Source organism: Mesorhizobium sp. M7A.F.Ca.US.011.01.1.1 (assembly GCF_003998295.1).
Classification (GTDB): Bacteria; Pseudomonadota; Alphaproteobacteria; order Rhizobiales; family Rhizobiaceae; genus Mesorhizobium.
The window spans coordinates 54,691-111,909 of record NZ_RZRT01000013.1; the positions used below are offsets into that span (position 1 = coordinate 54,691).

The following is a 57,219-nucleotide window of genomic DNA, read 5'->3' on the forward strand; positions in this document are numbered from 1 at the left end:
CCGCAGTTTCATGCATCTTGATACCGTCTTCACCTTCTGCGATCGCGACCTGGTGACGATGTACCCGCCAGTGGTGGACCGGTTGCGCACGTTCTCGCTGCGGCCGGGCGATGGCGAGGCGGCGGTTGAGGTCACCGATGAGAAAACCCCGTTCACGGCCGTGGTTGCGGAAGCCCTTGGGCTGAAATCGTTGCGCATCATCGCCACCGGTGGCGACCGTTACGAGGCCGAGCGCGAGCAATGGGACGACGGCAACAATGTCATTGCGGTCGAGCCCGGCGTGGTTATCGGCTACGACCGCAACGTCTACACCAACACGCTCCTGCGCCGCGCCGGAATTGAAGTGATCACGGTCGAAGGCGCCGAACTCAGCCGCGGCCGCGGCGGCGGGCACTGCATGACCTGTCCGATTGCACGCGACCCGATCTGACCCGAAAGGAACGTTCCATGTCGATCAATCTTCACGGCCGCTCCGTCCTGACCCTGGACGATCTCACCGCCGACGAGATCCGCTTTCTTCTCAAGCTGGCGGCCGACCTCAAAGCGGCAAAGCTCGCCGGACACGAGATCCCGCGCCTTGCCAGAAAGAACATCGCGCTGATCTTCGAGAAGGATTCGACGCGCACACGCACGGGTTTCGAGGTGGCGGCCTACGACCAGGGCGCCCACGTCACATACTTTGGCCCCACCGGCAGCCATATCGGCCACAAGGAATCCATGAAGGATACGGCGCGCGTCCTCGGCCGCATGTATGACGCGATCGAGTATCGCGGCTTTGGCCAGCACCAGGCCGAACTGCTTGCCACGCATGCCGGCGTGCCGGTCTACAACGGCCTCACCGACGAGGCGCATCCCACACAGATCCTCGCCGACCTCATGACCATGCGTGAATTCACGCATAAGCATCTGTCGGACATGACCGTCGCCTTCGTCGGTGAGGGCCGCGACAATGTCGCGCTGTCGCTGGCACTTGGAGCAGCCAAGGTCGGCATAGACATGCGCATCGCTTCACCGAGAGAGCTCTGGCCGGACGAGGAGTTCTGCGCCCATGTTCGCGACCTGGCGCAGCGCAGCGGCGGCCGCTTCCGCCTCGACGAGGATGTCACGGGCTGCGTCCAGGATGCTGATTTTATTTACACCGACGTATGGATGTCGATGGGCGAGGATAAATCGGGCTGGACCGAACGTATCCGGCTTTTGACGCCCTACCGGGTCACGAGCGAAGTGATGGCTGCCGCAGGCAACCCTCACGTCAAATTCATGCATTGCCTGCCGGCGTTCCACGATACCGATACCGAGATTGGCGCCTTCATCGCGAAGGAGTACGGCATTGACTGCATGGAGGTCACCGACGAGGTGTTCGAGTCGGCTAATTCGATCGTCTTCGACCAGGCCGAAAACCGAATGCACACGATCAAGGCCCTGCTCGTCGCCACGATCGGCAACTGAGATGCTTGTCGTCGTTGCGCTTGGCGGAAACGCACTCTTGCGCCGCGCAGAACCGATGACGGCCGAAAACCAGCGCGCCAACATCAGGCGCGCCGCGGCTGTATTGGCGAATCTGGTCGACGCAGGGCACTCGATTGTAGTCACTCACGGCAACGGTCCGCAGGTTGGACTTCTGGCCCTTCAGGCAGCGGCGACTTCAGATGGCCGCTCATTTCCACTCGACGTGCTTGGCGCCGAAAGCGCAGGGATGATCGGCTACGTCATTGAGCAGGAACTCGGCAACCTCCTCAAAGAGAGGCTGTTTGCGACCCTGTTGACACAGGTGAAGGTCGATCCGCACGATCCGGCTTTCGCTCACCCAACGAAACCGATTGGCCCGGTCTACGACGAGGCAACCGCACGCAGCCTTGCTAATGAACGCGGCTGGCAGATCGCGCCCGACGGCGACAAATGGCGCCGCGTCGTGCCCTCGCCCAAGCCACTGGCGATCCTGGAAGCTTCCGTGATCTCTTTCCTGGTCGAACGTGCTGTGATCGTCATCTGCACCGGCGGTGGCGGAGTTCCCGTGATAGCCCGCGACGATGGCAGTCTTTGCGGCGTGGAAGCCGTTATCGACAAGGACCTTGCAAGCGCGCTGCTTGCCCGCCAGTTGCAAGCCGACATGCTGCTCCTGTTGACTGATGTCGACGCCGTCTATGTCGACTACGCAACGGCGACTGCTCGGGCGCTCCGGCGCGTGAACCCCAAGGAGCTATCGGGGCAGAATTTTCCGGCCGGCTCCATGGGACCGAAGGTCGCCGCCGCAATCGAGTTCACTGAAGCGACAGGCAAGCCTGCAGCAATCGGCAAGCTTGATGACGCCGTTGACATTGTCAAAGGAGAACGCGGCACATGGTTCGAGACCAGCGCCCTGCCCGCACCCCTCGAGCCTGCTGAACGTTAGGCTACTGCCACGACACCGATGACATAATTCCTGCCGTAGACTTTCGCGCATTTGGGGCATGTCGTGTAGAAGAAATACACATCGCGCGGCTCCCTATGTCGAGCGAGCGCGATCCGCTGCATTTCCTCGTGCCAGTCCCTTGCCTGGCTGTATGGGCCTTGGAACACCTTCGTCAGGAAGTCGCCCGACAGCGTGGTCGTCTCCTCCCCTGGAACCGGCCTGGTCACAGAGAAAAGATGCTCGCTCTCCAGGGCGAAACATCCTTGCTGAGAACGATGAACTGATCGGGGTCGGAGGCGCCGGCGTCGTCCATGTGCTCGTTAACGCGCGCGAACACGCTGCCCATGTTCTTTGGGATGTGCATGACACTGTGGGTTCTGGCTTTGACAAACCGCTTGTCCTTGAAGTGCAGTTCCTGCCTGTCCCAACCTGCGGGATTGAATTTGGGGCAGCAGCCGGTAGTGGTTCAGTTTGAAATCTGACAAGCCGTGAATCGAGGCTGACTGACTGTCGCGCGACAGGCCGAACTCCAACTACGGCATGAACAAGCTCGACACCAAGACCCGCTCGCAATTCCTGCACATGCTCTGTGAAGGTCAATCGATCCGCGCGACCACGCGCGTTATGGGCATGAGCAAGAACACAATTGCGAAGCTCCTTTCGGACGCTGGCGCGGTATGTGCCGCCTATCAGGAGGAAGCCCTTCGCAACCTGTCCAGCAAGCGCATTCAGGTCGATGAAATCTGGGCGTTCACCTATGCCAAGCAGAAAACGTCAAGATGGCCAAGGCTGCCCCGGAAGGCGCTGGCGACACATGGACATGGACGGCTATCGATGCCGACACCAAGCTTGTTATGTCTTGGCTGGTCGGCGGGCGCGATAGCGAATACGCAATGAGCTTCATGGACGACCTTTCGCGCCGCCTCGCCAATCGCGTCCAACTTTCCAGCGATGGCCACAGAGCTTATCGTTCGGCGGCGATGTCGACTACGTCATGCTGATCAAGCTCTATGGCGCTTCGCCGGACAGCGCCAAGGGCCGTTACAGCCCTGCGGAATGCACTGGTGCGCGGAAGAACGTATCGAAGGCAACCCAGACATCAAGCATGTCAGCACGTCATTTGCCGAGCGCCAGAACCTGACCATGCGGATGCATATGCGCCGATTTACTCGCCTGACCAACGGCTTTTCCAAGAGGTAGAGGCTCACGCCAATGCCGTGGCTCTGCATTTTTCATGTACTACAATTTTGTCCGCATCCACGCGACGTTGCGCATGGCCCCCGCGATGGCCGCTGGCGTGACAGGCAAGCTTTGGGAGATTGGCGACATCTAGGGCTGATTGAAGCGAAAGAAGCCGAGCAGCCAAAAGTGCGCGGCTCGTATAAAAAGCAGGGTCAGATTTCAAACTGACCCACTACCCAGCAGCCGGTCGTGTTGACGCTGGCGTCGTATCGAGGCGTTTGATTCGTCTGCATGGAAGTACCCCGATTGGCTTGCCGTCCATCTAACTGAAAGCGGGAAAGCCATCAATTCATCCTGGTCAACGTGGCTCTGAAACGTGATTGATGCGTATCAAAGCCGGCCGAACTCACGCCTGTTAGGCAATACCCATAGAAATCGGAGGCGGTCATGGCCCACAAACAGGTATTGTTTCGTTCCGCGGCCCGCGAAAAGATTCTTCGCGGCGCAACTCAACTCGCAGACGCCGTGCGCGTGACGCTCGGGCCGCGCTCGAAGTCGGTCCTCATCGAAAAGAAATGGGGCGCTCCCATCATCTGCAACGACGGGGTGACCATCGCCAAGGAATTCGACCTGAAGGATCCCGAGGAGAACCTTGGCGCGAGAATGCTCAGGCAAGCAGCCGAGAAAACCGGGGACATGGTTGGTGACGGCACCAGCACGTCTACCATTCTGGCTCATGCGATGTTCGCCGATGGAGTGCGCAACGTTGTTGCCGGCGCCAGCGCGATCGACATCAAGCGGGGCCTTGATCGCGCCACCAAACGCGCGATCGAGACGCTCAAGCAGATATCTCGGCCAGTCTCGACCCGGCGCGAGAAGGAGCAGGTGGCGACGATCTCCGCGCACAACGACCCGCTCATCGGCGAACTCGTCGGCGAGGCAATGGAGAAGGTCGGCGGCGAAGGCGTCATCACGGTCGAGGAAGCGAAGACAACGGAGACGGTTCTGGAGGTTGTCGAGGGCATGCAGTTCGATCGTGGATTCCTGTCACCTTATTTCGTGACCGATCCCGAGAAGATGGAGGCGGTTCTGGAAGACGCGCTCGTGCTGATCGTGGAGAAGAAGATCGCTTCGCTGAACGATCTCATCAAGCTGCTTGAAGCCGTGGCGAAGTCCGGTTCGCCATTGCTGGTGATAGCCGAGGAAGTCGAAGGCGAGGCCCTTGCGACTTTCATCGTCAACCAGATCCGCGGCACGTTCAAAAACTGCGCCGTCAAGGCGCCCGGCTTCGGCGATCGCCGCAAAGCCATGTTGCAGGACATCGCCATCCTGACAGGAGGGCAGGTCATCTCCGAAGATCTCGGCCTCAAACTGGAAAATGTCACGATGGAGCAGTTGGGTCGTGCAAAGCGGATAGTCGTCGACAAGGACAATACGACTATCATTGGCGGCGCAGGTGAGGCTAAGACAATCAAGAGTCGCGTGGAACAGATCCGGCGCGAGGTCGACAATACGACGAGCGACTACGATCGCGAAAAGCTGCAGGAGCGGCTGGCCAAGCTTGCAGGCGGCGTCGCCGTCATCAAGGTCGGCGCGCCGACCGAGGCCGAAATGAAGTCGAAAAAGGAAGCGCTCGACGATGCCATCAGCGCCACTAAGGCCGCGGTCGCCGAAGGCATAGTGCCAGGTGGCGGGCTTGCCCTGTTGCGCTGCATCGCTACGGTGGCTGACGAGGAACAACATTGCGAAGGCGACGAGCGGACGGGCGTGCAGATCCTCAAGCGCGCACTCGAAGCACCGGTCAGGCAGATCGCCGAGAATTCCGCAGTCGACGGCGGGGTTGTCATCGCCAAGATGATTGAAGGCACAGGCAATTTCGGCTTCGATGCCGGAAAGAAGGAATATGTCGACTTGGTCGAAGCCGGCATTATTGACCCGACCAAGGTCGTTCGCATCGCTCTGGAAAACGCGGTCTCGGTCGCCAGCGTGCTGCTGCTCACCGAAGCAACCATGACCGAAATCCCGGAACCGACGAAAGAACGCGCTCTCGAACCAGAGATGACGATGTAGGTGACGAGGTCCTGGACTTCGGCGAGAAGGTCCGCCACGGTTTTGAGTTCGCCGCCTCGGTGCCGCGTTGCGCGCATTCTCATCCAAGGCAGCCGTCCTCTCTTGGCGAGAGCGCCCGGCGTCTCGCCGGAAGCTGTCCTGTCTTCGAAAGGACCGGCGGCAATTTACCAAAGCCGGGCGTGCTCGCCCTGCGGCACCCTTTGGAGGAAGCGCGGAATTCATTCCCGAAGACGCCTTGGCGGGCACCAGCGTCAGGCTTCCCTTCGTTGCGGACCCAATCCCGGAGGATACTGGATTTGAGGCGGAAGGCGGCACGGCCGCCGATGACGATGTGCCGAGGCGGAGTGACAGGACAGGCAGGTTTTTGACGCACATCAAGGCGCAAAGTCCGACCTCCGGCGATGCTGCGATAAATCTCATCGGAGCAGAAAAATGATTTTCAATACCATCATGGTTCAACTCGATGTCGATTCTCCGGCAACGCCGCGAACGACCTATGCGCTGGAGTTGGCGCGGCGCTTCGAAGCCACGCTGATCGGTTTTGCCGCGGCCGACGCATATGTGTTTGTTCCTGGCGACGATGGCGGCATGGCGGCGGCGGAAATTATGCGTCAACGTCTCACCGAGATCGAGGATCGACTGAAGATCCTGAAGGAAGAATTCCTGGCCGTCGTCGGAGACGAGGCTTCCTGGCGCGAGGAGATCGGCGATCCGACACGTCTGCTCGCAATGCATGCCCGCGCCGCGGACCTCATCGTGGCCGGAGCTCCCGCGAAGGGCGCGGCCAATGATCACCGCCGGATGGTCGACCTCGGAACATTGGTGCTGTCGGCCGGACGGCCAGTGCTGATCGCGGCCGACCAACTTGCTCCGCCCGATCCCAAGAAGGTTCTGGTGGCGTGGAAGGATACCCGCGAGGCCCGGCGCGCGGTCATCGACGCACTGCCCTTTCTGACCAGTGCCCAAGATGTGCTCGTGGCGACGATCGAGGAACAGAACCAGAAAAACGCACGCGAAAGTGTCAGTGACGTGCTCCGGTTCCTGATGAGACATGGCGTCAAGTCAAGATCGGAGGTTCTGGACGTCGGCAAGGCGGACGCCTGCGAAGCCGTCTGCGAGATCGCCCGGGCGATGAGTGCCGAACTTGTGGTCGCGGGAGGCTATGGCCACAGCCGCATCCGCGAATGGGCGATTGGCGGCATGACCCGTTCTTTGCTGAAGCAAGGGGCGACTAACCGGATGCTCTCGAACTGACGCACCGACGCTGGAGAGGAGGAAGCGAAACGCAGTCGAGGCGAAAGCGAACGGGAGTTCAGTGATGGCGAAGAGAACGGACAAGATCGAGGTTGGCATGGATCTGGCCGTAAGGTGCCGCGTCACCGACACTTGGCAGGATGATCTGGGGGATCAGTGGGCCACGGTGCTGATCGAGGGTTACGACATCCCGGTCACGCTGAAGGCGGTCCACTTCTACCCGTTCGATGACGACGACTAGCGGGTTTCCTTGACGCAAGCACATTGGCGCAGTCGTCTGACTTGATTGGCCGACGAAGTGTCCGGGGGCTTGTCACGGGTCTTGGGGATTGGCAGGCGTCGAAATAGGACGAGGTTTGAAGATGAAGGAACTGCCGCTTGCCGAGGTTTACCGGCTGATCGAGCTCGGTCCCGTCGTTCTGCTGACAACCCGGCCAGAGGCCGCGCCAACTTCATGACCATGTCGTGGCACATGATGGTGGAGCGCACCCGACAATTGCCTGGGTCGTATCGAGCGGCGACTTCTCTTTTGCCGCGTTGCGCGACACAAAGGAGTGTGTGATCGCGATTCCGGCGATAGGGCTGCCAGAAAAAATTGTGGGGGTTGGCAACTGCTCAGGCCGCGAAAGAGATAAAATCGCGACGATTTGGCTGACGGGACGGAGAGATCATCCATTTCGCGTCAAGCATGCCTTGAGGTCGGCCACTTGATCGGCATCAAGGATGCTCATGCCATGCCCGGTCTAGTTTCGCTTTATCCAATTGATACAGGAAAAGAGCGCCACCGATGAGCTACAAATCCATCCTGCTGAATGTGGACATAGACGGTCCAATCGGGCCGATCACCAAGATCGCCATTGATCTTGCCAAGTGTTGCGAGGCTCGGCTGATCGGCTTCTGCGCAGCAGACGCGCCCTTGCCGGTCACGATGGCGGCCGAGGGTGCCGCGATAGCCGCCGACGTCTGGCAGCAGTTGAGGGATGACATCAAGAAAAGGTTCAAGGACCTGCATGCCGAGTTTGACAGCCTGGTTGCTGGTTCGGTGGCGACGGAATGGCGCAATACGCTCGACAACCCCAACCATGCCCTGGTCGCGACGTCGAGAATCGCGGATCTCATCATCACCGGTGCGGCTCAAGGGGCATCCTCCGGCGATTCCTATCGGACTGTCGATCCCGGCACCCTTGCGCTGCGCGCCGGCAGGCCGTTCCTTATCGCGTCAAGCGGCATGGAGCATGCGCCGACAGGCAGGATCGTGGTCGCCTGGAAGGACACGCGCGAAGCGAGGCGCGCCGTCGCTGACGCCATGCCGCTGATGGCGATGGCAGAAGACGTGATCGTGGTCACGGTCGGCTCCGAGCCCGACGACCGGACGACTGCCGGCATAAAGGATGTCGCGACCTTCCTGGCCACGCATGGCATCACGGCTCGCACCGAAGTGCTGAAGGCCGACGACGAGAGCGACAAGCTGGTCAACTTCCTGAGCTCCACCAACGCCGACCTGATCGTGTCGGGTGCCTATGGGCACAGTCGGATCAGGGAATGGGTATTCGGCGGCGTTACCCGCTCGCTGCTCGACGACAGCCGGCTCTGCCGTTTTATGTCAAACTGATCGTCTGCTCTGGAATCGCCCATGGCGTGTCGTCAGCCCCGACGATAGGCGCCAGCTTGGCTTTCCGAATGAGGGATAGCAATGCCCTATGCGACCGAGAAAGACCTTCCACCGTCCGTCAGCCCGCATCTGCCGCTGCATGCCTAGGAGATTTTTCGCGCTGCTCTCAACAGCGCCTGGGAAGAATATGCCGACCGAGGCGAAAGGCGTGAGGAAATAGCCCATCGCGTCGCTTGGGCTGCCGTGAAGCGCCTTTATCGCAAGGAGGGCAGGGATTGGGTGCCTATCTGAGCAGCCCGCCAATTTGATCCAGATCAAAACCATCCGCGCCGTGTTCATTCATATGATTTGGAATCAAGCCACTTGATAAATGCGAGTTCAATGACCGACATCGTTGCGAAACTTCTCGTTGCGTGCAACGCAAAGAAGAACAAGGGGGCGGATTTCCCGACAATCTGGAAAGATATCCTGCAAGGGCACCCTTACGTCGCGGGATCGCCAATTCAGGACCGCGGCGAGGACGGCCCGGTATTGAGAGTTCCCCTCATCACCGGTCAGGTTCTCGTCTTTCTCGGTTCAAACTTCTCTCTTCTCTAGTCGCGGCAGCTTCCGCGTACCGGTGATCCAGCCGATGCTCCGGATGTTCCCTGATTGAGATCGGGATCAGAAACGTCTGAATATCCGGGCGGGGACTCAAGCCGCCGCCAACGTGTTCTCGATGGCTTCGACGGAGTGTTTCGCGAGATCCTGGCTGAGTTCGCCTACCAGCTTTCCCCTCAGCGGGTCCTGGAAGTGCTTGCGTAGCTCGCCCAGCGTGCGCGGGTCGGCGATCACCATGACATGCTTGAATGCTCCGGTCAGCGCCTCGCGATTGAGATAGGCGGCCACGGCTGCGGCAAAGTCGTCTTCCCGCAGGCGGGAGTCGTCGGGATTGGCGGTGGAACTGCGATGCCGGCCGCCCGAGCCAGTGTTTGCCATGTGTAATCCTGGCTCGGGCATTTCGGCCAAGTCGATCCGAGGTTCGTGACTTTTGTTGCGGAACAGGCGCAGCTTGTCGCCGTCGGTTACCGCGACGAGGGTACCATTAGCCAGGATCATATTGTTTCTCCTTTCACATGGCTGGACCGAGATCCAGCGCACTCTCGGGCCATTGATGACGCGGCGGCCACCGATGAAGACGCCGCGTCCAACTCGTGCCCATCAGATTATGGATATACGATCGTCCACAGTTCTGACGCCCGGCGACGACCAGGCGGCACGTTCGGCTGCCTGACGCTCGGACCACGCCCGGACCTTCCCATCAAGAGTCACTTTGCCATCCAGTACGTTGACGCGGATCGCCTGTGCTTCGGTTTCTGCATCGCGCTTCAGCGCATTCTCGATGCGCTTCTTGATATCGGGCACTGACGCTCGTGGGGAGATTTCGATCTGGTTGGCAACGCCGACAACACCCGCCAAGCCGCGGACGGCGTCGGCCGCTGCGTTCTTCTGGTACTGCCATTCAAGTTTCCCGGTCAGCGTGATCCACCCATCCCGTACCTTGACTTGAACCTTGTCCCTCGGGATGGAGACGTTCCAGGTGACCGCATCGACCGCACGCTTGGCGATCTCGTCGTCCGCAGTTCCCTTCTGTCCAACCAGCCGGACTTCGATTTCCTCGGCGAGGCCCTTCACGCCTTTGACCCGCTTGACCACATTTTCAGCGGTAGTCTTTTCCCAAAAGGAAGAAACATGCCCGGTCAGGGTGACGATGCCGCCGTCCACGGCGACGCCGATGTGGGCAGCGTCAATGCTCGGCTCGAATTCCAACTCATCGAGAATGTTCTGACGTAACGTTAAATCCATCATGGTCTGTCTCCTGTTTGTCGAGGCGGACTTCTCGCCCGCAGCGACAACAAAAGCATCCTTAGCGCCCTTGCTCATTGATCCGGCTCAATGCCGGGTCAGATAGTCGCCGTTTGGACGATTGGCGCGACCGTCATGCGGTGGCGGAAGTACCCACAAGCCAATGGTGTCGCATGCTGTCCAGGGTCTCGGCGATGTCGTCGGCTTCCATCTTGACGAGGTCGGTGTGACCAAAGCCCAGGGAATAGTCGAGCACAGAGATGATCGTGGGCCGCACCCTGAACAGCTTCACGGGTGCGGCCTCGCTGGGCTGGATAGCCGAAATCTGCGGGAAGCGCTGAACCATCATGCGTCCGACGTCTGTGAGTTCAGAGGGCAAAACGACCTCCGTGGCGCTCGCCGCCATCGACAACCCTTTGATCTCCAACCAGTTCTCATAGGCTGCGGTCATTGCCACTGAGACGCGTGGATCGCGAGAAATATTCACAGCCTTCTGCGAGCCGGCTCCGCAGCCGAAGTAGAGCAGCAGGCCGTCATGGACGAATGAGACCACCGTCGCCTGTGGCGAGCCGTCGGAGCGGGCCGTCGCAATCGTCATATCCATGCAACGCGCCAGGATGTTGATCATCTTCTGCTGAAACTTGTGTTTCATAACACTCTCCTCGTTTGTTCAGGGGCAACCGCATCCGGCCCGCATCGCCTTCACGCCGCCGAGACCAGCTCGGCGTTTCGCCGCAACGGTGCGAAGTCATCGGGCGTCAGCGTTTCTTTCTCGAGCAGCAGCTTGGCGCCAGCGCGCAGGTCGGTGCTCCTTTCGCGGAGCACGTCCTTGGCGCTGGCAAGGGCCTCCTCGATCATGCCGCGCACCGCCAAGTCGACTTCCCGCGCCGTGGCTTCCGAATAGTCTTTCTTGTTTGGCATGCCAGGGCCGTCACCCAGCCATTGCAGGCGCTGCTCTTCGAGAACGGCCTGACCCACCGTCGGATCCATTCCGAAGCGGGTGACACATTGACGGGCAACTTCGGTGACCTTGGCGAGGTCGTCGGCCGCCCCGGTTGAGACTTCGCCGAATATAATTTCCTCGGCCGCGCGGCCGCCCATCAGGACGACCATGCGGTCCTTCAGCTCGCTGACCGTGATCAGGAACCGGTCCTCCGTCGGGCGCTGCATGGTGAAACCGAGAGCACCGATCGAGCGCGGGATGATCGATACCTTGTGCACCGGATCGGCGCTTTGCGTCGCGGCCGCCACTAGGGCATGCCCCATTTCGTGAAAGGCGACACGCTCACGCTCCAGCGGTTTCAGCAATCGGCTTTTGCGTTCCGAGCCTGCGACGATGCGCTCGACCGCATTGGTGAAATCGTCCATCGTTACCTTATCGGCGCCGCGCCGCGTGGCGATGATGGCCGCCTCGTTGACGAGATTGGCAAGATCAGCGCCGGTGAAACCGGGCGTTATCGCGGCAATCTCGTCCGTGCTGACGCCAAGCGCGGTTAAGACGTTCTTGATGTGGACCTTGACGATGGCCCCCCTGCCCTTGCGGTCGGGCCGGTCCAGAACGACCTGCCGGTCGAAACGCCCAGCGCGCAGCAGGGCCGGATCGAGGATTTCGGGCCGATTGGTGGCGGCAAGCAGCACAATACCAACACGCGGATCAAAACCGTCGAGTTCCGAGAGCAGCTGGTTCAATGTCTGCTCCTTCTCATCACCGCCGCCATAACCCGCGAACGGGCTGCGGGCACGGCCCAGCGCGTCGAGTTCATCGATGAAGATGATGCAAGGCGCCGCCTGCCGGGCCTGCTCGAACAGGTCTCGTACCCTGGCCGCCCCCACGCCGACGAACATCTCGACGAATTCCGAGCCTGAGATGGAAAAGAAGGGCACCCCCGCCTCGCCGGCGACGGCGCGCGCCATCAATGTCTTGCCGGTTCCAGGCGGCCCGACCAGCAGGATACCTTTCGGGATACGCGCGCCGAGGCGACCGTACTTATCCTTGTCCTTGAGGAAGGAAACGATTTCCTGCAGTTCGGCCTTGGCTTCGTCGACGCCCGCCACGTCCTCGAAAGTTACACCTGTCTTGCGCTCCAGATAGACCTTGGCCTTTGACTTGCCGATGTTGATCAGGCCGCCCATGCCTTGCCTGTCGGCGAACCCGCGGAAAAAGAACATCCAGATGCCGACGAAAATCAGCGCGGGCAATATCCAGGAGAGAACAGTCGTCAGCCAGTTGCTGTCGGAAGCGCCGGTGATCTTGACGCCGGCCTTCTCGAAAACCGCAACTGCCGCAGGGTCGACGCGATTGGCAAGGAACGTCGTCTTGCCATCCTGTGGCTCCTTGAACGCGCCTTCGATCATGGTCTCAGTCAGGGTGACGGACGCAACCTTGCCCTCCTCGGTGAGGCGGATCACGTCACTGTAGGAGATTTGCGCAGTGTCGCGATAAGCGAACCAGACCTGAAACAGCTCAATGATCAGGATAGCAACGATGACATAGCCTATGTTGAAGGTGTGTTTGCGATCCATGACATCCAGCCGGAAATTGCATTCATCGGCAGAATGTCACGACCAACGGGCGCGTCCTTGACGCGCATCAAAGTGCGGATCGCTGCTGGCCACCATTGTGCCGGCGATGATGGGACACTGGCAAATTGCAGACCTGGTGGCGAAAGTGCGCTTTCTCAGCGATCCGGCGACGTACGGAAGTGGGACGACACATGTGGATGTCCGCGAGACGCATATGTCCTGGGTCTTCCTCACGGACAAACTGGTCTACAAGCTCAGAAGCCGGTCAGGCATGCGTTCCTCGACTTCAGCACAATCGCGAAGCGGCACTTCTACTGTGGCGAGGAATTGCGGCTGAACGCCCACCTTGCTGCCGAAACCTATCGCCGGGTCTTTCCTCTTCGGCGTGACGGATCGGGCCGTTTCACGCTTGGCGGCGGGGGCCGCGTCGTCGACTGGCTGGTCGAAATGAGGCGCCTGCCGCAAGGCGATATGCTGGACGAGCGCATCGGTAGCGGCCGGCTGGCGGCGACCGAGATAAACGAAGTCGGCAAGATGTTGGCGGACTTTTATGCGCACTGCCCGGCGGAAATCGACGGCGGCGCCTATCTGCGTCACCTCATTCGAGAACAGCGGATCAACCGCGCCATCCTGCTCAGGCCTGAATTCGCGTTTTCGGACATAGCGTCCGGCCCGCTCGACATGGTTGACGGCCTGCTGCAGTGATTGAGGCCGCGGATCGAAGCGCGCATTCTTCGCGGCGCGATCGTCGAAGGGCATGGCGACCTGCGCCCCGAACACGTCTGTCTTTGGTCGGCCACCCCAGATCATCGGCTGTCTCGAGTTCAACCGGTCGATGCGCACCGTCATCCTTTGACGAGATTAACTATCTCGGCCTGGAATGCGAGATGCTGGGGCGCTATGGATCCGACCGCTTCTGGTCCAGGCTCTTGAAAACCGGCTGCCGGATCGCCCCGATGCCGAGTTGCTGGCGCTCTATGGCGGTTTCCGGGCATTGCTGAGGGCCCGTCTCGGCGTCGCGCATCTCCTGGAGACGCCGATCCGTCATGGCCGATAATGCCGTTTTTATTGTCGATGATCTCATCAGCACGGGCGGCACCATGCTACGCGCAGCACTTGCCTGTCGTGAACGCGGCGCCCGGACCATTCATGCGATCGCCACGCACGGACTTTTTGGCAAGGGTGCCGACGTGCTGTTCGGCAGCCAGGCGATTGACCGCACGATCGTCACTGACAGCGTGGACTTGGTGGCAGTCACCAAAGCCCGTTACCCGCAAGCGCCCTTGGACATTGTGCCGAGCACATAGACGTCCTTGCCACGCACGCTGACCAGCGGGCGCGCCTTATGCTCCCCGTCCTCGAAATCTCGTTCTTCATGCGGATCGAGTTCGATCGAAAGCGCTCGCGCCGCGGCCGCGCCGAGTTGTTCCGAGCCTTTGAGTGCGAAGAAGCGCATGTTCTCTTCTATCCAGTTTCAAACACTGATGGATTGATGCGTGTCAAGGATGCGCGGCGACGAATGGACTAGAAGGACCAATCGACAATCTTCAACCCCTGTGCTGGGGGGAACCGTGCCGGAGCCGCTTCAGACCGCGATGCCAAACCCAAGCGTCAAGCCAATGACGACATTGGCGACGAAGCCACCCCTCGAGAACATTGGAGTGGCAGGGAAATTCCGCGATTTTGCCGATCTCCTCGACAGCCAGGGCGCCGACGGTTTCCGCGCACGGGCTTACAGGAAGGCGGCAGATTTTGTTTCCAGGCTGGAACGGCCCCTTGGCGAAATCCTGGCAAAGGAAGGACGCGACGGCCTCGTCGCCCTTCCGGCAATCGGAACAGGCATAGCCGGCGCGATTGCCGAGATGGTTGCAACGGGGCGCTGGTCCCAACTGGAACGGCTGCGCGGTGAGATGGAACCGGAGGCGTTGTTTCGGTCTATCCCGGGGATCGGACCACGATATGCACACCGCCTCGCCGAGGACGGGCAACTCGAAACCCTCGAAGATCTCGAGAACGCCCTCCATAGCGGCGCGCTTCATATCAAGGGCATCGGTTACAGGCGCAAGGAGATGCTGGCGGCAGCCCTCGCCGAACGGCTCGGCAGGGCTCGGCTGAGAACGACCCATCAACCTCAGCCCTTGCCGCCAGTGTCGATGCTGCTCGATGTCGATCGCATGTATCGCGAAAAGGCGGCAGCCGGAGTGCTTCGCAAAATTGCGCCAAAGCGCTTCAATCTGAAGGGCGAGGCCTGGCTGCCGGTGCTGCATGCGCGACATAACAACTGGCATTTCACCGCGTCCTTCTCGAACAACAGGCTGGCGCACGAACTGGCAAAAACGAGCGACTGGGTCGTGATCTATTTCCAGGCCGACGGTCAACCGGAGGGACGGTGCACTGTCGTCACCCAACCAACGGGGCCGAGCGCAGGCATGCGCGTCGTTCGGGGACGGGAAGACGAACAGCAACTGAGGCAAACGGTATGGAAAGAGCGGCGAGCAGCATTGGCGACGGCGAAACGGAACTCGCAGTTTCGCTCGAAACTGTATGCTTCATCATCATGAAGGCGCGCGAATTCGATGCCAAGAATCCCGTCACCGAACCTAACCCCGCCTCCAATCCGTCCGACGATCATTCTGCCGCGATCCTTGAGGATCATGCCGACGACCCTGTCCTCGAAGAACTGCGGTCGCTGATCTCCGATCTTTCCGTCGACGCACAAATCGACCTGGTGGCCCTGATGTGGCTGGGTCGCGACGACAATCCGCCGACGAGTGGCAAAGTGTCCGCCAGCAAGCAACTGACGCGCACAACGAGCATACTTCCGACTATCTCTGTGGGACGCCGCTGCTTGCAGACCATCTAGCCGATGGTCTTTCGACACTCGGCTACTCCTGTGTCGAATATGAACGCGAGCACTTTTAGTCATCGGAGTGCCCTGCGCATGCTGACGGACGGCGTTTCGATGTCGCCGCGCAGGTCGCGCCTCTGCATTGAGGCTCCAGCCGAAGGTATTTTCTCTCGCCATTGATCCCAATCAATGAGCCTCCTCTTTGCAGCGGCTTTGATGCTGTTCTTGCCAGGCTGAGCCAAATTTGGTGACGCGGGCGCGATGAATCGCGGCAAAACCGCGGAGTCGCGAAGCAATGGACCAGTTCGGTGACGACACCTGGCAAGCGGGTCCGCTGACCTCCAGCTCTAGCGCCTCCTGGGAAACCTAAGGTGGAAGGGTGGAGGCGGCGGCACCTGCCGATCAAGCTCGCCAAAGGAGAAGAGCCATGGCCGAAACTGCCACCAAACTGCCTGTGAAGACCGAGAAAAGCACTGCGCCGGCGCCAGCCGGTAACTGGACCGCGCCATTCGAAAGCCTGCGCCGCGAAGTCGACCGCCTGTTCGACGATTTCCACCCGTTCGACTTTCGCTTGCCGTCGACGCGCTCCCTGTTCGGTCGTGAACTGCCGTCGCTGCGCAACGCGGGCTGGCCGGTCGCGCCGGCCATGGACCTGGTCGAGAAGAACACGGAGTACGAGATCACGGCCGAGTTGCCCGGCATCGACGAAAAGAACGTCGAGATCAAACTCGCCAACAACATGCTGACGATCAAGGGCGAGAAGAATGAGCAAAAGGAAGAGAAGGATAAGGACTATTACCTTTCCGAGCGCCGCTACGGCTCCTTCCAACGTTCGTTCCAGCTGCCTGAAGGCGTAGACGCCGACAAGATCGAGGCGAACTTCACCAAGGGCGTGCTGACGATCAAGCTGCCCAAGACGGTCGACGCCCAGAAGGCCGAGAAGAAGATCTCGGTCAAGGCTGCCTGAATCCGTGATTGTGCTCTGTCAGCGCGCCGGTTCGACGCGCTGACGGCGCTCCTCGAAGGTGAACCAGTCCGTGTGCGGATGCGTTCAGGCTTGGCCTCACCTGAACTTGCTGCGAGATGGGCCGTCATAAAGCCGTTCCGATGTGACGAAAACGCTTTTGCGCTGGATCAAGTGGGATTTCACCACCTACGCTGGATTGGAAAGCTGGCCGGCTTTCTTGCGCGCCTGAATATCCCTCGCTGCCCCCGTCCGATTGCTGGCGAAGATTACATACCCCGAACCACGCGCCGTCCGATTTTTTGCACTCACCAAGAGATGCGGGGCTAATCGGTGCCGCCCCGACACCCCGCTGGCGCATCGTTGATGCAGGTCAATGCCGCCACCGCTGTTTGCCTCCAATATATGCGATGCAGTAATCGATGAGATGGAGCTTAATCCGATGCTTTCTCCGACTTGGCGCAGGACCTTCGCCGCCGGGCTGATGCTGGCAGCTGCAGCAATGCCTGTCGTAGCCAGTGCTGAAGACAACGACACTGATTCTGGTTGGTGGCCCCGTTGGGGGATGGGCCGAATGATGATGGGCCAATGGGGGATGGGCGGCCCGATGGGCGGCTATGACTCAGACGAGATGCTCGATCGAATTGACGGTCGACTTGCTTTCCTCAAGACGGAACTGAAGATCACCGACGAGCAGACCCCCGCTTGGGATGAGCTTGCCGGCGTCATCCGCAGCACAGCCGAGGCGCACAACGCGCTGATGCAAGGTATGATCAAGGAATTCCAGCAAGGTGACTTCCTGAAGAAGCCCCTGCCCGAACGACTGGCCTACCAGCAGACCCATCTCGAAGCCCGACTGGAGCAGGTAAAAGCCGTCAGTGCGGCCGTCGAAAAACTGTACGCAAAGCTGAGCGACGAGCAGAAGAAGGCAGCTGACGAGATCGTCCTGCCGATGATGGGCATGGGTATGGGGCGCTCGGGAGGCGTCGGCCCAGGAATGATGTTCAGATAGCCCCGTTCGCATCTGGCGTTGAAATTTTGGAGACCGGAGTGACCGCGCCCGCGAGAGCGGATCGCTGCGGACAGATTGCGGAGGAACTTAACGCATGTGCGTCGTGCTTCGCCTTCTGGGGTCTTTGGCCGCGCTGGCCGTGCTCGGCATCAACCAGGCCGCGGGCTCAACGATCTTTCCGACAGGAGTGCTCTACAGCAACTGGAGCGAGGAGACCGAAGAGGCAAAGGTCTGTGAGATCATCCTCGATGTGAGCAATCCGCCATCACGGGAAGTCGTCAAGTTCATCACGCTTGCAGGGTACAACAAATTCGACGGGACGGTTCTAGCCGGCTTTCTTATGGCTGCAGCCGACCTCACGGCTGACGGCAAATATCAAATAGCGCAGATTTCGGACGCCGCATTCGGCTCCCGCACATTCAGCTCGCTCGGCCATTTCGATTACGAAATCTATGATGACGGGACGGTCATGGCGACGACACAAGATCCTCTTCTCGCCACGGCGTTCATCAACGCAGTGTTTTCCGGAACTTATGAATTGCGGTTTGCTCGCTCGGAATCATTCGCAGAAATGCGAACCTACAAGATTGGGTCTGCTCCAGGGGAACCCGTAACCAGCAATTTCACACACTGTCTCGATCTCCTTGCCATCGAGTCCCACCGCACTCAATCAGACGCATCGACGAAAGGAAGCCCGCTGCCGGAGGGAGGTGGCAGCGGGCTCGGCATCACGGGAGGACTCCCCATCGCTTACACCCATCAGGGGAGGACATGTGCAGACTACAGGTAAGAGCGCGTCTCGAGTCCGCCCTACCCGGTCGCCCAGCATGTCACGCCAGGATGATTTGATCCGGCTCAATGCGAACATCGCTCCTTACGACAGAATGGCAAGATTGATTGATGGAGCGATCGCATGACACACAATTCAGCTACGGGATTCATTCACGCCGCCGAGCAGGCCCAGGAATAAGGATCTGGGCTGGAACGAAGAAAACAGCTACCGATTCCTGAAATCCGTCCTGCACACGTTGCGGGACTGGCTGTCGCCAGAGGAGATGGCCGACCTTTCAGCTCAGCTGCCTACACTCATCAGGGGCATATATTTCGAAGGCTGGAAACCGGACACACCCACGTGGGAAAGGAAAAAGCGCGACTTCGTGATTTGTGTCAGGAACCACTTCGGCTATGAACTTGACGTCGATATCGACCAGGCGATCAAAGCCGTTTTTAGGTTGCTCGACCGCCACATATCGCGTGGCGAGATCGTCCAGGTTCGGAACTCGATGAAGAAATCGCTCCGTCAGCTCTGGCCTACGGATTGACCGATTTTCCGCGATCGTCGGGACGACAATGAAGGTTGCGATCCGCGCCCTCAAGCGGCGGTCGCCACGCGAGATCGTCGTGGCAATCCCTGTCGCGCCGCCTGACATATCGGCCGAGCTCGCCCAGGAAGCGGATCAAGTGGTGTGCCTCAGTCAACCGGCGCGTTTCCAAGCCCTGGGTGACCACTACCACAGCTTTCCCCAACTCACGGATGACGAGGTGACGGACGCGCTGGTCGAAGCCAGGCAAGAACGCAGCGCGGGCATGCGAGCAATTCGGCGCCGGACCGTCAAGGCCGAGGGGGCTTGAGTGTTCCAAATTCCATTCTCCGTCCGCCAGGCGATTGGCGGCAATGTTTGATGAACATCAAGGTGCCGAGCCGCGAACGCGGCGACAGTTGGCGGGATACACAGGACCCGCAAAGCATGCATTCTCCGATTTTTTCTGCCCATGGCGTGACCAAGGTCTACCGCGCCGGCGAGGTTGAAGTGTTCGCCCTGCGCGGTGTCGATCTCGACCTCTATGAGGGAGAGATCGCTGTCCTGCTTGGACCGTCAGGCAGCGGAAAGTCGACGCTGCTCAACATCATGGGCGGGCTTGACCGGGCGACCGCAGGTGAGGTGCGCTTTCGAGACCAGGATCTGACCACCTTCTCCGAGAGGCAGTTCACCCGCTTCCGACGCGACCATGTCGGCTTCGTGTTCCAGTTCTACAATCTGATCCCGAGCCTGACCGCTTGGGAAAACGTCGCACTGGTCACCGAGATCTCGTCCAATCCGATGAAGCCCGATGAGGCGCTGGAGATGGTCGGCCTCAAGGATCGCATGGCACATTTCCCCGCCCAGCTCTCCGGCGGTGAGCAGCAAAGGGTGGCGATTGCCCGTGCAATCGCCAAACGCCCGGAAGTCATGCTGTGCGACGAGCCGACCGGCGCCCTTGATTCGAAGACAGGCGTTCTGGTCCTCGAAGCGCTGTCGCGGGTCAACGAGGAGATGAAGACGACGATGGCGATCATCACGCACAATGCCGGCATCCGGCAGATCGCGCATCGCGTCTTCACCTTCAGGGACGGTCGCATTGCCGATGCCGTCGTCAATGACCAGCGGGCACGGCCCGCTGAAGTAAGCTGGTAGCGCCGTGTCGGTCCTCGATCGCAAGCTTCTGCGCGATATCCTGCGGATGTGGGCGCAAGTCCTCGCCATCGCCCTCGTCATGGCCTGCGGCGTCGCGACGATCGTCCTCGCCGTCGGAGGCTATCGCTCGCTGGAGCAAACCCGCACGGCATTCTATGATCGCTACCGGTTTGGCACCGTCTTCTCCGGGCTGACGCGCGCGCCGCTCCACCTTCGCGAGCGCATCACATCAATCGCGGGGGTCAGCGGGCTCGAACTGCGCATCGTCAAGCCGGTCTTGCTGGACATGCCTGGAATGGCCGAACCGGCCACCGCGATTGCCGTCTCGATCCCCGACCGCGGCGAGCCTGCAGCCAACAGACTTTACCTACGCATCGGCCGGCTGCCTGAATCCGGACGGCCCGGCGAGGTAGCGGTGACTGAACGTTTCGCGACGGCGCACCGTATGGCGCCCGGCAGCACGTTCGCTGCCATTCTGAACGGCCGCAAGCGGACGCTCAGCGTCACCGGCATCGTGCTCACGCCCGAATATATCTATGCGCTCGGCCCTGGCGACATGGTGCCAGACCCGCGGCGCTTCGGCGTCTTCTTTATGCCGCAAACCGCGCTTGCCGGCATCTTCGACATGGATGGCGCATTCAACGATGTGGCCATACGCACCCAGCGCAGTGCCGACATGCAGGCGATTGAGGATGCGGTCGACCGTGTCCTGAAGTCGTTCGGGGGAACCGGAGCGCACGGGCGCGCCGACCAGATATCTCACGCCTTCCTTGACAATGAGCTGATCCAGCTTCGCGCCATGGCGGCCGTCATTCCACCGGTGTTCCTGTTTGTGTCGGCCTTCCTGGTCAACATGATCCTGTCACGATTGATCGTGCTCGAGCGCGAACAGATCGGGCTGATGAAGGCCGTTGGCTACGGATCGGGGGCAATCGGCTGGCATTATGCCAAGCTGACGCTTGTGATCGCGTTGATCGGCATCGCCATCGGCGCCGGTGCCGGCAACTGGCTTGGCCACGGCCTCACCACGCTCTATGCGCGGTTCTTCTCCTTCCCCTTCCTCATCTTCCAGCAAAGTCTCGACCTCTATGCCATCGCCGCCGCGACAAGCGCGCTAGCAGCTCTTTTGGGGGCGGCACGTGCGATCTGGAGCGTCGTCACGCTTCCCCCCGCGGTCGCCATGCAACCGCCGGCCCCAGCGCGATACCGGGCCTTCCTCATGGGCAACGGCCGTCTTCTTTCATCGTTTTCGCAATTGACCATCATGGCGTTGAGACATTTGGTGCGCTGGCCCATGCGCTCGTTGCTGACGACATTGGGGACCTCGCTTGCCGTCGCTCTGCTGGTCACGGCGCTGTTTTCCTTTGATTCCATATCTTTCATGGTCGACACGGTCTTCTTCCGTGCCGAGCGACAGGATGCGACCTTGTCGTTCGGTGTCGAGCAACCACCTCGCGCCCTGCAGTCGGTCGCTGCCATGCCAGGCGTGCTACGCGCCGAGCCGTTCCGAGCAACAGCTGTGATCCTGCGCCATGGCCATCGTGAGCGCCGGCTGGTGATTTCGAGTGTCCCCCAACAGGCGGACCTCGCGCGGGTTCTCGATCTCGATCTCAATCCAGTCGACCCGCCTCCGGCCGGCCTCATGCTGTCCGAAAGGGTCGCCTCGCTGCTCCATCTGCGTATCGGCGATCTGGCAGAGGTCGAACTGCTCGAAAAGGCACATCGAATGATCCGCGTTCCCGTGACCAGCATCGTCCAGAGCTATGTCGGGCTTGCCGTCTACATGCGGGCCGAGGCGCTCGACCGGCTGCTCGGCGGCGGACCACGCATTTCCGGTGTCAGGGCGGCGATCGATCCGGCACGCCTCGGCGAACTCTACGCCGCCATCAAACGGACGCCCGTTGTCGCCTCAATCGCGCTGCAGGGCATATCGCGCCAGCGCTTCCGCGAGACAATCGGAGAGAACATCACGATCATGACCAGCGTCTACACGGCGCTTGCCGTCATCATCGCATTCGGCGTCGTCTACAACTCCGCCCGTATCCAGCTTTCCGAGCGCGCCCGCGAACTCGCCGGCCTGCGCGTGCTCGGCTTCACCAGGAGCGAGGTTTCAAGCGTCCTGCTCATCGAGCTGGCCAGCATCGTCGCTTTGGCGCAGCCGCTCGGCTGGATCCTTGGCTATCTCTTCTCGTGGTCGGTCGTGGCGGGCTTCGAGAGCGACCTCTTCCGCATTCCGTTCGTGGTCAATCGGTCCACTTTCGCGCTTGCCAGCTTGGTCGTGCTCGCCGTGGCCACGCTTTCGGCATTGATCGTTCGGCGTCGCATCGACAGCCTGGACCTGGTGCGCGTCCTCAAGACAAGGGATTAGTCCGATGAAGTCGATCTGGATCAAACGCGTTGGACTTGCGCTGCTTGCCGTTGCGCTCGTCGCAGGCTTCGGCTGGGCTTTGCGCGAGCAGCCGGCGCTGGTGGATGAAGCCGTGGTTACCGCGGCGCCAATGAAGGTGACGATCCGCGAGGAAGGTATGACGCGCGTGCGCGACGTCTATGCGGTATCGGCGCCGATTGCCGGTCATCTGACGCGCACGGTGGTGAACGAAGGCGACGAGGTGCAGGCAAGCACGGTTGTTGCTTCCATCCATCCGCTCGACCCGCCACTGATCGACCGGCGCGCGGAGGCCGAACTGCTTGCCAGCCGCGACGCGGCGCGCGCTGGTGTCGGTGTTGCCGAGATCGATTTGCAACGCGCGCAATCGGCATTGAAGCTGGCGCAGGACGAATTGGCCCGGACAGTCAAACTATTCGGATCCGGTTTTGTTTCAGAAAGTGCTTTGCAGAGGCTCACCAACGAAGTCGACCTGCAGAAAAACGCGGTCGATGCCGCGAAAGCAGTCATAGGGCTCAGAGCCGCGGAACTTGCGAACGCCGAGGCACGCCTGCTGCAGCCCGATCCGGCGGACCCGACCGGTGAAAGCTGCTGCGTCAATCTTCGGGCTCCCATCGACGGAACCGTTCTTGCCGTCATGGCAAGGAGCGAACAGGCGGTGGCGGCTGGCGCCAAGATCGCCGAGATCGGCAACGTCCACGATCTGGAGATCGCTGTCGACCTGCTGTCAAGTGACGCGGTACGCATCGCCTCTGGGACAAAGGCTGAGATCAGCGACTGGGGCGGCGATCATGCATTGCGCGCGACGGTGAGACGCGTCGATCCAGCGGCGTTCACCAAGGTTTCCGCGCTCGGGATCGAGGAGCAGAGGGTTACCGTCGTCCTGGATCTGGAAGATACGGACGTCCGGCTCGGCCACGGCTATCGGGTCTTCGTCGAGATGACCGTCTGGGAGTGCGCCGAATGCGTCCAGGTGCCGATCGGGGCGCTGTTCAGGAACGGCGACCGGTGGAATGTCTTCGTTGCCGACGGTGGTCGCGCCAGGCAAACGGACGTGCAGATCGGTCACATGAATGACGATGTTGCCGAGGTGCTGACAGGCCTGGAGCCCGGTGTCAGCGTTGTCGTCCACCCGTCCGACACCCTTGTCGATGAAGGTCTGGTGGAGCGACGCAACTGAATCGCTACGAATTGGCGTTCCGATTGACGAGTATCAACGCAAGAATCTGACTTGTAACAAAAACCAGGAGACGATCGACAATGATCATCCATCCGATGTCCACACTTGAGTGCACGAAGCTGTTGGCTGCGAGTCGGGTGGGATATTTAGGGTGTACGAAAGGCGATCAACCCTACATTGCACCGATCCACTTTGCCTACGCTGATCACCATCTCTATGCCTTCTCGATGCCTGGCAAGAAGGTCGAATGGATGCGGGCAAACCCATTTGTGTCCGTCCTGGTCGATACGCGCGGCGAAGGGCAAGAATGGAAAAGCGTCGTGGTTGATGGTCGATACGAAGAGCTCCTGGACCGGATCGACCGCATGCCGGAACGGGAGCATGCCTGGTCAATTTTGAGCAGGCACGTCGACTGGTGGGAACCTGGAGCCCTTAAGCCGGTGAGACCTCCGCTTGCCGACCACTCGACACACGTATTCTTTCGCATTTCAATCAAGCACGTGTCAGGTCGCGAAGCGAAAGAGCGTACTATTTAAAGTCGTGGCACACTGGCAGTGCTTCACCGCGCCATCAAGACAGGCAGTGATTGATCCTCAAGCATCGACTTGGTGACGCCGCCGAAAATCCGCTCGCGCAAACGGGAATGACCATAGGCGCCCATCACCATCAGCTCGGCGCTGCTGTCCACCGCGTGCCGGCGAAGAACATCAGCGACAGAATGGTTCGCACTCGGCAGGCGGTCGACTGTTACCTTCACGCCATGCCGGGCGAGGTACGCTGCGGCATCAGCTCCGGGTTCCTGACCGTGGTGATATTCGTCCTCCACCGGATCGACCATGACGAGGCGCACTTCATCTGCGCCTGTTAACATATCGAGTGATTCACGAACGGCGCGCGATGACTCAAGGCGAGCGTCCCATGCTACCAGTACACGTTTCGGCTTCAGTGTCGGCCGCGTCCCCGGGGGAATGATCAGCAGCGGCTTCCCGGATGAAAACAAGGCGCCTTCGATCACCTTGCTCTTCAGCGTCTCGCCAGCGAGCAACTCCGGCCCGATCACCGCAATGTCGGCGTAGCGTGCACGGCGACCGATTCTTTCGTCAGCCCAGCCGGCCTCCGGATACTCGCTTGAGACATCGGCAGAAAGCGCTCTGTTGGCGAGAAAAGCCGACACGGCAGCGGCTCGCCTCTCCAAGAGCTTCTCGTCGGCCTGCCGCTCCTTCAGCCAGTCTTCTGAAACGATTGCTGCATAGTCTCCGACTGGCGGCGGCGCAGCAATGACAACGGCAAGAACGGCAAGATGGGCACCGACTTCGTCGCAAAGGTCAGCGGCGAGTTTGAGATCGCCGTCACCCATATGCGGTCCTGTAACCGTAAGTATCGTCCTGAAAGCCATGGCGGCTGCTCCGTCTCTTGTCAATTTCCATGACAACGATAACAAGACGGTTCGGCATGCCCATTGCGCTGAATCAAAGACACATACCAACGCCGAATTGATCCTGATCAACCCGTGTGCGGGTTGACGCGGTACGCTTAGCCGATCAAATGGTGGATGCGCGCATGAGATTCCTACTCGTATTAGCTCTCGCGACCATGGCCTGCGAAGCGTCCAGGGCGCAGGAAATGAGCTATGGCGAGGCGGAATATCTGAACTCCTGCGCAGTTTGTCATGGTCTCGATGGCAAGGGCGACGGCCCCTTGCGTGACCTGTTGACGAAGCGTCCGGCCGACCTGACACACCTCTCCAAACTCAATGGGGGGACGTTTCCCTATTCGAGGGTCTTCGCGACTATCGACGGTCGCTATGCCGTACCGAGCCACGGCGATCGCGAGATGCCGGTGTGGGGTCGCCAGTTCCTTGAGCAAGACGAAAAACTTTACGGCCACAGCGGCGGTGAGGTCGTCACGACCGAACGCATCCACAACCTGGCCAGTTACATTGAGACGCTGCAGCAATAGTTTCGGCAGCAGCGAAGGTCACCAAATGGCTTGGTGTGCCTGCAAGGATTGGTGCACGTTCTCTCTGCGCCACCAACTTGGCTTTGGACCGCGATGACTGACATCAGCCTCAGGCTGGACGAACGCCTTGGCCGGATCCATGCAAGGCAGCGTCTGGGCATAGAAGACGAGCACGAAGCACAAATCTTCGGCCACGGCCTGAACTTCTTTCACCTGGAGAACTGGTATTCGATCTCTACAATGATCCGCAACGGGCTGCGGGTCACGGGGCTCTATGGACGCGGGTGCCGCAACGCCGAAAACGTCCAACTCCGCGTCAACACTATCACGTCGGCAACCCTGCCACGCCGCTTCGAAGGATTCCGGATTCTGCACCTCAGCGATCTGCATACGGACATGAGCGGCCCCGCGATAGATCGCCTCACCGAAGTCGTCGCTGGTCTAGACTATGACATTTGCGTCCTGACCTGTGATTTCCGCGCAAAGACCTTCGGTCCCTTTGAAGCCGCCGTGAACGGTGTCGCCCGCGTACGCACCTTTCTCAGGGGACCGCTATACGGGGTGCTCGGCAACCACGATACAGTTCGAATGGTTCCGGCCCTGGAGGACATGGGCATTCGCATGCTGATGAACGAACTGGAAGTGAGCGGGGCGGAGAGCGCATCTATCTCGCTGGAATTGACGATGCGCATTTCTTTCGGGTCGACAATATTGAAAAGGCGGCTGCCGATGTGCCGGCCGACGCATATTCGATCCTGCTTTCGCATACTCCCGAGATCTATCGCCAGGCAGTTCACGCTGGATTCGACGTGCTGTTCGCAGGTCACAACCATGGCGGCCAGATCTGTCTGCCGCGAGAATTCCGATCACCCTGGATTCGAAACTCCCGCGGACGATGGGCGCCGGCGCGTGGATGTATCATGGCATGATGGGTTATACATCGGTTGGCGCCGGCTCGAGTGTCGCCGCAGTACGGCTGAACTGCCTTCCCGAGATCACACGGCCCCATCTGGCCCGCAAGGATCAGTAGGGTCTGTCCCTGATGCGCAGCATGTAAAGAAGCCGGGAAACCACGAGTTCGCCAATCCAGAACGCGCCGACACCGATCAGAATGTCCCAAACCGAAAAGCCCACAAGGTTCTTGACCGCCAGGAAAGGCAACAGAGATTCCGGCACCTGATCGAAGCCTGGCGCCTCGGCGCTCGGAGCTAGACCCAAGCGACGTTTGATGAAGCTCGACAGTATGTCGCCGACCATGGCGGTGAAGCCGAGAGCACTCCAGTTTCAATGTCGAGCCCGACAAGGGGAGCGCCGATCGCAGTAGCGAGGGTTGCCAGCACGAACCCGCGAAGCGTCTTTGACTTGCCCAAGAGCGGCTGTCCGTCCCAGAAGAGCCGACCGCCATCGATCGGCCATGCGAGCCAATCGCCAAGCATTTTCTTGGCGATTGGGGGCACTCCGTTCGCGAGTGTCAGCAAAACGAGGCACTGTGCAATCGGCCAGAAATGAAGCTCAGTCATTGTGTTCATCATGACGCACGGGGCCGGAGCTAGGCGATCGGATCGGGTTGCCTTCCTCCGACGACCCGCTATCACTACCAGCTTTTCAATCGGGATGCTGTTCGCGGTATGCTCGAAAGGTCGTCGCGACCCGACATCCTGACGAGTTGTCGCTTGTTAAGAATTTTAAAATTCTGCGCATTGCAGATTTTGATGATGCCCTTGCGGCACATCTCGTGAATGACGCGACTGATGGTCTCCCCGGTTGTCCCAAGATAGCTGGCCATGTCACGGCGACTGATGGGTACATGGATCGAAAGGTTCGCGTCAGGCGTCAATTCATTCGCACCGCTACGACGGCAAAGCATCAGGAAGAAGCTGGCAACTCGTTCCGGCACCGTCTGGCAGCCAAGCAGCAGCATCCAATTGCGCGCTGCGTCGAGTTCGTTCAGCGTGCTCAGCATCAGTTGATGCTCGAGCTCGGGAAAGCGCTCCGTCAATCGCTCGAAGGCGCGACGCTCATAACAACATAGCGTCACATCGGACGCCGCCTCTATGTCGTAGTCGGAAAGGCCTCCGAAGACGCGGCCGAAGAAGTCTGAACGAAACAGCAAACCGACGAGCTGCTGGCGTCCGTCTTCCAGTGACTTCTGCATGCGCAACACGCCGGACACGACGATGCCCACAAAGGATGTCGCCTCCATTTCGCCAAGCACCGTTTCGCCGAGACGATACGTCCGGTGATGGGAAAGCCTGGCGAGTTCCTTCTGTAAGTCGACATTGACCCTGTTGCACAGTGATGTTCTGCGCACGGCGCATCGATCACAGGGCGTCAGGGCTCGGACAGAAGGCAACGCTTCCACAGCACTCTCCAACTCACGGTTGTGCCAACTCGGGAATCCAAAATAGAGTTGACCAGAAACTCAGATTGGAAAGACAACTTAAAAGGCCATCCTGGAGCCAAACCTCGTCCAAGTTCGTGTTGTCGTCTTTGTTCCGAATCAAATTGAAATCAGCTTTGCTTCCAAGCCCCCTCGTCAGGCGGTCCGAATTTGATTGGACCGCAGGGATATTCGGCTTAATATTTTTTGCTCGGGAACGTTCAGACCCAAAAAAGAGCACCTGTTTGGGAGCCAGCTCGTGGATCGCTATGTGGCACACGCCAATATCGCTCACTTTCGCGAGATGCTCTCTCACGAATTGAGCCCGGAACAGCGGCATGTCGTTGAGAATTTGCTTGCCAAGGAAGAGTTGAAGCTCCGGGTTTTGGAAGCATCAGGGGAAAGCACGGTTCGCTCGGGTCTGAAACTGGTTGCCGCAGCGCTCTCAAAGCATCACGCGGGCGAATCGATTTCAACCAAATCCACGATCGAAGCCGTGCGTTGGGCTCGGCCCGATTGCGGCGAAAGCGACGATCAATTGACTACATACATCGTGCAGTATGCAAAGGAGCGGCACTTGGTTATCCTCTTTGACACCCGCGATCACCGCAACTAGCGGGATTCCTTGGGGTGGCGGTCCTGCTGTTTCGGTCCATTTGAGACAGGGGTTGGCTCGGATTATTTCTCAAGCCAGGTGCGGTGACTGCACAACGGCAAAGATACCACGATTCTCCAACTCTTCGTTGACATCATTCGGCAATGGCCGGCAACCACAATGCACGGCATGTTTCAGATGCCAAACTAGTCCTTCATCCGAGGTGCGGAGTCGCGGCGGATCGTTCGACAGATGCCATTGCAAGTTTATTTTGGTCTGCCTTGATGGATAATGGCGAATAGCTTCGTGAGACACTGAGTTCTCCATTATTTTTGGACAGTGGTACCGGCTGAAGTCGAATGCGTCGTTGATCGGGGTCAAGGCTCAGCGCTGATGAGTGTTGCGACATGCGGGGGTCGAAGAGCGCCGCTCCGCAAGCGCCCATCAGGCGGGCCAGGGCGGCTCGCTGCGTCGGCTTGGCTCATGGCAGGTGACTGCGGGTCACGCAAACTGGCGGCGACGCGCTAGTCTTACCGACGGCTAGTCCTTATCACTGAAATGACGCGGATGAGATAGAGACGGGAGCCGCCTCAGGTTTTGTCCTGACATGTCCACCCACTGCGGGCCCGAAATGCAGAAGGACCCCAGGGAAGCTCCCGCCGTCTTCAACGACTCCCGGTACTAGGTAATTCCCCGTAGGGACATAACCGAATTTCGCGACCTGCGGATTCGCGCGATTGCTGTGTCACGGATCAACCGGGGAAACCGCCATGCACGCCTACACGACCTCCAGAATTTCACTCCCGTCGCATTCTGCCCGGCCGACCCTGCCAGCAATACTCGATTCGGCACCGCCGCAGCCGGTCAGCTTCTTTCCCGCTGGTTCGGAAATCTATGCCCAGGGCGAGAAGGCCGGAGCCTTTTACCAGGTGGAGTTCGGCGCCGTGCGCATCTACCGCCTGCTTGCTGATGGCCGCCGGCAGATAAGTGCCTTCCACCTGGCCGGAGAGACATTCGGCTTCGAAGCTGACATGACGCACCACTTCTTTGCCGAAGCGATCAATGCCACCGGTGTCCGCGTCTTCCGCTTCACTGCTGGAGCGGACATGTCCCATCAGTTGCTGCCCTTGGCGCTCAACGGGTTGACCAGGGCTCAGGAGCACTTGCTGGTTCTCGGCCGCCAGAACGCAATCGAACGCGTCGCCGCGTTCCTGGTCGATATGACGGAGCGGCAGGGTGGATTGCGGCAAGTCGAGCTGCCGATGTCGCGCATGGATATCGGCGACTATCTCGGGCTCACCATCGAGACGGTATCGCGTGTTTTCACCCGGCTGAAGGACAAGGGCGTCATCCGCATGCTCAGCCTGCGCAGCATCGAAATCGTCAAGCATGAGGCGCTTCACAATATGAGCGAGTGACGCAACGTCTATTGGTTAAGGCGCGCCGCAGACCGTGAGCGGCCACGCTCGCCAATAGCAGCTCTAACGATTGCAGGCAGCAAATGACTACGGACAGCAATAATACTCTTACCACACGTACCGGATTTCGCTTCGAGGTGCGCCGTGCGTGTGCAGACGATGAGCCAATCCTGGCCGAATTCTTTACCCATGTGACGCCCGAAGACCTGCGATTTCGCTTTCTCGGCGGAGTGAAGGAAGTGTCGCATGAGCGGCTCGTCGCAATGACACGCTCCGATGATGCCCTGGTACACAATTTTCTTGCCTTCTCAGTCGACGGAAAGCTGATCGCGGTCGCAACACTGGCATCCGATCAGGCTCGTCGGCACGGAGAAGTCGCGATTTGCATTCGTGCGGATCGCAAGCATCTAGGCGTCGGCTGGGAGTTGCTCGCGTACATTGCGAAATACGCTGAAAGGCTGGGCCTCGAAACAATCGAGTCGATCGAGAACCGCGAAAACCGCGCTGCCATCGAGCTTGAACGCGAGATGGGATTCACCGTGACAACTTATCCTGACGATCCCACGCTTGTCCTGGTTCGGCGAGAGCTGCCAAGCAAAGTGCCAGACTAGCTGTTGGGAGCCACTTCCGTCTTGGGTGGGTTGTTCAATCGCTTCTTGAGGATATCGATGAGGCTGATGGTGACGGCTATCGCCGCGGGGCCGAGGACGAGCCCGGATGCTCCGAAGAGGACAATGCCACCAACCGCGCCTATGAAGGCCACCACCGTGTGTAGCCGCAACCGGCTCCCGACAAGCATCGGATAGAGCAGGTTGTCGATGCCGGCCACGATGACGCCGCCCCAGATGGTCAACATCGCCGCGCGAGCCCAAGCGCCTTCCAGACTGAGATAGACCGCTGCCGGCACCCAGATTACGAATGCGCCGAGCACCGGCACGATGGCCAGAAGTCCCATCACCAGACCCCAAAAGACCGGAGTGGCCAAGCCGAGCCACCAGAACATCAGGCCGCCCAGCGCTCCCTGGACAGCGGCTACGAACACGGTGCCTATGAGAGTCGCATGTACTGTTTCTGCAAAGCGGGACAGTACGTATGCCGTTTCAAGACGGCGCAAGGGAGAAAGGCTCTCGACCCATCGCAGGGCACGTTCGCGGTCCCGCAGGAAATAGAACAGAAGATAGAATGTCAGGACGAACATCACGACCTGATTGATCGAGCCGCGCAAAAGCGATGTGCTTTGTCCCGTCAGCCATTGCGCGAATGCGGCGACTGAGCCAGCCGGATCGAGCCGATCCTTGATCCACACCGCAACACCCGCAAGCCTGGGATAGTCCGACACGAAGCCATCTGGGTTCCAGCCCCGGATAATCTCCTCTAGATAGGTAGCTCCGTTTGCCGCCTCGCGAACGAGTTGCTGTGCCACGAAGATGAGCGGCAGACCGACTGCAACCGCCGCGACGCTGACCGATATCAGGGCTGCCAGATTCCGATTTCTGGTCTTTGCCTCCACCTTCAGATGTGCCGGAAGAAGGACGATTGCCAGCACGAGCGCCCAAGTCAATGCCGGCAAAAACGGCAGCGCCAATAGATAGCATACATATAGACCGATCGCTGTCGCCGCCAGGACGCCAAGCAATCTCAATTGTTTCATGTCGGACAACTGTTTAAGGCCGAGCATCTTGCGCCATCACAAGCCAAGCGAGCCTAACGGGTTTCCTGACAAAAGGGCAGCTTCCGCTGTCATACCCCTCACCGCTGTGGTACCTAGCAAACCTTGAATCCGACAGCGATGATGGATCGGCAAGCTCAAGATTTCAAACCTTCCAAATTGATGTCGCTGCGACAGGCAAGCACCAACGGGACTGCAACAACACCGCTGACGAGAAGTAACCAGTCTTGCGGCACGCCGAGGAGGAACGCTGCACTCCCTCCGATCAACGACCAGATGAACGGGATCGCGAGCAACCACCGCGACATAGGAGGCTTTGCGAAGAGGAAGAAACCGAAGGTGAAAATCGTCACCGGACAGGGCGTGACACCGAACACTGGCATTTGCGGATATGCGTGACCCGTCCAGATGCCTAGGAGGGGGTAAAGGACGACCGCATAGGCGACTAAACCAATTCCCACGCTTGCTGCAGGTCCAGAACCCAGCCCGAAGCGCAGTTCGTTACTGACGACACCAACATAGGCCAGCATGGCTCCCTGCGCGACAAAGAGGCCGCCAAAGATAAGCGCGGCCTTGTTGATCTCGGCAAAATGGAGCCAATGATATCGAACTCCGGTCCACAGCCACATGATTGCAAGGGTGCCAGCGATCAGACGATCCGCAATTTGCGGTCGCCAAAACAACAGGGCCACGGCAAGCAAGCCAAGGGCAAATGCAGACAGTTGCGCGGGCCAGATGGCTTCATTGTATGCGACCAGGTTGGCGAGAAACTGATCACGCGTGAAGGGCAACATCGAGTGTATCTCCGGGCTGCATCACCATAGCCGTGGTCACAGGACACTCGTTTGATCTGGCGCAAATCAGCGGCCGCCCAATTTGCTCTCACTCAAGGCCCGTCTCCCAGCCATACTTAAGAATGGGGCCATTCTCATTCCGGTCCTGCATCGGCCCACGACGTATGAATGTCCCTTCAGCGTCGTCTCCCAGATCGTGGGAAGTCTTGCTTCGCGTCAAATTGCAATCCCTGGCAGGTCTGGAGGCAATGTTGACCATTTGCGCTACTCCAAATGGCTCCGACATTTCTTGCCTCATCGGGCCCTGCGGGGTAGGCGTCCGTGCACCGATCGGCATCGCGGTCCGACTTCCAGTGTTTCAGGCTTTCAGCCCATCCCGCCAGAAATGTTTCAGGACCTCAAGGCAGACCAACACCGCAATCCCGGCAGCAAGGGTCACGGTGAGATCGTCCAGATGCAGCGGTCCAAACTGAAAGAGAGTACTGGCGAGCGGCCAGAAAAGTGTCCCACCCAGTGCGGCAGCAACCACCACGACGACGATACCAAGCGATCGATTTGGACGGAACAATGAGATCAGCAGTGAATCGCTGAACGTACGGTTGACGAAAATCAGCCCGACGATCGTTAGCACCAGCGAGAAGAATGTCAGCGCGCGAATTTCATTTTCCGGTATTCCCCAGTGCAGGGAGAGAAGAAAAATAGCGGCGACGAGAGCAAACGCCAGCGTGCCCTGCACAACGCTCCATGCGATCAACGAGCGCGAGAAGAGCGCCGCTTCCGGATCCCGCGGCGGACGCTTCATCGTGTCATCTTCCTCGGTTTCTGCTTCAAAGACCAATGAGCAGACCGGATCGATCACCATCTCCAGAAAGGCAATGTGAATTGGCCCGAACAGGATAGGAAGCCCAAACAGCAATGGAAGCAGGGCCAGCCCGGCGATCGGCACGTGCACGGCAAGAATGAAGCCCATTGCCTTGCGCAAGTTGTCGTAGATGCGGCGGCCCAGCCGGATGGCTTTGACTATCGACCCGAAATCGTCGTCGAGGAGGACGATGGACGACGCCTCGCGCGCGACATCCGTGCCGCGACCGCCCATGGCAATGCCAATGTTTGCGGCTTTCAGCGACGGAGCATCGTTGACGCCGTCTCCCGTCATGGCGACAATCTCGCCGTTCGACTTCAAGGCTCTGACGATTGCCAGTTTCTGCTCGGGCATGATCCGCGCGAACACCGATGTGGTTTTCACGCGCGCCGACAGGGCTGCGTCATCCAGTGTCTTGAGCTCATCACCGGAGACGACATCGTTGAAATCGAGCCCAGCCTGCCTGGCGATTGCTCTCGCGGTCGCGGGATAGTCCCCGGTAATCATGACCACTCTAATTCCGGCGGAGCGGCAATTGCTCACCGCGTCCGGAACCCCTGAACGCAGGGGATCGGCAAGCCCGACGAGGCCGACGAATTCGAAATCGAAACCAGTCTGCTTGTCCGGCAGTTGATCGCCTGCATGGCTGGAACGCGCAACGCCTAGGACGCGCAGCCCTTCCGTCGCCATGGCGTCCACAACACCCTTGACCGAAGCGACATGATCGGCAGGTAGACGGCAAAGTGCGATGATGGCCTCCGGGGAACCCTTGGCGGCAATCAGGCAGTCGCCACCTTCAGCCGACGATTGCCAGGCATTCGACATTGCCAACAGTTCAGGGCGCAACCCATAGGCGCGGGCCAGTTTCCGATCGGTGCTGTCTGCGCGCTTGGGCAATCGCTCCTGCGCGAGTTTGTGAAATGCCCTTTCCATCGGATCAAAGGGAATCTCGGCACTGGCTAGCATGCCGATCTCGACCATCTCCCCAAATGCCGCCGGCATCTCTGTGTTTGAGTTGTTCAGCAGGCGAAACAGTTCGCCATCGGGCGTTCTCAGTTCTGCAATTGTCATGCGGTTCTCGGTCAGCGTTCCGGTCTTATCGGTGCAAAGGACCGTTGCCGAGCCAAGGGTCTCGATCGCCGCTGCACGACGGGTGAGCACGCGCGCCTGCGAGATGCGCCATGCGCCCATGGCCATGAAGATTGTCAGCACCATCGGAAATTCCTCGGGCAGCATCGACATGCCGAGCGCAATACCGGCCAACACCGCATCAAGCCATCCGCCGCGCAGCAGGCCATAAAGCACGACCGCGAGAACACTGACCGCGCCGCCGACCAGCGCGAAGATGGCGACAAGGCGTTTTGTCTGTCGCTGCAAGCGGGGTGCTTCGGTCTGCATGGTGCTAAGCGATTGCCCGATCGCACCGATTTGACTTAGCGGCCCGGTTGCCAGAACTTCGCCGATGCCTGAACCGCGAACGACGAGTGATCCAGAAAATGCGAAAGGCAGGTCATCGCCACCTGGTCGACGCTCGCCCGGCGGGTCGCCGACTTTCGCCGCAATCTTGCGCACCGGGACGGATTCGCCAGTCAGCAGAGATTCATCGGTCTGGAGATCCCGGCTCTGGATTAGCAAAACATCGGCCGGCACCCGATCCCCCTCGCCCAGCACGACCAAATCGCCGCGCACCACCTCGCGACCAGCAATGCGCTTGCGTTCACCGTCGCGTATCACCAGGGCACGGGGACTTGTCAGATCGCGCAACGCCTCCAGAACGCGTTCTGTCCGAGCTTCCTGAACGATGGTTATTCCCACTGACAACGTGGCAAAGGCAAGCAGGATCAACGCCTCCTGCAGATCGCCAAGAAGCAGGTAAACGGCACCTCCACCCAATAGAAGCGCCAGCATCGGTTCGCGCATGACCTCGAAAGTAATCCGCAACGGCGTGCGCCGACCGGACCTGGGCAATTCGTTGAAGCCTTCGGCGACAAGCCTTGCCTGCGCTTCGGTTTCGCTGAGGCCAGGCGGGGGAAACGTCGCCGCGGGTGATTGAGACACGCTGGCCTGCGCTGATCGCTTGCTCGCGCTATCGCGCATTTCCTGCTCGCCAAGCACTGACATCAGCCCTCTTGGCCCCCAGGTGACGGGTGCTCGTGCCGGTGCAGCTCGGAGGACAGCTGGGCGGCTACCGCCCTTTCCTCATCCGTGGGGATCACCAGGACCTCGACGCTGGAACCGGCAAAGCTGATGATTTCCTCACCGCGCTGGTTCCGGTTATGGTCGATACCGAGGCCAAGCCAACTGGCCGCGGCGCCGATCCTCTCACGGATTAACGGCGCGTTTTCGCCGATGCCGGCCGTGAACACCAGCGTATCCAGACCTCCCAGCGCGGCGGCCAGCGATCCGATCTCGCGCCCGATGCGATAGACGAATAGGTCGATGGCCTCGGCGGCGGCACGATCGTCTGAGCCGATCAGCGTCACCATGTCACCGGATATCCCCGACACGCCGAGCAGGCCGGATTGCTCATACAGAAGCGTGACAAGTCTATCGGTCGACAACTTCCGGTCCTGCAGCAAATGGAGGATGACCCCCGGGTCGAGCGCGCCGCAACGTGTGCTCATGATAAGGCCGTCCAGCGTCGAAAAGCCCATCGTCGTTGCGACGCTTACCCCGCAATTCATGGCGCACAGGCTCGCGCCGCTGCCGAGATGGGCGACAATCGCCCGGCCGCCAGCGCCGGCGCCGTAGCGGCCGCGCAGTTTTGAAGCGATGTGGCTGTAGGACAGCCCATGAAAACCATAGGAAATGATACCCGCCTCGGTCATTGCGCGCGGAAGGCCATAAGTCTTGGCGACCGCTGGCCGGGTCGAATGGAATGCCGTGTCGAAGCATCCGACCTGCAGGGCATGCGGCAGCAGGCCGGCAGCCAGTGCGACAATCTCTAGATTGATCCGCTGATGGATCGGCGCCAGCGGCTCAAGCAGGCGCAGTGCCTCGATCGCGCGCGCGTCAAGCCGGGTGGGTTCCGTAAAATCACGGCCACCATGAACGACCCTGTGCCCGACCCTGCCGATGCGATGCAGAAGATCGCGATCGGCGAGCAGGGACGCTACTGTCGCGAATGCCTTAGCAATATCGATTGGACCACCGCCGAGGCTCCTTTCGATCACCGGCTGATCGCCCACGGCCTCGACATGCAGCCGTGGTTGTTGCCCGAGCGAAGCGACATTGCCACGCAGCACAAGCGGAAGTTCGTCGCGTCCATCGAAAACAGCGAACTTCAAGCTGGAGGACCCACCGTTGAGGACCAGGATGGCGTCTGTCATGTCGCCCTCAACCCACGCTGGTCGGCGCCACTTCGAGGTCCTGGCCCCACTTCCAGTCAAGTATTTCCGGCATGTCCTGACCATGGACGCGAATATAGGCTCGATGCTCAAGCAGCTTGCTGTCCATCGCCTGCTTCACACCGACCCGCACGCGCTTCAGCTTCGGAACCCAGTCGAGGACGCTTTGGACGATATGAAAGCGATCGAGACCGTTGAGCACTGTCATGTCGAAGGGCGTCGTCGTCGTGCCCTCCTCGTTGTAGCCGCGCACATGAATGTTGTCGTGGTTGGTGCGCCGATAGGTCAGGCGATGGATGGTCCAGGGATAGCCATGATAGGCAAAGACGACCGGCTTATCGGTGGTGAACAGCGCGTCGAATTCGCGATCCGAGAGACCGTGCGGGTGAAATTCCTTGGGTTGCAGGGTCATCAGGTCGACGACATTGACCACCCTAAGCCTGAGATCGGGAATCTGCCGCCTTAAGATCTGCACCGCGGCCAGCGTTTCGAGGGTCGGCACGTCGCCGGCGCAAGCCATCACCACATCCGGCTCGGCCCCGTTATCCGTCGAAGCCCAGTCCCATATGCCGATGCCCGCCCTGCAGTGAACGATCGCCTTGTCCATGGACAGCCACTGCCATGACGGCGGCTTGCCGGCGACGATGACGTTGATGCGGTTCCAGGTCTGCAACACATGGTCGGCGACGCACAGCAAGGTGTTGGCATCCGGTGGCAGATAGACCCGCACGATGTCGGCCTTCTTGTTGAGGGCAACGTCGATGAAGCCGGGATCCTGGTGACTGAAGCCATTGTGTTCCTGATGCCAGACATGGCTGGACAACAGATAGTTCAGCGACGCGATCGGCCGCCGCCACGGAATGTCGCGGCAGGCATCCAGCCATTTTGCATGCTGGTTGAACATGGAATCGATGATGTGGATGAACGCCTCGTAGCAGGAGAATAGACCGTGCCGCCCAGTCAGCAGATAGCCTTCGAGCCAACCTTGACAGTTATGCTCGGAAAGGATTTCGAGAACCCTGCCCTCGCGCCCAAGATGAACGTCTTCGGGCAGGATCTTTTCCATCCAGGCACGCTCGGTAACCTCGAACACGTCCTGAAGCCGGTTCGAGGCGGTCTCGTCCGGGCCGACGATGCGAAAGTTCTTCGCGGCTTGGTTCATCTTCATCACGTCACGCAGGAAGTTCCCCATCACGCGCGTTGACTCGGCCTTAACCGCGCCGGGCAGTGCGACGGCCACGGAATGGTCGTGCAAACCGGGCAGTTCGAGGGATCGGCGCAGCAGACCGCCATTGGCATGCGGGTTTGCGCTCATGCGCCGTGTGGCGTGGGGTGCGGTGGCACGGATCGAGGCGACCGGCGCGCCGGCGGCGTCGAACAGTTCCTCGGGCCGGTAGCTTTTCAGCCACTCCTCGAGCAGCTTGAGATGGGCGGGGTTTTCCGCCAGGCCCGACAGGGGAACCTGATGCGAGCGCCAGAAGCCCTCGGTCTTCAGCCCGTCCACCTCTTTCGGCCCTGTCCAGCCCTTGGGACTGCGCAGCACGATCATCGGCCATGTCGGTCGCGACGCGGTCGCGGCGGAGCCGTTGCGCGCGGAATGTTGGATGGCCTGGATGCGATCGAGCGCATCGTCGAGCACCTCGGCCATCCGCTCATGCAGCAATGCCGGATCGTGCCCCTCGACGAAGAGCGGCTCATAGCCATAGCCAACGAACAGCGCCCGCAATTCGTCTTCGGGAATTCTGGCCAGAATGGTTGGATTGGCGATCTTGTAGCCGTTCAGATGCAGGATCGGGAGAACCGCCCCGTCGCACGCGGGGTTGAGGAATTTGTTGGAATGCCATGCGGCTGCCAGCGGTCCCGTTTCAGCCTCCCCGTCACCGACGACGCAGGCGACCACAAGATCCGGATTGTCAAAGGCCGCGCCATAGGCGTGCGACAGCGAATAACCCAACTCGCCACCCTCATGGATCGAGCCCGGCACATCCGGTGCTGCATGGCTCGGTATACCGCCGGGAAACGAGAACTGCCGGAACAGCTTGCGCATCCCCTGCTCGTTCATCTCGATGTCTGGATTGAGCTCGCTGTAGGTGCCCTCAAGATAGGTGTTCGCCACCATTGCCGGGCCACCATGGCCGGGGCCGCAGACATAGATCACGTTTGCGTTCCTGAGCCGGATCGCGCGATTGAGGTGCGCATAGATGAAACTCAACCCCGGCGACGTTCCCCAGTGGCCGAGCAGGCGCGGCTTGACGTGCTCCAGCCGCAGCGGCTCGCGCAGCAGCGGATTGTCGAGCAGGTAGATCTGGCCGATCGTCAGATAGTTCGCGGCGCGCCAATAGGCATCGATATCGTGCAGTTCGCGGTCGGCCAGCCGGCCCCCGGAAGCTGGTACAGTCGTATGCTCGGTCATGTCTGACTCCATTGCCTATTGGCGACTGTCGCCGGACCGCGACATGCGCCTGTGTTCGTCGATCTGCAGCGAATGGACACAAACGCGTTCCCGCGCTTTCAGTTCATCGCTTCGTGGCCTCCCTCTATGCATCGTTGTCCTCAAGCGCCCTGCGCATGCGCCTGATGACCGCTGCGCGACCCCGTTCGTCGGCGGCGGCGCTGACCGTCTCGTTGATGTCCAGAAGAAGCTTGGAAAGATCGTTGTGCCAGTCGAGGCGGGCGACCTTTTCCGGCCTCAGACGGCGCGGCTCATTGAGCTCAACCGGCAAACTGCCGCCGGGCGTCAATCGGAAGGCGTCATCCAGCATCGGCACGATGATCCTGTCAAAAGGGATCAACCCTCGCAGCCGCTCGCTGAGGCCACCGAGCCCAGCATCCTCGCCATGTGTCAGGAAAGCCGCATGCTTCACCGGAGCTCGAGCCTTGAGCCAGGCGACCAGTTCGCTGGCGTCGGCGTGGCCGGAATAGAGGTCGAACAGGCAAATGCGTGCCTTGACCTCGACTTCCTCACCCTGGATACGCACGCGCTGTGCGCCGTCGAGCAAAATCCTGCCAAGCGACCCTTGGGCCTGGTATCCGGCCATCATCACCGTGGCGTTCCGGCGCCAGAGATTGGCCTTGAGATGATGGCGGATTCGACCCGCATCGCACATGCCGCTGGCGGCGATCACCACGAAGAAGCCGCTCAGGCGGTTGATCGCCTTGCTCTGTTCCACCGTCTCCGTGAAGCGCAGCTCCTTCGAGTTGAGCGCCTGGCGCAGCACGTCACCCTGTTCGATCTCGTTGGCATGCCGCTCGAAAATCGCACTGGCGCGTGTTGCCAGCGGCGAGTCTACGAAGACCGGAGCTGACGGCACCTGCCCCGCTTGCATGAGCAAATACAGATCAACCAGCAGTTCTTGCGTCCTCTCGACGGCGAAGGACGGAATGATGAGGGGGCCGCCGGCCTCCGCGGCGCCACGCACGATGTCACCGAGCTGGAATCGCCGCTGTTCGGGCGAAACGTCCGGCCGGTCACGGTCGCCATAGGTCGACTCGCAGATCAGATAGTCAACGCCTGCCGGCCCCACGGGATCGGTCTGAAGCAGCTTGTGGCCTGGACCGATGTCGCCCGAGAATATGATGCGCAGCGGTGCATCACCCCGGTCGATCTCCAGCTCTACCGATGCCGAACCAAGCAGATGACCAGCATTCCAGAAGCGGCCGCGAACGCCATCGGTGATGGCGGTCCATTCGCCATATTCCAAAGCCCGAAACAATGTCATGCACGCGGCCGCATCCTGCTGGCCGTAGATCGGCTCGACGGGTGGGCGCCCGCGCTGCGCGTTGCGACGGTTCAGGTGCTCGACCTCCATTTCCTGGATATGCGCCGAGTCCGGCAGCATGACCGAGCAAAGATCGATGGTGGCGCGGGTCGTATGGATTGGACCAGAAAAGCCCTGTTTGACCAGTTTAGGCAGAAGGCCGCTGTGATCGATATGCGCGTGCGTCAGGATGACAGCGTCAATCGCGTCCGGGGGAAACGGGAACGCCCCATAGTTTAATTCCCGTTCGGACTTTGACCCCTGGAACAGGCCACAGTCGATGAGGATGCGCGAATGCGGCGTCTCGATCTCATAGCATGAGCCGGTGACGCCATGGGCTGCGCCATGGAAACGCAGGATAGGATCCGTGTCGCCTCTCATCTCAGGACGACCTAATGCGACAGCACGACAGGCAGGCGAAGATCCGCGAGAATGCCTTCGGTGGCTCCGCCAAGCACGAAGTCCCTGACGCGGGAGTGGCCGTATCCGCCCATGACAAGCAGATTGCCGCCGATCTTGAGAGCATGCTCCTGAAGCGCCGTTCCGATTGAACTGTCCCCTGCCTGGATAGAGACAGCCTCGGCCACCAGACCACGGGTCCTCAAGCCCAGCGCAAGGCGCTCGCCGATGCCCTCTCCAGGAAGCGGCTTCTCGTCGGTCACGGTCACAACGGTGATCCTGGACGCACGTTCGAGAAAAGCCCTCACATCGGCAACAGCCCGTGCGGCCACTCGGCTGCCGTCCCAGGCGATAACCACATGTCCAAGGGCCCCAAGGTCCGTGGAGTCGGGAAGAAGCAGGGTCGGTCGACCCGAGCCGAATAGGATCCCCTCGGCTATCATTCGCGCCGTCTGGTCGGCAGGCGCCCAACCAACCAGGCAGATATCGGAATAGCGGGAATGCTTCGCGGCAAGATCGCCCATCAAGGCCGGTGGCGCGGTCAACTCCTGCGTGGTGAGGGACACACCACCTTGTTCGGCTTCTTGGGCAATTGCCTCGAGGAGAACTTTGCTGCGCTTGCGACTGGTCGCCTCGACCTCTTGTATCTTGTAGGGAAGATCTAGCAAATAGTTTGAGAGCGCGTTCGAAACGTCCGGAATGTCGACATTGATGGCAACGGCATGAAGCGAGGCATCGATCTGCTTGGCGAGAGCAACCGAGTTCGCCGCGATTTTCGAGGAGATGGCGTCAGGATAGGTCGCAAAGTACAGCGATAGGATCAGCTTCATTAGGATGGCCTCCATTGCCGGATGGCCAACTGCCATCGTTCGCAGCATCTTGTAGTCGCAATAGACGAGACGAACTTTGACCCAGCGCAATGCGGTTCGTATGCTGAGGCAGCAATTGGCCAAGCCGAGCCGGCTACCAACTCGGGATGCCAATTGGCATGGAGGCCACGTCGAGAAACCCTAGATTTTCTCGGTGGCATAGACCGGAGCGTCTTCTCAGCCGCTTCGACTGCGAGGCGCCACGGGCCTGCAGCAAGCTTCAACAGCCCATCCTGCGCTGCTCGATCAAAGAACCGACATGCGACGAGATAACTCCCGCCGCGAGCAATCCAACAGGCCTCCAACGACCCACGCCAGAGGCCAGCCTGTGTCCGAAGCCAGTGCCGGCGCAATGATGCAATGGCAGCGGCCATGTCATCGGCAATCACTGCTGCGACAGAGCGGACCTGTTCGTAGCCGATCAGCAGCAGGAATGTCGGCGCACGGCCATAGCCTTGATTGTGGCCGTATAGAACCTTCCGGATAGCTAAGCTCACGACGGCGTGCGGGGGCACGTCCCCGCAAGAGTGCTCAGGATCGATCAGCAAGCAGAGCGCTTCCACACCTCGCCGGTCCGGCTGACGGACTGCTGGAGTAACCCAGCAGAAATCCGCGAATGACCCGGACTGTCCCCCTTTGGGAGTTTATGGATTGACTTCAGCCGGCATTGCCGGATCGCAAACTATGAGGAGGCGGCCCCAGCAGGTTCAGAAAAAACCTGCCTATCACCTTTGCATCGTACGGTTTGGAAAATACCAACTGCTTATCTCGGATGGCCCGGGCTTTCGCGAGCATCTCTTCAGAGCCAGACGTTATCGACACGACGACACCCGGCCTGTTTTGGAGGGTCCAATTCGCAAGAGAGAGCCCGTTCATCGCTCCCGGCATCTGCACATCTGTGAATAGCAGCGATACGGGAATGTGGCTCTGGAAAACCTGAAGCGCTTCGGCGGCATGACTGGCTTCCACCACCTCAAAACCCATCTCGCGAAGCTGTTCAGCAGTGTCCATTCGAATGATGATTTCGTCTTCAACAACTAAAATGACATGTCGCCCTATCAAGATTCAGCTCCCCTACCCCTTTCATCCACTAAACCCATTTCGCCGCTTTCGGTTCCCATCAGCCAACCTTCTGATCAGGCTCCCTACTTTGGGTTTGCTGGGCAAGCAAAGCGCGGATCCGTCTTTCAAGGACGGTATAATCGCGTTTTTTAGGATTTGGACCTCCGTGACAGAGCTCCACGGCCTTCTTGGCCGATGCGCTGATCGAGCCAGAAAGCAGGATTCCGATACCAGGGTAATTTTCTCGAACGTGTTGAGAAAGCTCAAAATTAGCTGCCGAGTCAGACAATTCGGCCAGCAACACATCGGGCTGGATAGCCGCCACCTCAAGCACCTTAATCACTTCCTCCCGGGTGGCCCCTTCAATGACTCGGAAGCCGCACTCGCGCAGGAATTCCGAGATTTCATGCCTTACAAGGACGTCAGTCTCCAAGACGAGGATCACAGCTTGTTCCATGGGGACTAATGGCTGGCCGTGCGGATGGTTCCGCATTTGGGCTATGGTAGGGGCGCAGTCAGGTCTGTGGTTCAGCAAAGCTCGCGAGCAGAAGGCAAAGCCCTGTTGTTCCAATTTGACCAACAGCGCTTGTTGCTCTTCCCTGTGGTCTCTTTGGCTCGCCACCATTTCTTGCTCGCCCTGCTCCTCGCTTGGAGCCCGCCTGCGGGTCGCAGGTTCTCAAAACGCACAATTCTCCTTTATATGAGGTTGTGCAAATCATTCGCCAGGGAGTGTCGGCGATGCAGGCGGAGGGGGAGAAGGAAAAGCTTGCGGATCGGTTGGATGAGCTCAGTGCTCGCTATGTGCTGACAGACCGGCTGTACCGGCCCAGATCCAATCAGGAAGCCTTTGAAGCTGGCTTGGATGCCTCCGCGACGGTCTTGGCTGCCGGCAAGGTCCATGTTTGCTCTTCGACGACGCAGGGTGATGAATTTTGGCTTGGCGTGTCTTGTCTGAGGCCTATCGATACGACCTGGCCGGACACTCGCCAGGAAGGTAGGCGAACGCAACGCCGAGCCGCTTTTTGTGCCTGATATCAGCGACACCAAGGAGCAAAGCCCGGCTTAGACTAGGAGCTCTCATCCCCTCTCTCGCGGAACCTATGGCAGGCGCCCCTTGCGCGGCCCATGGGGGCCGACAGGGACATTTTCGCTTGACGCAGGGATGGAAGCGAAGTGCCCGTCGAGACTGGAATCAGCCCCATCCAGACGAGCGAAGGCTTAATGCCATTCGCCTCGGTCGTCAGCGATGGAAACGGCCGGAGACCCAACGGGATCTGCTATGGCCGAACTCAATCACGGTGAAGAACATGCTTGCCGTGGTCCAGGGTATCGCCCACCAGACCTTCCGGGGAACCCGGCCAGCGAGGACACCCGACGGCTCGCCAGGGCGGCAAGCCTGCCCAGAAAACTTTTCAGCGCGTCCAGATTCGAGATCAATGGGGGTGACGTGCGCCTCCCCGCGCGTCTCAATGTGCCGCCTGCACTCGTCTGAACTATGCACACGCTGCGAAGTTCGGCGCGCTTTCGAACGCGACGGGAACGATTACTATCGATGGGAGACTACGAACAGCGGTCTGGTAATCGATTGGCATGAGGGCGGTGGCCCTCCGGTTCCTTTCAAACTTGACCAAAACTTCGGCTTGAGACTGATCCTTGACGTCTTGCCCGTCGAGTTCGGCAGCGTGGAAATCGACCCACGGTCTTCTGGCATCCGGGTTCACGCGTGATTGACAACTGCAGCTTGACCAAGGGCAAAGCTGACCGGCCGTTTGCCGGATATGATATTGCTCGGAATACGACTGTTCACAACTAGCGATGCTGCTCGCAGCGTTTGTCTCATTTGCGCCAGGACCGCCTCTGCTCTCAATATACCAACGTCTCATTGGTGGCCACGAGCAGTGGGTCCGCTTGTGATGCAGGGAAGGACCCAAGGTCCAATGTCGTAGCTGCCAACTTTGAACTTTTACGCGCTGGCCCTGTCACTACGATCCCGATCGAAGTAGAGAAACCTGTAGATTCACGAACCGCTTCGGCGCTTTGTGCTCAGGAATTATCGCCGCCCGTTAACTACGTCCAATTGCTGGCTCGTTTCGTTATTCCACGTTAGCTCGGGAGGACGAGGCCGGTTCGGAATGAATGCATTTTAGAATTGCTTCCTGTCGGTTCGCGGCTTCGGGTGGTCCCGGTGCCGCAACTCCGATGGGCATCCCACGGATCAGGGACTTTGATCCAAGTCAACGACCTTGAGAGCGAGGGGCCTTAGCCTGTAACTGCTTGAAAACTGGGGAGACGAGTTCTCGGAATCCGCTATGAACGATCACAGGTGGCAGGACTGGCCCATAACCATTGCCGGGCTATTTGTTTATTTCGCCACATGGCTTGTACCGGCCACGACGACAGCGGGTTTGACAATCTCAATTGTCGGCTTTCTGATTTCAATCTTCGGGATATCAGGGCTCGCGAGCCCACATCGGTGGAAGGAGTGGTTCCAACTCGCACTTGGACTATGCTTGATGGGATGCCCATTTTTCTTAGGGTTTAACGAGGCATCTGCGCTGACCTACACCGCCGTTTCGGGCGCAGCGATTGTCATCGTGTCTTCGAGCTGGGCCTTAATCTCGGACAATTTCGACTTGTGCGCGAGAGGCCTGCGATGACGAACGAGGTCGATGTCTTTCATGCCGTCGTCGTCGGTGTCGGTTGGACAAGGCTTTGGCGTCAGCCATGCTCTGAAGCGACGAAGCCTCAGTCGTTGCATATTGGAAGTGGGGCGCGCAGGTGAAACCTGGCGGACCCAGTGCTGAAACTCGTTCCACGTGAACACGCCAAACCTCCAAACAGTCGTAGCCATCGGTGAAAACCGCACATCAGGGGTAGCGACAGCCGCTGATGAACCAAGGGCCGCCTAATCCGTTTAGCGTCTGGATCAATAGGAGGCCGCGATGGATCAGCACCAGGGGATGAGCATGGGGTGGAGCCGCTTCGCCGCGATGATCATCACCTCGACAGTCATCATGTTCTTCCTGATGTACCAACTGGTTTACAGTTGGGACCACATGCTGTTCAGCTTGACCCGGCTCATTTCCTCGTTGGTGATGGGCTGCGTCATGACAGCGGTAATGTTGGCCTTCATGTGGCGCATGTACCAACCAGAGGTCGCGAAAATTGCTGTACTTGCGGTGGCGATTATCGGAGGCGTGGCCCTGCTGGTGGTGAACCGCAGCCAAGCGCTTATAGGTGACACGGACTTCATGAAGGCGATGATTCCTCATCACTCCATAGCCATCAACAACGCGCGACAGGCTGACATTCGTGATCCGCGGGTGCGCTATTTGGCGGACAGGATTACTCGCGATCAGGTGAAGGAAATTGCCGAAATGCAAATGCTGATCGAGGATATCGAGCAGCATGGTAGGCGTGGTAACGACCCGTTGGATGCCGGTCCTGCGACTCTGAAGAGCGAGGGCGCGAGCGAGGCTCGAGAGTTGTTGAGCGGCAAGTTGCTGGAGGAAAAGCCGCTGTAGGCGGAGGCTAACCCTGTCGCCCCTCAAAGAAGGACACGATCCAGTGCTCAGTCGGCAACCGCAGCTTGGCGGTGCCGCCAGTTCCACGCACTGATCGAGTTGATGGATCGGCTGGTCGGCTATGCGAGCGAGAACATCGGCGAGCCAAGCCTCTGGATCAACGTCGTTCAGCCAGGCGGTCTGGATCATCGTGTAGAGCACGGCTGCACGCTGTCCGCCACGGTCGAAACCGCAGAACAGCCGTGCCTCCGACCAAGTGGCAAGCGGCGCAGGGCACGTTCGGCCGCGTTGTTCGTCAGGCGGACCCTGCCGCCGTTGATGGCCTCATGGCGAGGAAGCTGGGGCCCGCCCAGCCACGCGGCACTACGTGAAACGGAGCCGGCGGCTTGGTGATCGCCTCGCAGTCCCGACAGGAGAGCTTCTCGTATGGTCTGGATGACCTTCAGGCGCGGGGGATCACCTCAGTCGTCTCGGTGACACGATATCGAAGCGCTCAAGGCGCTGCTGGCTAGTGCGACCCAGCGGGTTAATGAGGCCGTGGCCAAGCTCGCCAATGCCCATGCTAGGGAGAGCGTACCGAGGCGGTAATCTCGCACCTCAAGTTGCAGATCGCCAAGTTCCAGCGCGAGGAGTTCGGCGCAGCGCTGAGCGTACCCGCTGCTCGACCAGATGGAACTGTAGCTCGAAGAGCTGGAAGCCGATGCGGCCGAGGACGATCTTGCAGCCGAAGTCGCAGCCAGAAGACCGCGACAGTCACCGCCTTCGAACGCGTCAGGAAGGGGCGAACGGCAGCTTCCATAACCACGGTGGAATCACAGAAATGAGCCAAGATGGAGTACAAAACGCCAGGGCGATGAAGAAACTGCGCGCCCTATCAGGCGCTCTGCGGACGCGAGGAATACTGCGGGCCAGCCAGGAAGCCGCTCCCGAGCACCTGCCGCGCGAGCGGGTCATCGTGCCGGCGCCGTGCTTTCTCCCTCCTGTGGCAGCAGCCGGCTGTCCGAGCTGGGCGAGGATAGGCGTCGTTCTGCTGGGGCGGATGCGCGTGCGGATATGTGAATCGGCGTGCAAAATTGGACGCCGATCTGGATTGGGCCCCTCGGATGGTTTGCGAGATCCGCCATCTCGCGTGAAAGGCGATCAAGCGCTTCGACGACTACCGCATCAAACGTTTTTTGGCCCGCCGCCTCCAACAAAGTCACAACAATGGTATCGCCGTTATGGAAAATGGTCGCTTCTGCTAAGTTGGGCACCAGTCGTTGGCGATCCTCTGACGGTCGTTGCGGGCACCTTGCGTGAACCATTTCGCATGTTCCTGCTGCTCGTCACCATCGCCAAGGTCGGTCGCTATCTTGTTCTTGCGGCTGTAACCCTGAAGGTGATTTGATCCTGCGACTATGTCCGCCTCCATTTCGGTCTGCTTGGAATGGCAGATGTCCTGCGTGATCGAAAACGAGCGAAGAGCGAGCCAAAGATGCGCCTGTCGGGCCTAGTATCCAGCGTGGCATTGCTGCTCGCCTCAATAGCGCCGGCAGGCGCCTTCAGTGATCCGGCGGGAACCGACCTCGGCAAGGTTCTCGCGACACACCTCGAACTGACCTGCGGGTGAGCCAGATCGATGGCGTTATTCCAAACCCTCGTCGAATTCCAGCGCACGATCTACCTGGCACTGGCCGAGCAGATCAAACTGCTTTCGGCCGGCGGCGGCTGGCTGGCCTTCATGGCCTTTCTGCCGATGGGCGTGCTCTTTGGTGCGGCGCATGCCCTGACGCCGGGTCATAGCAAAGCGGTGTTGGCGACTTATCTCGCTGGATCGGAGGCAAAGGTTGCGCGCGGGCTATTGGTCTCGCTGACGCTTTCTTTCACCCATGTGACGATCGCCGTGCTGATTGCAGTTCTCTCGCTGCCGTTGGTTTCGATCGCGCTTGGCAGCGTCGGCCGGACGCCGCTGCTCGAAGACATCAGCCGTGGTCTCCTTGGCTTGATAGGCGCCTGGATGGTTTGGCGCGCCCTGCGCCACCGCCATCACCACAAACACGAGGGCGAGGTGGTCGGCGTGATGGCGGGACTGGTTCCGTGCCCGCTTACCTTGTTCGTCATGACGTTCGCGATCGTACGCGGCGTACCGCTGGCCGGTGTGCTGTTTGCCGGCACGATGATGATAGGGGTGGCGATCACTCTTTGCAGCGTGGCGGTCCTCTCCATACTGCTCCGCGAAAGCCTGATGCGTTTCGTCGAGAGCCGCCCGCGCCTGTTCGATGCGATCACGCGCGCCATAGAGGGGATAGCTGGTGCGGCTCTCGTCGCCCTGGCAGTCCATGAAATCTTGCTTCGCTGATCGACCCCAATGCAGGCAACTATTCGGACGAAGGCCGATCCATGAGTCCGCTCGCGTGCGAAACCTGCTGTCCAACCAATATCGTCGGCTTATCTACGATTATCCCGCAAGCTGCCATTCCGCTCTCGGCCCCTACTTTGTCATTGGATTTGAGAAGAGGTGAACTATGCCGATGGCCGCGATGTGCCTGCCGACCGATTGTCGCTAGTCGCTTTTTGCTCCGCCCCGCTCTGGGCACCAGGAGAGAGGGTCAGCGACCATCGATTGACATCGGATTCGGGCCATCCGGCGCCACTGACACTGATCTTGATCTGGGCCGGGAACGTGCCTTCGGCGATCTTGCGATAGATGGTTGAACGGGACGGGCCGGTCCGGGCAAGGACGGTTTTGGGGCGTATGATACGATCCGGCTCGGGCATAGCTTGCCTGCACTCACTTGTTCTTGCTGATTTCTGCGGGGACAGACAGGACGAACCCATGCCGGAGGCAATGAGGTTTGTCGCCTCAGACGCCTGCGGTGTGGAAACGGCGGCAAATCGGCGAGCCTTAGATCCTGATGCCCGCCCTCTGCCGATGCCATGGCTGAAGGCGAGTTCCGCGCCCAGGCGACGACACGAATCCACGTTGATGCCAAGCTCGCGTTTGCGGTTTGCCAGCAGGGATTCAAGCTGCGGAATCGCGTTCGAGGCTCTTGGCCATATCGGACATGGCCGTGCGTTGACTTGTAGCCCGACATGTCGCCGGCCTGGCATTGATGCTGGCTTTTGCGGTCGAGTCTCTGCCAGCTTTCCACGAACCGGTCGGCGCGGCGGCCTGGATCGGTGTCAAGGCCGATGCGGATTTCGGTTTTAAGCTGGAGAGCAAGCACGACGCGGTTGACGCGGCCGGCGCTCGCTTCACGAACCAGCTCGGGATTCTTGACGTCGGCCGCTTCGGCATCGCGCCAGCCATAGGGCCGCACCTTCTCGAAAGCGCTGCGCGCATCTATCAACTCGTGCATCTGGTCGGGACTGCCCTGCCCGTCCGAATTTCCGCTGTGCAGGATCGTGTCTAGCGCACGCGCGTGACGCCCAAGCGCCTTCGTGCGACCGCTGCGCAACACCGCTTCCCCGTCCACCGAAACATCCGTATCACGCTGCGTCCCCCTAACGGGAGCCGCTGTCTGCGGCGCAGCGCCGACGTCTGCGCTCAGCGCCCCAACATTCTCACTTCCCGGCCCGCGCCCACGGTCCTGGCCGCGCTTGACGTCTTCAGGCGATCGCAACCCGTCCAGCAGCCCGCCGATACGGTCGCCCAGCTTCTCCGGAACGAACCGGCGCACGATCTCGACCACACGCTCACGGAAGGTGATGCCACGCCGCTCGGCATCGCTCTGCGCCGGGTCGGTTTGCTCGTAATCCGATGCCATGTCCTTGGCGCGGTCGCGTGACAGCGTACGGTCCAGCCGGTCCCGCGTACTGAAGTCGTCGCCGCCGTAATGCAGGTCCATCCTAGTCTCGGTGCCGCGACAGTGCGAAGTAGCTGCCATGTGCATCCATGCCCGGCGTTGCGAACACATGGGTCCGGTCGAGGGTCATGCCCTGCGCCTTGTGAATGGTCGCGGCATAACCGTGGTCGATGTGGGCATAGTCTTTCAGGTCGAAGTGAACCGACCTCCCATCGTCGACGCGAACCCTCATGCTCTGTGTGCTGACTTCCTCCACGATGCCGAGCGTGCCGTTCTTGACGCCGAGCCCGCGCTCGTTGCGCAGGAACATGACCCGGTCGCCGCTGGCGACGTTTCTTGGGCCGCGTTCGACATCCACCTGAACCTCGTCGCCGAGATGGCCGGCCGCGCGCATCCGCTCGCGCGCTGCCTGGTTCAGGGCGCGCACTTCGTCGTTTGTGTGGGTAAGGATGATCCGGCTTGCCTCTGGATGCGCCTGCCTGTCGCGATCCCAGCGCTCGACGAGATTGCTGCGAGCCTCGTCGCGCGTTGCAGCCTGATGCACCATCCCTTGCGCGTCGTAGGCGCTGATCGCGGCGCCAATCTTGCCGGTTGCCTGATCGCGCGTGGCATCGCGCTGCCAGTCCTCGCACTGCCGGCGCACCTGGCCGATTCGACGCCGCCGTGTCGCTCGTGAATCGAGCGGAATGCAGCACCCGCTTCGATAGCCTGTAGCTGCTGCGGATCGCCGACGAGGACGATCTTTGCGCCAGCGTCCGCCGCATGGGAAAGCACGCGCTCCAACTGGCGCTGCCGACCATGCCGGCCTCATCGACCACCAGCACATCGCATGCTGTGAGCAGATCACAACCTTGCCCCCAACCATGTTCCATACTGGCGATGGTGCGTGACGGGATGCCTGAACCGCCTTCCAGATTTTCGGCGGCAATGCCGGAATGTGCCGCGCCGCGGAACCTCATAACCCGCCGCTGCCCATGCCTGGCGCGCAACGCCCAGCATGGCGCTCTTGCCCGTTCCGGCAAAACCAACAACGACACCAAGACCGCGGCCGTCGGTGATATGCGCAAGCGCATCGCTCTGCTCGCCCGAAAGGACAAGACCGCGTTGCGCAGCCCGCGCCAGTGCTGCCTCGCGATGGGCGATACTTACCGCGTGTCGCTCGTCCAGATCGATACGCTCTGCCGCGCGGTGAAGGGGCTGTTCGGTCTCTACGATCTGCCGGGTGGTGAAACGGTCTTCGCTGCGCCTGTCCTTGCCGAGTTCGACCAGAGCGGGTGCGTTGCTGATGCGCAAACTTCGCCATGTCTTTTCGGGTGAAGGTCGATTGCTGATGCGTGATGGCATCGAGCGCCACGGATGGATCGGCAATGATGCGCGCACCATTGTTGCGCGCGATCTCGCGATGCAGTTCGGCGCGATCTGCTTCAATATCGCCAGCGTTTAGCCACCGATCTCAATGCGCTGGGCGGGTCCACCAATCTGGGTTTGCGGCTCCAGGGCAATGCCTTGCGCTTCCAGACTGCGATGATCGATGCGGGCGGCGATATCGAGTTCAGCCAGGCGTTTATTGGCAAGCTCCGCCCATCGCTCGCGCCAGTGCTCGACCATCTGGGTGGCGTTCCAGTCTCGAACTTTTGACCCAAAACCGTTCTGGTCCACGGACCGCATGGTCAGCATGACAGGGCGTGCGGTTTGGGACTGCCGTCCTCCGCCCTGTCGAAATGCACATTGAGATCGGCGACCATGCCCTGGCTGACGAACTCCGCCTGAACAAAGTCGCGCGCCAGTTCGATGCCTTGCGCCTGGCTCAGCTCACGCGGCAGAGCAAACTCGACCTCGCGGGCAAGCTGCGCATCCTTGCGGACCTCGAACGCCTCGACATCGTTCCACAGTCGTTCGCGGTCGCGCCAGGCCTCCGGTGCATCCTGCGGCAACATCACCTCGAAAGGGCGACACCGCGCTTGGCCGAGAAGTCATGCATGCGTTCGATGCGCTCGTCGCGCAATCACGAAGGGTCGCATCCACGCGCCGGGTGTCTGATGCAAGGTGATGCGCTGCGTGACTTTCGCGATAAGAGTGGTGGAATTCCCGGCTCAAGCGTTGGCTTGCACCGGATTCCGTTCCTTTACGCGATGACAGTGCGGAATTGCCTGTGCCATAAGGCCAATCGTTGAACCAACTCAGAAGGGATGGAAACGATGGCTATAAACACGATTGATATTGCCGAACGCCTTGCAGACGCGCACGGCCTGTCGAAAACCCAAGCGAAATCCGTGGTCGAGGATGTGTTGAAGGGCATTGCGGAAGCCGCTGCCAAGGGCGAGGAAATCAGCCTCAATGGCTTCGGCAAGTTCAAGGTCCAGAACAAACCAGCACGTGATGGCCGCAATCCGTCGACTGGCGCCACGATCAAGATCGCCGCATCTAAGAAGATCGTCTTCCAGCCAGCAAAGGCTCTCAAGGACTCGGTGAACGGCTGATCAATTAGTGACGATACATCTCGTCTGATAGGAACACGCTTTCCTGCGGGCGATGGTTTCTCATGCCAAGATCATCAGCTTATCATTGCTGCCGTTCTTAGGTCGAGGTCACCGGCCGCGCCAATGGCGCGGGCGGAAGATCCTCCAACAGAAAGCTAGCCGGAACCGCGCAGCGGCTCCGGACGTCGCGCTTATTCGGCGGCGATGTTGAGGGCTCGCCCCCTCGGCCAGGGCGCAGCTGTCGGCGAGGGCAGCGTTCGTCGTGTCCGGCTCGTGGGCGTCAGGCAGATGACGGTTGAATGATCTGCAGCCCGTTGTCACGCTGCTTTTAGCGTGTAATGCACTCGCGCAATGGTGCTGAGGCAGCCCGGCCTTGAGATGTTTCGCTAACTGGCCGACGTCCGCGTTCTGAAAATCATGCTTGGCATTGCGTCCGAAATTGTGGCCCAAAAGCAGATAAGGTGGATGGCTCCTTAGCTCGGCTTGCCTGACAGCAAACCCACTGTGGCACGGTGATGCCGAGAGCGGGAACCATCCACCTCATCTGCTTTCAGGCAGTTGCACAGCTAATTTCAGCAACTGAGAAAGGGCGCTTAGCCAACGGCACCTTTGGGGCCGGAACCCGTCGGTCCGCTTGTGGGACGAAATCACAATAACCAGTCATCCCGCCCATGACCGAGCAGGGTCTTCGCCAAGCAGTGGATCAACGAAGCGCAATGACCGGCAGCCAACACCCAGGGCAAAGGCGCATTCGTCGGTACTGAAGGTCGTCAGCTCAATCGACGTACACCACGACGTAGCGCCCGCTATATGGCTGATAGTAAACACCGCCGCATAGCGACAACGCCACGCCGTTGACGACGACCCTGGCGCATCCTGCCGGCAGCGCGGCTATGTAGGTCGTCGAGCGGCGCACGACGCGCCGGGTAGTCCGGCGTGCGACCCCCGCAACGCTCCCCGCCGTTAGCGGCCTCCCGACCCGCGCTTCGGCGCTCGACATGAGGCCAGCGGACGGATCGCGGAGCACCCCATCATCACCTAACAGAAAAGAGGAAAATAGGCCAACGGCCAATGCGTAGTTCCGAAACCTGGCGATCGAACTCATTGCACCTCCTCCACCGACATGTCGCCGATCGCGTCGGCGACGATACTATCGATTTTCTTTGCCCCATCGGGCGGCGTGAATTGGAACATATTGGCGTCGATCTGAGGCGCGACGTTCCAGTTTGCGAACCTGACTGTATATTCCGGCGCCCCCGTCACCCACTTGGTGGTGATCACGTATTTCATAGGCAGCCGCCGCTCGCCCTGCTCGATCCATATCTGCCAGTCAACCGCCTCGCCGCGAAATGCCAGATGATCGCACTTGATCCCGGCAATATAAGCTTCGCCTACGATCGAGCCTGCGCGGACGTCCGAGGTCAGCACGGCGTAAGGATCGGCTGACAACAGGTCCGCTCCGGCGGCATCCAATCCGGTGGCCATGCGCACCTCTTCCACCGCTTCATCGATCGTCGGGCCTGGGCTGGCAATCTGGGCATAAACGTTCAACGTCTTGCCATAGACCGAAACAGCCTTGCCATCGAAAGTGATTTCCGCGTCGGCGTACGGGCCCTTTCGGGTAATGAAGAGCTTGCCTGGGCGAGCAATGGTAGCCGAGCCCGAGGCGCTGAACTGGATCTTCTGTCCGGTATTGTTGACGATCTCGTCGTCGACGTCATAGTCGAAGCTGAAGGACTTCAACCCAGCCAGACTGGTTGTCATGGCCCGCAGCATAGTGTCCGCATCGGGCTCGACGGCGTTATCGCTCCAGGCTTGAGAACAGGGAAGCATGAGCAAAATCGTGGCCGCAGCCAATCCGAATGATGCTCGATGCGGAATTTTCCGGCCCGAGCCGGAACACAGCATTGTGTTTAACATGTCGGCTTCCTCCTCATTATTATTATTATTGGATAGTTGCCTATTCAGCCGATGCCGCGCCGCGGAAACGGCTGTGGCACGCTTACAGGGCTATTTTAGAAGCGCCATACGGCGCCGATGATGGGCCCCTGTTGAACGGTGTCGTAGACGAATCCGTCATTCTCGTAGTCGACCCCAGAAGCGCGATACCCGAGGACTGCGGAGAATTTATCCGTAAGTTGATAGCCTGCAGCGGCCATCACGTCCCAAGTCACATCGGCAGAAACGGCCCCACCCACCATTCCCCAACCGGTAAGATAAAGCTTCGGGGTGATGGAGTAGCGCGCCTTCAGCCCGACGATGGGATCAGCCCAGGTTTTCTGGTCAGACAGGGAGACGCCGGCGAGTACGCCCGGACCGTTGAAATCGAGCTCGTTCTTGAGCGAATAGAGTCGGAAGCCGGCAAAAGCGTCCACACTTGCCTCCGGTGTCTCGACAAGCCGATATTCCGCCGCCGCTGTCCACATCAAGCTGTGAACAGTCAAGTCTGCGCTGTCGGCAAGCGCGCCGAATGGGGTATCGGAGGACGCCGACAGCCGGACATAGTTGAAGTCGGTAAAAACGCCGAACCGCTGATACCGCGCCTCCGCCAATCCCATGACCCCTATGTCGAATTTGGAAAGTACATCCCCGATGCTGGCGTCGACATGTGCCGTCCTCCCCCCGGCGCCAACGTTGCCCTCTAGACCCGCGAGCCAACCATATGCAGCAACCGTGAAGGTCCAACCGGAGGCGCTTGTGTATTCGACGTTCTCCGCACCCGGATATATCGGGTCTGCCGCAGCGGCGACGCCGATCGGGCCGAAGGTAAACAAACCAACAGCGAGCAAAATCCGGGTTTTCATAAGTCCTCTCCTCTGAATTCAGCCTTTTGGCGCCGCAGGTTTGCGCCAAAATTCATCTATCAATTGACACAGGTTTCCCCAGCGCTGCTCCAGCCAGGCTGATCGCGCCTTCCCCGTAGTGCGACATGCTGCTGAGCACTTTTCTCAGGGGAATATCGAGTGGGTGTACATTGCTGTCCGGCATGATGTGAACGGATCCCGAGGTTGCAGACGGCGCAGACGGGATGAAAATTGTGCTGAACCCGTTTGCCCGCTCGATGATGATGCCAAATGCCAGATTGTCGTCGCTACCGACCAGTGCCGATTTCATGGCATGGTCGGCACCGCCGCCCGTTACCCCCAGCGTTAAGCCGCGGAATAGACCGTAGCCCGGCAGGCGCTCCGCGAGCTGCCTCTCGACCGTACCCACACACCTGCCGCCGCTCGCTGTTTGGATGAGAAGGCCTATGGCAAAACATGAGAACAGCAGCACCAGCGCCGCGATCGCAATGGGCGGCGCAACTGCATTGGTGACATTGTCCGTCAGCGGTTCGATCGCCGACTTGATCTGACCCAACCCGCGAATGAGCACGAAGCCAACCAGCCAGATCGGCAATACGACAACCAGGCCGCCGATTAAGGTCGTTTTGAGGAAGGAGACCGCTTGTCGCATGTTAAGCCTTGCTATTCTGGCAGGCGGAGCCCGATCCGCCTGCCTCAATATCAACCTATGCAATCAACCGGCCTTTCCTCAGCTGGCGGGCGTATACCAGATCGGCGATGTGTAGGCTCGCTCCTGCATCTTCATCGGTGCTTCTGCCGGCATCTTGACGCCGAAGTACTTTGCGTCATACGCCGTCCAGCGCGGTGTGGGGATTTCGAGGACACGCCCGTAGTAAAAGGCACGCTGCGCCGGATCGAAGTCAGGATCTGTCCACACGCTGATCAATTCCGGTGCCCCGATCGTATTCGTCCATGTGGCATTAGCTACGTCGACCGTGTCGCCAACCGGGGGCAGTTTGCCGTCCGCGCCGGGTTTGCGGTCGCCCGACCAGGCGACATCATAGACCTTCTCGTGAACCTCGCCCGCAGCGTCAAGCCAGCCTTTGACAATCTGATAACGGTCGAGATTGGCGCCGATCGGGTCTTTCAACGCAGCGACCAGGAAAGTTGGGACCTTTCCTGCTGGTGCTGGACCGATGTCGCCACCCATCGGCACCCCCTTGGTATAGCCCGGGATCGCGGGGATGCGGGTATTGGCATCGCTTGCTTCGAAGTCGAAGCCACCGAAGAAGCGTACCAGCATGCGGGGACCGGTTGTGGCGTAGGTCTCGCGACGCTGCATCGCGTCGAAAAGTGACGCTCGGGTGTTTTCAGTCGCCCACACGCCCGCGTAACCGGACGCCGTCATCTCCCATCCCATGACCACGTGATTGCCTTGCTTGATAAAGGCATGGAAGGCTCGCTCGGCGCTCGGCTCGCTACTTGATGTCTTGCCGAAGAAGTTGTCTTCCTCGACTGCCGTAAGGCCGGTGTGCGAGTCGGTAGACCCCACCAGTCCAATCTTGTAGGGATTGACACCCAATTTCTGCTCGAGCTTCAGGCCGTTCTTCAGAGCTGAGCGGGCATACTCGTATTGGAACATATCCGGCGTCTTGATGCCCGAGGGGTCTAGATTGCCCTTGTCCCAGCGCTCGAAATTGGCAAACTCGTCATTCGGCGAGAGGAAGGGGTGCGTTTCGCTATCCCCCTTCATTTGCGTCGCCTCATAGAGTCGTTCCCACTTGTTGCGCGTTTCAGCGTACTCTCGA

52 protein-coding genes and 7 pseudogenes (2 of these 59 cut by a window edge) are annotated in these 57,219 nt (G+C 60.0%); 32 read left to right on the forward strand and 27 right to left on the reverse strand.

Annotated features, from left to right (window positions below):
- The 3 genes in view from EOA13_RS15465 to arcC are tightly spaced (at most 17 nt apart) and all read left to right on the forward strand, a layout consistent with a single transcriptional unit that may run on beyond the window.
- Positions 1–430: the final stretch of an arginine deiminase gene (locus EOA13_RS15465; RefSeq protein ID WP_127293890.1), read on the forward strand. Its footprint begins 785 nt before the window's first position; only the last 430 of its 1,215 coding nucleotides appear in the window; its start codon lies off the left edge, out of view; the stop codon is at positions 428–430.
- Positions 431–447: 17 nt separating this feature from the next.
- On the forward strand, positions 448–1,449 hold the full coding sequence (argF, locus tag EOA13_RS15470; RefSeq protein ID WP_127293784.1) for an ornithine carbamoyltransferase: 1,002 nt from the start codon (positions 448–450) through the stop codon (positions 1,447–1,449).
- Position 1,450: 1 nt separating this feature from the next.
- Positions 1,451–2,392: a carbamate kinase gene (arcC, locus tag EOA13_RS15475; protein ID WP_127293786.1), complete on the forward strand. Its 942-nt coding sequence runs from the start codon at positions 1,451–1,453 to the stop codon at positions 2,390–2,392.
- Here arcC and EOA13_RS38340 read toward each other — a convergent pair.
- Entirely contained in the window at positions 2,389–2,619 is a 231-nt protein-coding gene (locus tag EOA13_RS38340; RefSeq protein ID WP_206535284.1) for a hydrolase, read from the reverse strand. The genes arcC and EOA13_RS38340 overlap by 4 nt on opposite strands.
- 313 nt (positions 2,620–2,932) lie before the next feature.
- On the opposite strand from EOA13_RS38340, the pseudogene EOA13_RS15485 reads away from it, so the two are divergent.
- The 7 genes and pseudogenes from EOA13_RS15485 (at position 2,933) to EOA13_RS15515 (ending at position 9,107) form a co-directional block, all read left to right on the forward strand.
- Positions 2,933–3,725 (forward strand): annotated as a pseudogene (locus tag EOA13_RS15485) (IS1 family transposase).
- 296 nt (positions 3,726–4,021) lie between these two features.
- A complete protein-coding gene (groL, locus tag EOA13_RS15490) occupies positions 4,022–5,644 on the forward strand; it encodes a chaperonin GroEL (protein WP_127293788.1) in 1,623 nt (540 codons plus the stop codon).
- A 450-nt stretch (positions 5,645–6,094) separates the two neighbouring features.
- Entirely contained in the window at positions 6,095–6,898 is an 804-nt protein-coding gene (locus EOA13_RS15495) for a universal stress protein (RefSeq protein ID WP_245490393.1), read from the forward strand.
- A 64-nt stretch (positions 6,899–6,962) separates the two neighbouring features.
- Positions 6,963–7,139 carry a hypothetical protein gene (locus tag EOA13_RS37925; protein ID WP_164780091.1) on the forward strand — a complete coding sequence of 59 codons (177 nt, stop codon included), beginning with the start codon at positions 6,963–6,965 and terminating at the stop codon, positions 7,137–7,139.
- A 546-nt stretch (positions 7,140–7,685) separates the two neighbouring features.
- Complete coding sequence (locus tag EOA13_RS15505) at positions 7,686–8,510, forward strand: universal stress protein (protein ID WP_127293792.1); 825 nt, start codon at positions 7,686–7,688, stop codon at positions 8,508–8,510.
- Between the two features lie 150 nt (positions 8,511–8,660).
- A complete protein-coding gene (locus EOA13_RS15510) occupies positions 8,661–8,801 on the forward strand; it encodes a ChaB family protein (RefSeq protein ID WP_348629758.1) in 141 nt (46 codons plus the stop codon).
- A 90-nt stretch (positions 8,802–8,891) separates the two neighbouring features.
- Positions 8,892–9,107 (forward strand): hypothetical protein, encoded by a 216-nt coding sequence (locus EOA13_RS15515; RefSeq protein WP_127293794.1) that lies wholly within the window; start codon positions 8,892–8,894, stop codon positions 9,105–9,107.
- Between the two features lie 96 nt (positions 9,108–9,203).
- Here the strand turns inward: EOA13_RS15515 and EOA13_RS15520 are convergent, their stop codons facing one another.
- From EOA13_RS15520 to ftsH, 4 genes are all read right to left on the reverse strand, one after another.
- Positions 9,204–9,608: a host attachment protein gene (locus EOA13_RS15520; protein ID WP_127293796.1), complete on the reverse strand. Its 405-nt coding sequence runs from the start codon at positions 9,606–9,608 to the stop codon at positions 9,204–9,206.
- A gap of 102 nt (positions 9,609–9,710) precedes the next feature.
- Complete coding sequence (locus EOA13_RS15525; RefSeq protein WP_127293892.1) at positions 9,711–10,358, reverse strand: BON domain-containing protein; 648 nt, start codon at positions 10,356–10,358, stop codon at positions 9,711–9,713.
- A 130-nt stretch (positions 10,359–10,488) separates the two neighbouring features.
- Positions 10,489–10,983: a pyridoxamine 5'-phosphate oxidase family protein gene (locus tag EOA13_RS15530; RefSeq protein ID WP_206535285.1), complete on the reverse strand. Its 495-nt coding sequence runs from the start codon at positions 10,981–10,983 to the stop codon at positions 10,489–10,491.
- 74 nt (positions 10,984–11,057) lie between these two features.
- A complete protein-coding gene (gene ftsH, locus EOA13_RS15535) occupies positions 11,058–12,878 on the reverse strand; it encodes an ATP-dependent zinc metalloprotease FtsH (RefSeq protein ID WP_127293800.1) in 1,821 nt (606 codons plus the stop codon).
- 327 nt (positions 12,879–13,205) lie between these two features.
- Between ftsH and EOA13_RS15540 the strand changes: the two genes are divergently transcribed.
- Both EOA13_RS15540 and EOA13_RS15545 read left to right on the forward strand, forming a co-directional pair.
- On the forward strand, positions 13,206–13,583 hold the full coding sequence (locus EOA13_RS15540) for a hypothetical protein (protein WP_127293802.1): 378 nt from the start codon (positions 13,206–13,208) through the stop codon (positions 13,581–13,583).
- 341 nt (positions 13,584–13,924) lie between these two features.
- Entirely contained in the window at positions 13,925–14,185 is a 261-nt protein-coding gene (locus tag EOA13_RS15545) for a phosphoribosyltransferase family protein (protein ID WP_127293804.1), read from the forward strand.
- Here the strand turns inward: EOA13_RS15545 and EOA13_RS15550 are convergent.
- On the reverse strand, positions 14,146–14,334 hold the full coding sequence (locus EOA13_RS15550; RefSeq protein WP_206535286.1) for a ribose-phosphate pyrophosphokinase-like domain-containing protein: 189 nt from the start codon (positions 14,332–14,334) through the stop codon (positions 14,146–14,148). The genes EOA13_RS15545 and EOA13_RS15550 overlap by 40 nt on opposite strands.
- Before the next feature lie 163 nt (positions 14,335–14,497).
- On the opposite strand from EOA13_RS15550, the gene EOA13_RS15555 reads away from it, so the two are divergent.
- The 11 genes and pseudogenes from EOA13_RS15555 to EOA13_RS15605 all read left to right on the forward strand — a co-directional run bounded on the left by EOA13_RS15555 (position 14,498) and on the right by EOA13_RS15605 (position 24,260).
- Positions 14,498–15,439 (forward strand): DNA-binding protein, encoded by a 942-nt coding sequence (locus EOA13_RS15555; RefSeq protein ID WP_245490387.1) that lies wholly within the window; start codon positions 14,498–14,500, stop codon positions 15,437–15,439.
- Positions 15,436–15,800 (forward strand): annotated as a pseudogene (locus EOA13_RS15560) (DUF3775 domain-containing protein). Before EOA13_RS15555 ends, EOA13_RS15560 begins: the two are co-directional and overlap by 4 nt.
- 353 nt (positions 15,801–16,153) lie before the next feature.
- Positions 16,154–16,693, forward strand: coding sequence for an Hsp20/alpha crystallin family protein (locus EOA13_RS15565; RefSeq protein WP_127293806.1), 540 nt, complete (start codon positions 16,154–16,156; stop codon positions 16,691–16,693).
- A gap of 373 nt (positions 16,694–17,066) precedes the next feature.
- Positions 17,067–17,702, forward strand: a complete 636-nt coding sequence (locus EOA13_RS15570) for a Spy/CpxP family protein refolding chaperone (protein WP_245486439.1) — start codon at positions 17,067–17,069, stop codon at positions 17,700–17,702.
- Between the two features lie 94 nt (positions 17,703–17,796).
- Positions 17,797–18,492 (forward strand): hypothetical protein, encoded by a 696-nt coding sequence (locus EOA13_RS15575; RefSeq protein ID WP_127293808.1) that lies wholly within the window; start codon positions 17,797–17,799, stop codon positions 18,490–18,492.
- 238 nt (positions 18,493–18,730) lie between these two features.
- The gene (locus EOA13_RS15580; protein WP_245486438.1) at positions 18,731–19,024 is read left to right on the forward strand and encodes a DUF2267 domain-containing protein; all 294 of its coding nucleotides are present in this window, start codon (positions 18,731–18,733) and stop codon (positions 19,022–19,024) included.
- Positions 19,025–19,052: 28 nt separating this feature from the next.
- Positions 19,053–19,334: a hypothetical protein gene (locus EOA13_RS15585; RefSeq protein WP_206535287.1), complete on the forward strand. Its 282-nt coding sequence runs from the start codon at positions 19,053–19,055 to the stop codon at positions 19,332–19,334.
- A 116-nt stretch (positions 19,335–19,450) separates the two neighbouring features.
- A complete protein-coding gene (locus EOA13_RS15590; protein ID WP_164780093.1) occupies positions 19,451–20,158 on the forward strand; it encodes an ABC transporter ATP-binding protein in 708 nt (235 codons plus the stop codon).
- Between the two features lie 4 nt (positions 20,159–20,162).
- Positions 20,163–22,526: an FtsX-like permease family protein gene (locus tag EOA13_RS15595; protein ID WP_127293810.1), complete on the forward strand. Its 2,364-nt coding sequence runs from the start codon at positions 20,163–20,165 to the stop codon at positions 22,524–22,526.
- Positions 22,527–22,530: 4 nt separating this feature from the next.
- Positions 22,531–23,724, forward strand: a complete 1,194-nt coding sequence (locus EOA13_RS15600; RefSeq protein WP_127293812.1) for an HlyD family efflux transporter periplasmic adaptor subunit — start codon at positions 22,531–22,533, stop codon at positions 23,722–23,724.
- Between the two features lie 80 nt (positions 23,725–23,804).
- Positions 23,805–24,260 carry a pyridoxamine 5'-phosphate oxidase family protein gene (locus EOA13_RS15605; RefSeq protein ID WP_127293814.1) on the forward strand — a complete coding sequence of 152 codons (456 nt, stop codon included), beginning with the start codon at positions 23,805–23,807 and terminating at the stop codon, positions 24,258–24,260.
- Positions 24,261–24,283: 23 nt separating this feature from the next.
- Here the strand turns inward: EOA13_RS15605 and EOA13_RS15610 are convergent, their stop codons facing one another.
- Positions 24,284–25,120, reverse strand: coding sequence for a universal stress protein (locus EOA13_RS15610; protein ID WP_127293816.1), 837 nt, complete (start codon positions 25,118–25,120; stop codon positions 24,284–24,286).
- Between the two features lie 227 nt (positions 25,121–25,347).
- On the opposite strand from EOA13_RS15610, the gene EOA13_RS15615 reads away from it, so the two are divergent.
- Together EOA13_RS15615 and EOA13_RS39570 are read left to right on the forward strand one after the other, a co-directional pair.
- Positions 25,348–25,683, forward strand: a complete 336-nt coding sequence (locus EOA13_RS15615) for a cytochrome c (RefSeq protein WP_348629757.1) — start codon at positions 25,348–25,350, stop codon at positions 25,681–25,683.
- Between the two features lie 396 nt (positions 25,684–26,079).
- Positions 26,080–26,211: pseudogene (locus tag EOA13_RS39570) on the forward strand (metallophosphoesterase); the annotation flags it as partial.
- Positions 26,212–26,706: 495 nt separating this feature from the next.
- Here EOA13_RS39570 and EOA13_RS38755 read toward each other — a convergent pair.
- Complete coding sequence (locus EOA13_RS38755) at positions 26,707–26,940, reverse strand: hypothetical protein (RefSeq protein WP_245490388.1); 234 nt, start codon at positions 26,938–26,940, stop codon at positions 26,707–26,709.
- 337 nt (positions 26,941–27,277) lie between these two features.
- Positions 27,278–28,045: a Crp/Fnr family transcriptional regulator gene (locus tag EOA13_RS15630; RefSeq protein WP_127293820.1), complete on the reverse strand. Its 768-nt coding sequence runs from the start codon at positions 28,043–28,045 to the stop codon at positions 27,278–27,280.
- Between the two features lie 277 nt (positions 28,046–28,322).
- Here EOA13_RS15630 and EOA13_RS15635 point away from each other — a divergent pair, with 277 nt between their 5' ends.
- The 3 genes from EOA13_RS15635 to EOA13_RS15650 all read left to right on the forward strand — a co-directional run bounded on the left by EOA13_RS15635 (position 28,323) and on the right by EOA13_RS15650 (position 30,687).
- Positions 28,323–28,679, forward strand: coding sequence for a hypothetical protein (locus EOA13_RS15635; protein WP_127293822.1), 357 nt, complete (start codon positions 28,323–28,325; stop codon positions 28,677–28,679).
- A 749-nt stretch (positions 28,680–29,428) separates the two neighbouring features.
- On the forward strand, positions 29,429–30,076 hold the full coding sequence (locus tag EOA13_RS15645) for a helix-turn-helix domain-containing protein (protein ID WP_127293824.1): 648 nt from the start codon (positions 29,429–29,431) through the stop codon (positions 30,074–30,076).
- A gap of 83 nt (positions 30,077–30,159) precedes the next feature.
- A complete protein-coding gene (locus EOA13_RS15650; protein ID WP_127293826.1) occupies positions 30,160–30,687 on the forward strand; it encodes a GNAT family N-acetyltransferase in 528 nt (175 codons plus the stop codon).
- On the opposite strand, the gene EOA13_RS15655 is transcribed toward EOA13_RS15650, so the two are convergent.
- The 10 genes from EOA13_RS15655 to EOA13_RS15700 form a co-directional block, all read right to left on the reverse strand.
- Complete coding sequence (locus tag EOA13_RS15655) at positions 30,684–31,754, reverse strand: AI-2E family transporter (RefSeq protein ID WP_127293828.1); 1,071 nt, start codon at positions 31,752–31,754, stop codon at positions 30,684–30,686. The genes EOA13_RS15650 and EOA13_RS15655 overlap by 4 nt on opposite strands.
- 128 nt (positions 31,755–31,882) lie before the next feature.
- On the reverse strand, positions 31,883–32,539 hold the full coding sequence (locus EOA13_RS15660) for a DUF6064 family protein (RefSeq protein ID WP_127293830.1): 657 nt from the start codon (positions 32,537–32,539) through the stop codon (positions 31,883–31,885).
- Positions 32,540–32,897: 358 nt separating this feature from the next.
- A complete protein-coding gene (locus EOA13_RS15665; protein WP_245490389.1) occupies positions 32,898–35,522 on the reverse strand; it encodes a cation-translocating P-type ATPase in 2,625 nt (874 codons plus the stop codon).
- Positions 35,522–36,730, reverse strand: a complete 1,209-nt coding sequence (locus EOA13_RS15670) for an acetate/propionate family kinase (RefSeq protein ID WP_127293832.1) — start codon at positions 36,728–36,730, stop codon at positions 35,522–35,524. The genes EOA13_RS15665 and EOA13_RS15670 overlap by 1 nt, the downstream gene beginning before the upstream one ends.
- A 7-nt stretch (positions 36,731–36,737) precedes the next feature.
- Positions 36,738–39,161, reverse strand: coding sequence for a phosphoketolase family protein (locus EOA13_RS15675; protein WP_127293834.1), 2,424 nt, complete (start codon positions 39,159–39,161; stop codon positions 36,738–36,740).
- 124 nt (positions 39,162–39,285) lie between these two features.
- The gene (locus tag EOA13_RS15680) at positions 39,286–40,887 is read right to left on the reverse strand and encodes an MBL fold metallo-hydrolase (protein WP_127293836.1); all 1,602 of its coding nucleotides are present in this window, start codon (positions 40,885–40,887) and stop codon (positions 39,286–39,288) included.
- 11 nt (positions 40,888–40,898) lie between these two features.
- Entirely contained in the window at positions 40,899–41,735 is an 837-nt protein-coding gene (locus EOA13_RS15685; RefSeq protein ID WP_127293904.1) for a universal stress protein, read from the reverse strand.
- 696 nt (positions 41,736–42,431) lie between these two features.
- Complete coding sequence (locus tag EOA13_RS15690; protein ID WP_127293838.1) at positions 42,432–42,836, reverse strand: response regulator; 405 nt, start codon at positions 42,834–42,836, stop codon at positions 42,432–42,434.
- A gap of 58 nt (positions 42,837–42,894) precedes the next feature.
- On the reverse strand, positions 42,895–43,461 hold the full coding sequence (locus EOA13_RS15695; protein ID WP_127293840.1) for a hypothetical protein: 567 nt from the start codon (positions 43,459–43,461) through the stop codon (positions 42,895–42,897).
- Positions 43,462–45,396: 1,935 nt separating this feature from the next.
- A complete protein-coding gene (locus tag EOA13_RS15700) occupies positions 45,397–45,660 on the reverse strand; it encodes a hypothetical protein (protein WP_127293842.1) in 264 nt (87 codons plus the stop codon).
- A 118-nt stretch (positions 45,661–45,778) separates the two neighbouring features.
- Between EOA13_RS15700 and EOA13_RS15705 the strand changes: the two genes are divergently transcribed.
- Positions 45,779–46,360 (forward strand): DUF305 domain-containing protein, encoded by a 582-nt coding sequence (locus EOA13_RS15705; protein ID WP_127293844.1) that lies wholly within the window; start codon positions 45,779–45,781, stop codon positions 46,358–46,360.
- 47 nt (positions 46,361–46,407) lie between these two features.
- Here the strand turns inward: EOA13_RS15705 and EOA13_RS15710 are convergent.
- Positions 46,408–46,671: pseudogene (locus EOA13_RS15710) on the reverse strand (transposase domain-containing protein); the annotation flags it as partial.
- An 884-nt stretch (positions 46,672–47,555) separates the two neighbouring features.
- On the opposite strand from EOA13_RS15710, the pseudogene EOA13_RS15725 reads away from it, so the two are divergent.
- Together EOA13_RS15725 and EOA13_RS15730 are read left to right on the forward strand one after the other, a co-directional pair.
- Positions 47,556–47,747 (forward strand): annotated as a pseudogene (locus EOA13_RS15725) (DedA family protein); the annotation flags it as partial.
- A 231-nt stretch (positions 47,748–47,978) separates the two neighbouring features.
- Positions 47,979–48,698: a sulfite exporter TauE/SafE family protein gene (locus tag EOA13_RS15730; protein ID WP_127293848.1), complete on the forward strand. Its 720-nt coding sequence runs from the start codon at positions 47,979–47,981 to the stop codon at positions 48,696–48,698.
- A gap of 204 nt (positions 48,699–48,902) precedes the next feature.
- Here the strand turns inward: EOA13_RS15730 and EOA13_RS15735 are convergent.
- Both EOA13_RS15735 and traA read right to left on the reverse strand, forming a co-directional pair.
- Positions 48,903–49,117, reverse strand: a pseudogene (locus EOA13_RS15735) (AlpA family phage regulatory protein).
- Between the two features lie 141 nt (positions 49,118–49,258).
- Positions 49,259–52,150, reverse strand: a pseudogene (gene traA, locus EOA13_RS15740) (Ti-type conjugative transfer relaxase TraA); the annotation flags it as partial.
- A gap of 193 nt (positions 52,151–52,343) precedes the next feature.
- Here traA and EOA13_RS15745 point away from each other — a divergent pair.
- Positions 52,344–52,625 carry an HU family DNA-binding protein gene (locus EOA13_RS15745; RefSeq protein ID WP_203277277.1) on the forward strand — a complete coding sequence of 94 codons (282 nt, stop codon included), beginning with the start codon at positions 52,344–52,346 and terminating at the stop codon, positions 52,623–52,625.
- Positions 52,626–53,400: 775 nt separating this feature from the next.
- Here EOA13_RS15745 and EOA13_RS15750 read toward each other — a convergent pair.
- From EOA13_RS15750 to EOA13_RS15770, 5 genes are all read right to left on the reverse strand, one after another.
- Positions 53,401–53,730, reverse strand: coding sequence for a hypothetical protein (locus EOA13_RS15750; protein WP_127293850.1), 330 nt, complete (start codon positions 53,728–53,730; stop codon positions 53,401–53,403).
- Positions 53,727–54,545 (reverse strand): DUF2092 domain-containing protein, encoded by an 819-nt coding sequence (locus EOA13_RS15755; RefSeq protein WP_245490390.1) that lies wholly within the window; start codon positions 54,543–54,545, stop codon positions 53,727–53,729. The genes EOA13_RS15750 and EOA13_RS15755 overlap by 4 nt, the downstream gene beginning before the upstream one ends.
- 95 nt (positions 54,546–54,640) lie before the next feature.
- The gene (locus EOA13_RS15760; protein ID WP_127293852.1) at positions 54,641–55,429 is read right to left on the reverse strand and encodes a hypothetical protein; all 789 of its coding nucleotides are present in this window, start codon (positions 55,427–55,429) and stop codon (positions 54,641–54,643) included.
- 52 nt (positions 55,430–55,481) lie between these two features.
- Positions 55,482–56,081, reverse strand: coding sequence for a hypothetical protein (locus tag EOA13_RS15765; RefSeq protein ID WP_127293854.1), 600 nt, complete (start codon positions 56,079–56,081; stop codon positions 55,482–55,484).
- A gap of 78 nt (positions 56,082–56,159) precedes the next feature.
- Positions 56,160–57,219: the 3' portion of a DUF3604 domain-containing protein gene (locus EOA13_RS15770; protein ID WP_127293856.1), read on the reverse strand. It continues 902 nt past the right edge of the window; only the last 1,060 of its 1,962 coding nucleotides appear in the window; its start codon lies beyond the right edge, outside the window; it ends in the stop codon at positions 56,160–56,162.

What these genes read in the sequence shown, in the direction of transcription:
- argF (WP_127293784.1), top strand. Translation starts at nt 448, where the DNA reads ATGTCGATCAATCTTCACGGCCGCTCCGTCCTGACCCTGGACGATCTC.
- arcC (WP_127293786.1), top strand. Translation starts at nt 1,451, where the DNA reads ATGCTTGTCGTCGTTGCGCTTGGCGGAAACGCACTCTTGCGCCGCGCA.
- groL (WP_127293788.1), top strand. Translation starts at nt 4,022, where the DNA reads ATGGCCCACAAACAGGTATTGTTTCGTTCCGCGGCCCGCGAAAAGATT.
- EOA13_RS15495 (WP_245490393.1), top strand. Translation starts at nt 6,095, where the DNA reads ATGGTTCAACTCGATGTCGATTCTCCGGCAACGCCGCGAACGACCTAT.
- EOA13_RS37925 (WP_164780091.1), top strand. Translation starts at nt 6,963, where the DNA reads ATGGCGAAGAGAACGGACAAGATCGAGGTTGGCATGGATCTGGCCGTA.
- EOA13_RS15505 (WP_127293792.1), top strand. Translation starts at nt 7,686, where the DNA reads ATGAGCTACAAATCCATCCTGCTGAATGTGGACATAGACGGTCCAATC.
- EOA13_RS15515 (WP_127293794.1), top strand. Translation starts at nt 8,892, where the DNA reads ATGACCGACATCGTTGCGAAACTTCTCGTTGCGTGCAACGCAAAGAAG.
- EOA13_RS15520 (WP_127293796.1), bottom strand. Translation starts at nt 9,608, where the DNA reads ATGATCCTGGCTAATGGTACCCTCGTCGCGGTAACCGACGGCGACAAG.
- EOA13_RS15525 (WP_127293892.1), bottom strand. Translation starts at nt 10,358, where the DNA reads ATGATGGATTTAACGTTACGTCAGAACATTCTCGATGAGTTGGAATTC.
- EOA13_RS15530 (WP_206535285.1), bottom strand. Translation starts at nt 10,983, where the DNA reads ATGATCAACATCCTGGCGCGTTGCATGGATATGACGATTGCGACGGCC.
- ftsH (WP_127293800.1), bottom strand. Translation starts at nt 12,878, where the DNA reads ATGGATCGCAAACACACCTTCAACATAGGCTATGTCATCGTTGCTATC.
- EOA13_RS15545 (WP_127293804.1), top strand. Translation starts at nt 13,925, where the DNA reads ATGGCCGATAATGCCGTTTTTATTGTCGATGATCTCATCAGCACGGGC.
- EOA13_RS15550 (WP_206535286.1), bottom strand. Translation starts at nt 14,334, where the DNA reads ATGCGCTTCTTCGCACTCAAAGGCTCGGAACAACTCGGCGCGGCCGCG.
- EOA13_RS15555 (WP_245490387.1), top strand. Translation starts at nt 14,498, where the DNA reads ATGACGACATTGGCGACGAAGCCACCCCTCGAGAACATTGGAGTGGCA.
- EOA13_RS15565 (WP_127293806.1), top strand. Translation starts at nt 16,154, where the DNA reads ATGGCCGAAACTGCCACCAAACTGCCTGTGAAGACCGAGAAAAGCACT.
- EOA13_RS15570 (WP_245486439.1), top strand. Translation starts at nt 17,067, where the DNA reads ATGCCGCCACCGCTGTTTGCCTCCAATATATGCGATGCAGTAATCGAT.
- EOA13_RS15575 (WP_127293808.1), top strand. Translation starts at nt 17,797, where the DNA reads ATGTGCGTCGTGCTTCGCCTTCTGGGGTCTTTGGCCGCGCTGGCCGTG.
- EOA13_RS15585 (WP_206535287.1), top strand. Translation starts at nt 19,053, where the DNA reads ATGAAGGTTGCGATCCGCGCCCTCAAGCGGCGGTCGCCACGCGAGATC.
- EOA13_RS15590 (WP_164780093.1), top strand. Translation starts at nt 19,451, where the DNA reads ATGCATTCTCCGATTTTTTCTGCCCATGGCGTGACCAAGGTCTACCGC.
- EOA13_RS15600 (WP_127293812.1), top strand. Translation starts at nt 22,531, where the DNA reads ATGAAGTCGATCTGGATCAAACGCGTTGGACTTGCGCTGCTTGCCGTT.
- EOA13_RS15605 (WP_127293814.1), top strand. Translation starts at nt 23,805, where the DNA reads ATGATCATCCATCCGATGTCCACACTTGAGTGCACGAAGCTGTTGGCT.
- EOA13_RS15610 (WP_127293816.1), bottom strand. Translation starts at nt 25,120, where the DNA reads ATGGCTTTCAGGACGATACTTACGGTTACAGGACCGCATATGGGTGAC.
- EOA13_RS15615 (WP_348629757.1), top strand. Translation starts at nt 25,348, where the DNA reads ATGAGCTATGGCGAGGCGGAATATCTGAACTCCTGCGCAGTTTGTCAT.
- EOA13_RS38755 (WP_245490388.1), bottom strand. Translation starts at nt 26,940, where the DNA reads ATGGTCGGCGACATACTGTCGAGCTTCATCAAACGTCGCTTGGGTCTA.
- EOA13_RS15645 (WP_127293824.1), top strand. Translation starts at nt 29,429, where the DNA reads ATGCACGCCTACACGACCTCCAGAATTTCACTCCCGTCGCATTCTGCC.
- EOA13_RS15650 (WP_127293826.1), top strand. Translation starts at nt 30,160, where the DNA reads ATGACTACGGACAGCAATAATACTCTTACCACACGTACCGGATTTCGC.
- EOA13_RS15655 (WP_127293828.1), bottom strand. Translation starts at nt 31,754, where the DNA reads ATGCTCGGCCTTAAACAGTTGTCCGACATGAAACAATTGAGATTGCTT.
- EOA13_RS15660 (WP_127293830.1), bottom strand. Translation starts at nt 32,539, where the DNA reads ATGTTGCCCTTCACGCGTGATCAGTTTCTCGCCAACCTGGTCGCATAC.
- EOA13_RS15665 (WP_245490389.1), bottom strand. Translation starts at nt 35,522, where the DNA reads ATGTCAGTGCTTGGCGAGCAGGAAATGCGCGATAGCGCGAGCAAGCGA.
- EOA13_RS15670 (WP_127293832.1), bottom strand. Translation starts at nt 36,730, where the DNA reads ATGACAGACGCCATCCTGGTCCTCAACGGTGGGTCCTCCAGCTTGAAG.
- EOA13_RS15675 (WP_127293834.1), bottom strand. Translation starts at nt 39,161, where the DNA reads ATGACCGAGCATACGACTGTACCAGCTTCCGGGGGCCGGCTGGCCGAC.
- EOA13_RS15680 (WP_127293836.1), bottom strand. Translation starts at nt 40,887, where the DNA reads ATGAGAGGCGACACGGATCCTATCCTGCGTTTCCATGGCGCAGCCCAT.
- EOA13_RS15685 (WP_127293904.1), bottom strand. Translation starts at nt 41,735, where the DNA reads ATGAAGCTGATCCTATCGCTGTACTTTGCGACCTATCCTGACGCCATC.
- EOA13_RS15695 (WP_127293840.1), bottom strand. Translation starts at nt 43,461, where the DNA reads ATGGTGGCGAGCCAAAGAGACCACAGGGAAGAGCAACAAGCGCTGTTG.
- EOA13_RS15705 (WP_127293844.1), top strand. Translation starts at nt 45,779, where the DNA reads ATGGATCAGCACCAGGGGATGAGCATGGGGTGGAGCCGCTTCGCCGCG.
- EOA13_RS15730 (WP_127293848.1), top strand. Translation starts at nt 47,979, where the DNA reads ATGGCGTTATTCCAAACCCTCGTCGAATTCCAGCGCACGATCTACCTG.
- EOA13_RS15745 (WP_203277277.1), top strand. Translation starts at nt 52,344, where the DNA reads ATGGCTATAAACACGATTGATATTGCCGAACGCCTTGCAGACGCGCAC.
- EOA13_RS15750 (WP_127293850.1), bottom strand. Translation starts at nt 53,730, where the DNA reads ATGAGTTCGATCGCCAGGTTTCGGAACTACGCATTGGCCGTTGGCCTA.
- EOA13_RS15755 (WP_245490390.1), bottom strand. Translation starts at nt 54,545, where the DNA reads ATGTTAAACACAATGCTGTGTTCCGGCTCGGGCCGGAAAATTCCGCAT.
- EOA13_RS15760 (WP_127293852.1), bottom strand. Translation starts at nt 55,429, where the DNA reads ATGAAAACCCGGATTTTGCTCGCTGTTGGTTTGTTTACCTTCGGCCCG.
- EOA13_RS15765 (WP_127293854.1), bottom strand. Translation starts at nt 56,081, where the DNA reads ATGCGACAAGCGGTCTCCTTCCTCAAAACGACCTTAATCGGCGGCCTG.